Origin of the sequence: Pseudomonas sp. TR47, assembly GCF_044143025.1 — a bacterium.
Lineage (GTDB): Bacteria > Pseudomonadota > Gammaproteobacteria > Pseudomonadales > Pseudomonadaceae > Aquipseudomonas > Aquipseudomonas putida_E.
Map to the genome: position 1 here is coordinate 111,217 of NZ_JBHFCS010000004.1, position 55,279 is coordinate 166,495.

Sequence of the window (55,279 nt, forward strand, 5' to 3'; positions counted from 1 at the left end):
GCGCTGGTCAGCTGCGGTGGCCAACGAGATATGGAATCATCTTCCAGAATTTGCCTTCTTTATCAGGAAACCCTGTCATGGCCGGTAGTCAGATCGAACGCGCCTTCAGTCTTGTAGAAAGCCTTGCCGCCGAGCCCCAGGGCCTGGGCCTGCAAACCCTGGCTGACCAGCTTCAGATCCCCAAGAGCGCAGCCCATCGCATGCTCGCTGAACTCGCGCGCCTGGGCTACGTGCGCCAGAACCGTGACAACAGCCGTTACCAGTTGTCCGCCAAGCTGGTGGCGCTGGGCTTTCGCTACCTGTCCAGCAGCGGCGCCGACATCATTCAGCCGATACTCGACCGCCTGGCCCAGGAAAGCGGCGAGCTGGTGCGCCTGGGCGTGATCGACGGCGCCCGCCAGACCTGGATCGCCAAATCCCAGGGCGCCAGGTCCGGGTTGCGTTACGACCCGGACATGGGCCGCGATGCGCCCCTGTTCTATACCGCCTCCGGGCATGCCTGGCTGGCCAGCCTGAGCGATGACGAGGCGCTGCAGATGGTCCTGCGCCAGGGCATTGCCGACCCCGAGCAATTCGGCCCCAACGCGCCGCGCTCCACTGAACAGTTGCTGAGCTACCTGGCGGGCGCCCGTGAGCGGGGTTATGCCTGGGTCGAGCAAACTTCGGCAGTCGGTACCTCGGCCCTGGCTGCGGTGGTGCGTCGGCCGCAGGGTAACGAGGTCATTGGCGTGCTGAGCATTGCCGGGCCCAGTGCGCGCCTTTCGCAAGCACGCCTGCCGGAGCTGGCGCCGTTGTTGTTGGCGGCGGTGGAGGAGTTGTCGGCAGCCAGCCAGGCGAGTGAGTTGTTTGCCTGACATGCACGGCAGCACGGGCCTGCCTCTGAACTTTCCGGTCGATTACCGCACACTCTATGCCCAGCGTCCTTTTGCAAAGCGGACCGCAGTTCTAAATTAGCGATAGCTGATTTTGGAACTGGGTTCCGAACTTGCCAGAACAACAACGAAAAGAGGACCGCCCGTTGAACGCACCCCTTCGCATCGCCCTGATTGGCGCCGGCATCATGGGCCGCCAGCATTACCAGCATCTGAGCCAGGTGCCGCAAGCGCAGTTGTGTGCGGTGGCCGACCCCGGCCCCCAGGCTGAAGCCTTCGCCGCCGAGTGCGGGGTGGCGTATTTCGCCGATCACCGGCAGATGCTGGAGGTTGTGCGCCCGGAGGCCGTGATCGTGGCCAATCCGAACAACCTGCACGTGGCCACCGCCCTCGATTGTGTCGAAGCCGGCGTGCCGGTACTGGTTGAAAAGCCGGTAGGGGTGCACCTGGATGAAGTACGTGCGCTGGTGGAGGCGTCGCGCCGCTGTCGCGTGCCGGTGCTGGTCGGCCACCACCGGCGGCATAACCCGCTGATTGCCAGCGCGCGGGGCGTGATCGCCGAAGGGGCCTTGGGTCGGTTGGTCAACGTCACCGCGCTGTGGCAGTTGCAAAAGCCCGACAGCTATTTCGACACCCCATGGCGCCGCGAGCCCGGCGCCGGTTTCCTGCTGACCAACCTGATCCACGACCTCGACCTGCTGCGCTACCTGTGCGGCGAGGTGGTACAGGTGCAGGCGTTCACCCGTAACCAGGTGCGCGGCTTTGCCAACGAGGACAGCGCGGCAGTGCTGCTGGAGTTCGCCAACGGTGCGCTGGGCAGCCTGACCGGCTCCGATGCGGTGGCAGCGCCGTGGAGCTGGGAGCTGAGCTCGGGAGAAAGCCCTGTCTATCCGCGCCAGGCGGACCAACCCTGCTACCTGCTGGCCGGCACCCGGGGAGCGCTGAGCATCCCTCAGCTCAAGCACTGGCAGTACGCCGAGGCAAACTCGGGTTGGCATACACCGTTGCTGCAGAGCGAGGCGGGCATTGCGGCGGGGGCGGCATTGACCCTGCAGTTGCAGCACTTTGTCCGTGTTGCCCGTGGGCAGGAAGCGCCATTGACCGATGCAGCCGACGGTGGCCGCACCCTGGCGTTGATCGAGGCGATCCGCCAGGCGGCCGCCACCGGCCGGGCTTGCGCGCCAGAGACAATCGTGTGAGCCGCGTGAGCGTTCTTTTGCCCCGTACCCATTTGCCTGCAGGTAACCCGCATGACTGACCGAATTTTTTCCCTGGCCGCGCTCACCGTACTGGAGCTGTCCCCCCCGGCAATGGTCGAAGCCGCCGCCCGTGCCGGTTATAGCCACGTTGGCCTGCGCTTGCTGCCAGCGACCAGCGAAGAACAGCACTTCCCGCTGGTTACCGATGCCGAGTTGCGCCGCCAGACCCAGGCGCGCCTGCGCGACACTGGCATCAAAGTCCTGGACCTGGAAATCCTGCGTCTCAAACCCGACACCTGCGTAGCTGATTTCGAGCCGATGCTGGCGGTCGGTGCAGAGCTTGGCGGCAGCGAACTGCTGGTTGCCGGCAACGACCCGAGCGAGGCGCGCCTCACCGAGCGCTTCGCTCAATTGTGCGACCTGGCTGCCGGCTATGGTATTCACCCGCATCTGGAGTTCATGCCCTGGACCGACGTCCGTGACCTGCAACAGGCCATGCGCATCGTTGCCAACGCAGACCGCCCGAACGCTTGCATACTGGTGGATGCCTTTCATTTCAACCGCTCCGGGTCGTCGCTCGACGACCTGGCGCGCCTGGCCCCGCAGCGCATGCGCTACGCCCAATTGTGTGACGTGGCTGGGCCGGTACCGGCCGATATGGATGAAATCCTGCGCCAGGCCCGTAACGAGCGGCGTTTTCCGGGGGAGGGTGATGCCGACCTGACGGGCCTGTTGCGCGGGTTGCCAGCGAGTGTTCCGTTAAGCCTGGAGATCCCCACGCGGCAACTGCTGGAGCAGGGCGTCAGTGGCGAACAGCGTGCGCGTATGGCACTGGAAAAGGCCCGGGCGGTGTTGGCATTGATTTGAGCCAAGTGGCCGCTTTGCGGCCCATCGCCGGCAAGCCGGACACATAGGTAAAGACAGATCTCAAGAACTGCGCGGTCCCGTTAGGAGCTGCTCAGGCCTGTCCGTGCTGCGGTAACCCGCACAGCGCCAGGCCCGCGAGGTACCCAAAGGTCATCCCGGGCCCCAGCGTGATGCCGCCACTGGGGTAGTGCCCGCCCATGATGTTGTGCATGTCGTTGCCCACGGCAAACAGCCCCGGTATGGCTTGCCCGGCACCATCGAGTACCCTCGCCGAAGCATCGGTGCCCAGCCCGGCAAAGGTCCCGAGGCTGCCCGGCAGCAACTTCACCGCATAACCATGCTGCTCCGCCGGAGATCGCCGACGTACCGCCAAAGTGTTCGGCCTTTTCCACCACCAGGACCTTCAGGCCCAGGCGCGATGCCGTGGCGGCGGCAGCCAGGCCACCGGCGCCGCTACCAAGCACCACCAGGTCGTACACCGGTTGCGCGTTTTCGATAGGGGGCATGGCCTCAGATCTCCAGCGGCGTGACGCCCATGAAGGCGCCCAGGTGGCCAAGCTGCGCAAAGGCCATTTGCGCGCCAGTCTGGACTGCGCAGCCGCGTTCGTGCGCCTGTTGCAGCAGCGGGGTGATTTCTGGCGAGGTAACGACGTCGGCCACCAGCGTGGCGGGGTTGAGCGTGCCCAGCAGGGCAGCGGGCAGCGGCAGCTCGCCCGTGCCGCCCATGCCCACGGGCGAAGCGTTGACCACCAGGTCGAAGGCGTCCAGCGTGCTGTATGCAGTGGTGATGCCGACGCCAGGGAAGGCCTTGCCCAGCAGCGCGGCAAGTGCTGCGGCGCGAGACGTTTCCGGGTCGCTGAGGGTGACCTGGGCAACCCCGGCCTCACCCAGTGCGTAGGCGATGGCACTGCCGACCCCGCCGCACCCAATGACCAGCACTCGCTTGCCCGCAGGGTCGAAGCCGTGCTTGCGTGCTGCGCCCAAAAAACCTGCGCCGTCTACGTTGTCGCCATACAGGCGGCCATCGTTTTCGCGCCGTACCACGTTCACCGAGCCCAGGGCTGTTGCACGTTCGCTCAGGCCGTCCAGGCGGGTGGCAAATGCCTGCTTGTAGGGCACGGTCACCACGCAACCGCGCAGGTTGCGCCAGCCGCGCAGGGTGTCGACAAAAGCGTCCAGCGCGGCGTGCTGCAAGTCGATGGGCAGCATGGCCAGGTCAAGGCGATTGTTGCTGAACCAGGTGTTGAAGTTTTCAGGCGATTTCACCTGGGCGATGGGCGAACCGACGATGGCGACCAGCGCTGTCGAACCTTTGATCATGGTGACTTCCGTTAGGGGTGTTGTTATGGAAGTCAGGGTGATGCGGCGGCGGCGTTGTCACAATGCGCTTGCCAACGGTTCGATGCGATAATCGCATCGATAAACCGATATTCGCAGTAGAGGCGCTGTTCAGCGCTGCTCAGTGGCCACGTTTTTCCCCACTCACGGGTGCACCGCATGGACAAACCCCAGACTCACCCCCGCGACCTGATTGCCGGTTTACAGAAAGGCCTGGCGCTCATGCAGCTGTTCAACGCCGAGCAGCCGCGCCTGACAGTGCCCCAGGCCGCCAGGCAAGCAGGCCTTACGCCCAGCGCAGCGCGCCGTTTTCTGCTGACCCTGGTGCATGAAGGCTTCGCCGAAACCGACAATCGCCACTACTGGCTGACCCCCAAGGCCCTGCGTATCGGCCAGGCTTATGTGGACTCGGCGCAGTTGCCACGCATGCTGCGCCCGATCGTCGAGCAAGTGGCGAGGCAGACCCAGGAGCATGTCTCGGTGGGCACACGCGACGATGACGAGATCATCCACCTAGTGCGCAGCCGCTACAGCCACATCGCTTCACTGTCGATACGGCCCGGCTCGCGGGTGCCGATGTACTGCACTGCCGGGGGGCGGGTCTGGCTGGCGGCCCTGGATCAGGCGCAGCGCGATGGCTACTTCGCGCGCAACCCGCTACACCCGCTGACGCCCTACACCCAGACCGACAGGGCGCTGCTGGACGCGACGTTGCAGCAGGTGAGCGAGCAGGGCTACTGCATCGTCGATCAGGAGTTCGAAGTCGGCATGCGCGTAATCGGCGTGCCATTACTGGACCGGGCGGGGCAGCTCAAGGCGACACTGACCATCACTACCCATGCATCGCGGCTGAGCATGGATGAGATACGGCTGCGTTACCTGCCACCGCTCTATGAGGCGCAGGCCTTGCTGAAGCCGGTGTTTGGCTGACCGCGGAGCGTGTGTTGAGCACGATCGGGGCGGCGGCGGATCAGGCCGTTTTCACTGCCAGCCCATCAGCCATACCTCGGGATCGCGCAGTACCCGCCAGTCCAGCCACTGGCTGCGCTTGCTGTGTACCGCTTCCAGTTCCACACGCAGCACTTGCCCCTCTTCATCCAGCTCCAGGTCGGTCACCAGGAAGTGCTTTTCGCGGTTTTCAGGGTGTCGCGCTGTCCATTTCGAGAGTTTCAATTTGCCAGGGTTGAAGCGGTTCATCATTGCTCCTTGGGCGAGAGTGCGGCCTGCATGCTGATCGTTATACAAGCAGACAAGTAGCTGATGATACTTGCACGCAAAGCATTTGGTCGGTCGATCGTTGCCGCATGCGGTGCTCGTTTAATGGCTCGGCCGCTGGCCGAGAACGGTATGCCGCCAAATAGCAAACGGCCGCCCTCAGGCGACCGTTTGTAAAGGCTCAAGCGCAATCATCAGTCCTTGCTGACCGCGTCCTTGACATCAGCGACTACCTGCTGCGCTTCGCCTTTTTTCTCCTGCACCTTGCCCTTGACCTCCAGCTCCGTGTTGCCAGTGGCTTTGCCTACGGCTTGTTTGACCTTGCCGACGGCTTCGTTGGCCAAGCCTTTTACTTTGTCCGAAGTGCTGCTCATGGTTGTTCTCCTTCAACAGACATCAGTGAAACGTGGGTTGGGTGAAGCGTACATACAGCGTTTGCGTTGCGACTCACACCGTGGCGACGCGCGTCTTGCGAGACGTCAGCGCGAAGCGGCCTACGCCAAAACTCAAGGCGGCACCGATCAGCAGGGTTACCAAGGTGCCCCAGGCGGCTTTCGATACGTTGCTGGCGGCTACCTGGGCGGCTTCGCGAGCCTGTTGCTCGGCCTGCTCTTTGAGCACTTTCACTTGCTCGGCGGCCTGTTGGTAGGCACGGGCGTAGTTATCGACCACCTGCTGGGCCTCCTGCTGGCTCTTGCCGGTGCGCGCAGCGACGATGTTGACCAACGCTTGCTTGTCTGCCGCGCTCAGGGCAGGTTCACCGGCCTTGCGCACCCGCTCGAACCATTGCTTGAGCTGGTCGACGGCCTGGGTCGGGTCCTCGGCCGCGACGCGCCCTGCCGACTCTCCCTGAGCCTGGGCCTGATCGGCCTGCTGCTCCAGGGACGAAGGGGCCAGTTCAGCCTTGCCGGACTGCGCCAAGGTTTTGTTCAACTCCGCTTCCAGGTTGTCCCAGTCCAGCGAGATGCCATTCTTGTTCAGTTGCTCCTTGATGCCCTGGCTCACACTGGGTGCGGCGGCGGCGACACCGTCAGCTGCCAGCGACAGGCCTTTGCCAGCGATATTGCCGGCAGTGCCAACCACGGTGCCGGCCAACGAAGCCAGCAACCAGGTAGCCAGCAGGGTGGTCACCGTCCAGCTCAACAGGCCATGCAGGCCGCCGCGGGTCGGCGCGGTACGCCCGGCGACCCAGGCACCGGCTGCGACCGAGAGCAGGGTGCTGATGAACAGCCACACCCCAGCGCCGGTCCCAAAGCCCTGCAGCGGATTGCCGTCGGCCATCGGGTTCATGGCTCCGGCGCCAATGGCCGTGCCCAGTACGCTGAGTACCAGGTAGCTGGCCAGGGCGATGGCGCCGCCTGCAAACACGGCGCTCCACGATACCCGTAGCGGGCTGACAGCGTTCGTTGGGGTGGTCACGTACGATTCAGTCATCTATGCATCCTCGTGGGTAAGTTCCGGCAGCACCGGCAACACAGGCCTGGTGCAACGTCAGGGCCAGTTTGCAGGTCACATGCAAGGCTGTATTGGCGCATCCGCACCTGATCGATTAGTGCATTCGCACCAACCCTGGCCCGCCTGCAGCGTTTAAGCTCCAGGCCATGCAGAACTACCGATTGGAGACACTCTATGAGCGACGCCGTGCTTGCCCGCGAGACCAACCGCCGCCAGCTTCAGCAAATCATCGCCGGACTGTCCGATGGTGTGATCCTGCTGGAGGTCGACCAATCCATCATCTGGGCCAACGAAGCGGCTTTGCGCATGCACGGGGTCGACAGCCTGGAGCAACTGGGCAGCAACGCTGAGGGTTATCGCGAACGCTTTGCCCTGCGCTACCGCAACAATCACCCCCTTGAAGCCGAGCAGTACCCTATCGCCCGCGTGGCCGCGGGGGAGGTGTTCAGCGACGTGATGGTAGAGGTGCTGGCTATTGGCGACGATGAAGCGCGCAGCCGCGTGCACCGCGTGCGCAGCATGGTGCTGGAAGACAGCAAGGGCGAGGCCGAATCGCTTGTGCTGATCCTGGCCGATGCCACCGAGTGGGCTAGCGCCGAGCAGCGCTTCGAAAAAACCTTCAATGCCAACCCGGCCCCTGCAGTCATCTGCAGGCTCAGCGACCTGCGCTTCATCAAGGTCAACCAGGGCTTTCTGGAAATGACCGGCCATATGCGGGAGAACGTCATTGGCCGTTCGGTCTACGAAGTGGATGTGCTGGAAAACGCCGAACGCAAGGAGTTGGCTATCGAACGCCTGATGGAAGGGGCTACCATTCCGCAGATGCAGGCTGAACTGCGCTTGCCCGATGGCGGCAGCAAACTGGTGATCGTTGCCGGGCAACCATTGGACATGCATGAAGAAGATTGCATGCTGTTTTCATTCACCGACCTGGAGCCCCGGCGCAAGGCGGAAAATGCCCTGCGCCAGAGTGAGGAGCGCTTTGCCAAGGCCTTTCGCCTGAGCCCTGTGCCCACCCTGCTGTGCAGCGCCGACAGGCAGCAACTGATCGATGCCAATGAAGCCTTTCTGGACACCTTGGGTTACGCCGCCCAGGAGCTGATAGGCAAGACAGTGGCCGAAATCGACTTCATGGATGATCGGCGTGTGGCTACCCAGGTGTTCGATGCGCTGGAAAAGACCGGGCGCATCGAAGGGCTGGACCTTAAGCTGCGAAAAAAAGGCAATGACCGGCTCGACTGTGTACTGCAGGCGGACACCGTAAGCTTGCAGGACACCCCGTGCTACCTGTTGGTACTGATGGACATTACCGAGCGCAAGCGTTCTGAGCTGGAGTTGGTCGAGGCGATAGAAACGGTGATGCAGGATGCGTCCTGGTTCAGCCAGACCTTGATCGAGAAACTGGCCAATGCCAAGCGCATCAACACCGGGCGTTTACCAGACGCATCGTTTACCGACCTGACCCGCCGCGAGCGCGATGTGCTGGCGCTGATCTGTGAAGGCCTTGCCGACAAGGAAATCGCAACGCGGCTTAACCTGGCGCTCAATACCGTGCGCAATCATGTGGCAACGGTGTACTCCAAGCTCGATGTTCACAGCCGCAGTGAAGCCATTGTCTGGGCGCGCGAGCGACGGCTGTTCACCCATTGATTCGCCTCGGTACAGTCTGCTATCGCGCTTGCCGAAGCTGCTGCTTGATGCCAAAGGGCTTCAGATGCCTCGAAGCCCTTGGAACAACCTTTTGCTTATCAGCGACGCAGCAGGCGGCTCACCACCAGTGTGAGGGCGGCGCCAATCGCCAGGGCGGTGATGGGCTTCTCTTTTACGAAAGTGGAGACGTTGTTCAGTGCGTCACCATAGGTTTTGGTCAGTTGGCCTGCGACCTGGCGGCCATCACCCTCTGCCTCCAGGGCCGGGTCCTCGAACAGCCGGCCCACTGCGCTCTGCGCCTTGCCAGCGACCTTCTGTGCAACACCTTCAACTTGTTCGCTTTTCATAGTGATCAAACCTTCCTAGTGAGTGGCAATGGGAACGCACAAGGTTAGGGAGCGGGGGGTGGGGATTAGTTCAAAGCGGTTTTGGCAAATGGGAACGATCCTTGCTGATTGCTAGCAATATCAGAAAAGGAGCTAGCAATGAACGAGTCCCTGGTCGCCCATTCCCGCGGTGGCGTGCTGTGCACCCCGCACCCCTTGGCAAGCGCGGCGGGCCTGGAGGTGCTCGACGGCGGGGGTAGCGCAATCGATGCAATGCTCACCGCCAGTGCCGTGCTGGCGGCGGTGTACCCACACATGACGGGCCTGGGCGGTGATGCACTGTGGTTGCTCCATGACGATCAGGTACGCACCATCATCGGGATCGGCCAGGCCGGGATGCGCTTGCCCGCAGCAGGCGCGATCAGCCTGCGTGGGCCGGCCTCGGTCGGGACCACGGCCGGGGCCATGGCCAGTTGGGCGCAGGCCAAGGCAATCAGCGAGCAGTGGGGGTCGCGGCTGGGCTGGGCCGACCTGCTGACTGGCGCCGCAGGGTTGGCCCGCGACGGGGTAGAGGTATCGCCCTCGCAACTGTTCTGGCAAGGGCAGCGCGCCAGCCTGATCAAGACACTGCCCAGCCTGCAGCCATTGTGTACGCCCCAAGGTGGCCGTCTGCGCCAACCCGCGCTGGCCAACAGCCTGGAGCACCTGGCGCGGCGTGGCCCAGGCGACTTCTATCACGGGGAACTGGCAGAAGCCTTTGGTGTGGCGTTCGACGCGCTGGGCTGCGGCCTGAGCGTCGAAGACCTGCGCGCCACCCGGGCCTGCCTGGCGGCGCCGATCTCCGTACGCTATCGCAACGGCCGGCTGTACAACGTCGCGCCACCCACCCAAGGCCTGTACACGCTGCGCGCCATGGCTGCCCTGCAGGCTGTGAACCTGGGCGAAAACGGCACGCCGCGCTACTACCACCTGCTGGTCGAAGCCATCAAGCAGGGCCTGCTGCAGCGCAACGCTCAACTGCATGACCCGCTCGCCAGCGGCTGGGACTTCGAGCACGCGCTTGCTCAGCCTGCCGCGACCCTTGACGAGCAGCGTGCGACGCCTTGGGGCGAGCCCGGGCAACCAGCCGACACTGTATGGATGGCCGCCACCGACCGCGCCGGGCGCAGCGCCTGCCTGATCCAAAGCCTGTTCCATGACTTCGGCTCCGGTTGCATCCTGGGCGATACCGGCATCCTTTGGCACAACCGCGCGGCAGGTTTCAGCCCCCAGCCGGGACACCGCAATGCCTGGGCGCCCGGCAAGCGGCCGGCGCACACACTCAACCCGTCGGCCTACCTGGCCGATGATGGGCGCCGCTGGTTCTTCGGCACCCAAGGGGGTGACGGCCAACCCCAGACGCAGATGGTGCTTGCCACCCAGTTGATCGACTATCAGCAGCCTGCCGAGGCGGCGTTGCGTGCACCGCGCTTTCTGCTTGGGCGCAGCTTCTTCGACAGCACCGACAACCTCAAGCTGGAGGCCGATATCGGCGAATCGGTGGTACAGGGGCTGGTCGACCGGGGCCATCAGGTCGAGACCACGCCTGCGCTCAGCCCGTTGATGGGCCTGGCGGGCGTGATCGCCATCGGCCCTGACGGCCAGCGCACTGCTGCCTACGACCCGCGCAGCCAGGGCAGCGCCCTTGGCCAGCAGGACTGAACCGCGCCGATTGCCGCAATGCCTGGCCCGGCGGATAATGCCGGCCCAATGCGTTTGAGGGTTTCGAGGTCTCGATGAAAGGCAAGACGGTCAGCAGCAAGCAACAAGAAGTCCAGCGCATCGCCGAGATGCTCGCCAAGGCCATTGCCCAGCATCGTCTGCGCCCTGGCGTGCGGCTGGTCGAGGCGCACATCGTCGAGACCCTGCAGGCCAACCGCAACCACGTGCAGGCTGCGCTGCAACGCCTGGCCATGCAGCGCATCGTCGACATCGAGCCCAACCGCGGCGCCACCGTGGCCCAGCCCAGTGCCCGCGAAGCACGGGAAATCTTCGCCGCACGCCGCGCCGTGGAGCGGGCGATCGTCGAGGCCATCACCCCGGCCCATGTCGCCGAGCATCAGGTGCGCATCGAACAGCACATGCACAACGAGCGCGCCGCCACAGCCAGCACCGATCGCCGCGCCATCGTCCGCGAACTCAGCGAGTTTCACCTGTTGCTGGGGGAGGTGAGCGGCAACCAGGTGCTGGCCGACATCCTCGGCAACCTGATGGTGCGCAGCTCGCTGATCGTCGCCCTTTACCAGCGTGGTGACAGCCCGCCCTGTGCCTCGGACGAGCACCAGGCGATCATCGATGCGTTGCGCGCCGGCAATACCCAGGCGGCCGTGGACGAAATGATCGCGCACCTGGACGAGCTCGAGGGCCAGTTGGCCCTCGAGGATGTGGCTGCGCCTGAGGTCAACCTGCGTCAGGCACTGTCAGGGCTGTGAGCTGTGCCGGGAACAGCTCGGCGGGTGGCCGGCTGAAGGTCTGCCGGCCCTGTTTGAAACCCATCAGCGGCGCGGCGATACGGCCGATCACCTCGGCCGGCGAGGGTGCATCGAACACCACGAAGTCGGCTCGGCAACCTGGTTCCAGGCCATAGTCGGCAAGGCGCAGCAGGCGCGCCGACTGGCGTGAGATCCAGCCCAGGCACAGCAGTAGTTCTTGCGGCGTGCCCAGTTGGGCGACGTTGGCGTACAGGTTGGCCTGACGCACCAGGGAGGCATCGCCGTAGGGCGTGAAGGGGTTGCCGATGTTGTTGCTCGACAACGAACAGGTCACCCCGCACTGATGCAACTGCGCCAGCGGTGCCAGCCCCCGGGGCTTGTCATGGAAGCGGTCACGGCCGGTGAGGAACAGGTCGGTGGCCGGCAGGCAGGTGACCTGCACGCCGGCTTCGGCCAGGGCGTGGCCCATACGCATCAGTTCGGCCTGCGGCAGTGCCGAGAGCTTGGTCACATGGCCAACGGTGACCCGGCCCTGCCAGCCATGCTGGTGGGTGCAGCGGATCACCTCGCCCAGGGTCATGCCGGCGACCTGCAGGTCGAAGTCCAGGTGCAGGTCCAGGTCGCGATCGTAGGCCACCGCCAGTTCGAACAGCCGGCGGATCTGTGCAGGCGGATCGGCGTCGGTGTAAGGGCAGCCGCCCAGCACTTCGGCGCCTTCGTCCAGGGCCTGGCACAACAGGGCTTCGGTCCCGGGGTTGTCGAGCATGCCTTCCTGCGGAAACACGCAGATCTCCAGGGTCACGGCCCAGGCGTAATCAGCCTGCAGCCTGCGGATGGCGCGCAGGCCGGTCAGGCCGATGCCGGGGTCGATCTCGACATGGGTACGCATGTGCGTGGTGCCTTGCACGATGGCTTGCTCCAGCACTGCCGCGCCGCGCGCGTACACATCGGCCTCGGTGAAATCGGCTTTGGCCAGGCGGGTCTGGGCGATGGCTTCGGCCAGCGTGCCTTCGCGCAGCTGGCAGCGCGAAAGGATGCAGGCCTTGTCCAGGTGGATATGGGTTTCGATCAGGCCGGGCAACACCAGCCGGCCGCCGAGGTCGAGTTTGGGCGCCGGCCGGCTCAGCCGGGCCACGAACCGGCCGTCTTCGATCAGCAGGCGGCTCAGTGCCGGGCCGTCGCCCAGGCGCACATTGATCAGTTCCAGGTGGTTCATGCGGCGGCTCCTGTGCCCAGGTAGGCGGCTTCCAGTTGTGGGTCGCCGCGCAGGTGCTCGGCGCTGCCCTGTTTGACGATACGGCCTGTTTCCAGCACGTAGGCACGGTCGGCCACCTGCAGTGCCAGGTTGGCCATCTGATCGACCAGCAGTAACGTCACGCCTTCGTCGCGCAGGGCGGCGAGGGCGTCGTACAGCTCGCCGATCATCGCCGGGGAGAGGCCCAGGGACGGTTCGTCGAGCAGCAGGATGCGCGGCTTGGCCATCAGCCCGCGGCCGATCGCGACCATCTGCTGCTCACCGCCCGAGAGCAGCCCGGCCGGGCTGTCGATACGCTCGCGCAGGCGGGGGAAGCGTTTGAGGATCGCGGCAATCTCGGCGTCGGCATCGACGGCATCCTGGCGCACATTGGCCCCCAGCAGCAGGTTCTCGCGCACGCTCAACTGGCCGAACAGCTGCCGGCCTTCAGGGACCAGGGCCAGGCCAAGGCGGGCGATCTGGCTGGCATCCAGGCTTTCGATGCTGCGGTTGTCCAGCACGATGCTGCCGCCACGCGGCAGGTGCAGGCCGGCAAGGGCCTGCAGGATGCTCGATTTGCCGGCGCCATTGGCGCCCAGAATGGCGATCAGCTCGCCCGGGTTGACCACCAGGTCGACGCCTTCGACCACTGGCGCCGCGCCATAGTCGATGCACAGGTCGCGCACGTGCAGCACGGCATCACGCGAGCCTGCCCAGGCCTGCGCGCGCGGCTGGGCCTGGTACTCGGTGCCACCCAGGTACGCGGCAATCACCCGTGGGTCAGCGCGCACCTGTTCAGGTGTGCCCCAGGCGATCGGTTTGCCGGCGTCGAGCACCAGTAGCCTTTGCGACACTGCCATCACCAGCGGCATGTCGTGCTCGACCAGGATGATCGCCAGGTTGAAGGCGGCCAGGCGTTGCAGCAGCGTGGCCAGGCGGTCGGTATCCTGCCGGCCGAGGCCGGCGGCAGGCTCGTCGAGCAGCAGCACCTGCGGCCGGCTGGCCAGGGCCCGGGCGATCTCGACCAGGCGGCGGTCGACGTGGGGCAGGTCATCGGCGACGACGTGCAGGTTGCCGCGGTAGCCGACCAGCGCCAGCAACTCAATGGCCATGGCTTTGCGTGTGGCCTGCTGGCATGGCCAGGGCCGTTCGATGGCCCCTTGCTGGAAGGCCAACAGCAGGTTTTCAAGCACGCTCAGCTCACCGAACAGTTGGGTGGTCTGGTACGTACGGGCGATACCGGCGCGGGCGATGCGCCAGGCCGGCTGCCCGGCCAGCTCCCCGCCCAGCTGGATCGAGCCGGTGTCGGTGCGGTAGAAACCACTGATCAGGTTGAGCACCGTGGATTTGCCCGCACCATTGGGCCCGATCAGGCTGGTGATGCTGCCAGGTACAGCCTGCAGGCTGACCTGCTGCGCGGCCTGCACACCGCCGAAACGGATGCCGATGCCCTCGACCTTCAGCCCATGCTGCGCACCACCGGCGAAGAACGCCTGCAGCGCTGCCGTGTCGGGCTGTGCCGTGACTGGCTCGTGTCGCGGCCGCCAGAAGCGCTTGGCCAGGCTGCCCAGCACACCGCGTGGTGCAGCCCACAGTACTGCCAGCAGCAGAACCGAAAATGCCAGCAACCGGTACTCGGCAAAGTCGGCCAGCAATTCGGGCAGCAGCACGATCACCAGTGCACCGAGCACTGGCCCGAACAGCATGCCGGCGCCACCGACGATCACCGCCAGAACGAACAGGATCGACTGCGAGAACGGGAACGCCGCCGGGTTGATGAACATCAGCACCGGCGCTACCAGCGCCCCGGCCGCCCCCGCCAGGCCTGCCGACAGGGCAAAGGCCAGGGTCCGCGTCTGCACCGGGTTGACCCCCAGTGAACGCGCGGCAATTTCCGAAGCCTTCACCGCACGCATAGCCAGGCCCCAGCCGCTGCGTTGCAGGCTCCAGTAGAAGACCAGTGCGGCCAGCATCAGCAGCACCGAAGCCAGTGCCAGCAGTAGCGCCGGGTCCAGCGTGCCGAGTTCAGGCAGCGGGATGCCCATCAGGCCATTGGCCCCTCCGGTGACGCTGCGCCACTCGATCAGGCCGTTGTGCACCACCAGCGCAAAGGCAATGGTGATCATCGCAAGGTAAGGCCCGCTGACCCGTAGCGCCGGGATCGCCAGCAAGCCACCCAGCACCGCGCAGCCGAGGCCGGCCAGGGGCAGGGCGGCCGAAAGCGGCAGGCCGGCCAGCGTCAGCAGTGCTGACAGGTAGGCACCGATGGCATAGAAGGCGATGTGCCCGAAGGACATCTGCCCGGACAGACCGATCAGGATGTTCAGGCCCACGCCGACGGTGACCGCCAGCGCGTACAAGGTCAGGATCAACAGCCAGTAGCTGTCCAGGCCCAGTGCCAGGCCAAGGCAGGCGACCCCGAACAGGGCCAGGCCGAGGGGGGCGAGTCGCTCGCGCATGGTCATACCTTTACCCAGAGTTTGCGGCCGAACAGGCCATCAGGACGTGCCGCGAGCACCACGATCACCAGTGCAAAGCACAGCAATTGCGTGAACGCAGAGCCGAAATACAGCGTGACCACCGCCTCGAGCAGGCCAAACAGCAGGCCTGCGGCAAACACCCCACCGGCACTGGCGATGCCGCCCAGGATGGCCACGGCGAAAGCCTTCAGACCGAACAGCGTGCCCATGTCCGCGTGCACGCTGTACAGCGGTGCGATCAGCAGGCCCGCCAGCGCCGCGAACACGGTCGACAGGGCAAAGGCCGCCGCCACCACGCGGTTCACTTCGATGCCCATCAACCGCGCTGCCCGTGGGTTCTGCACGCAGGCTTCCAGGCGCAAGCCCAGTTGCGTGCGTCTGCGCACCCAGTAAAGTGTGGCCGCCACCGCCGCGCCGGCCAGCGGGATGGCCAGTTGCACGGCATTCAGGCTGCTGTCGCCCAGGTCCAGACGCAGGCTGGTCAGGGCACTGCCGAACTGCCGCGGCTCCTTGCCGAAGGTGAACATCGCCAGGTTGTCCAGCAGCAGCCCGCCCGCCACCGTCGCCATCAGCCAGGCGTCCGAGCCACGGGCATGGAAGGGCCGCACCAGAAAGCGCTCGATGGCCAGGCCCAGCACCGCGCACAGCAGCAGGGTAGTGGGCAGTGCCAGCCACAGCGGCCAGCCCCAGGTCACCGCCAGGCTGTAGCCCAGCACGGCGCCGACCATCATCGCGCTGCCCTGGGCAAAGTTGACCGTGCGCGACACGGCATAGGTGAGGTGAAAGCCCAAAGCCAGCAGCGCATACATGCTGCCCAGGCCCAGGCCGCTGACCAGTGCGGTGGTGATCATGTCGAGGGTCTCCGCTCAGGGCGTCACGGGCACGATGGTGTCGCCATCGAAGCGGCTGAAAATGTAGTCGTCAGGGCCCAGGGCATCGTGGCGGTCAACGCTGAACGGCTGCTGGTAGTGTTTGATCAGCCCGTCGTAGTCGCTGATGGCATAAAAGCCGTCACGCACCTTCGTGCCTTGGGTGTCCTGGGCCTTGTCGATCGCCAGGCCCACCAGGTGCATGGCGTCGTAGGCATTGGCGATGCCTACGGCCGGGGTCACGTCGGCCAGGGTCTTGACCTGCGGGTAGCGCTGCTTGAGGGCGGCCAGCAAGGCATCGCCGCGGGCGCTGTTGTGGGCGCTGAAGACAAAGGTCTGGATGAAGTGCACGCGCCCGGCGTCTGGCCCGGCCAGCTCGCCAAAGCGGCCACCGGCCGGGCCCCAGTGCGACACCACCGGCACGTTCCAGCCCATCTGCTGGAGCGACTTGACCACCTGCGCCGACGGGCCGACGTTGCCGACCAGCAGCAGGGTGTCGACACCTGCGCTTTTCAGGCGGGTGAGTTGCGGCACCATGTCCAGGTCGCTGTCTTCAAAGCGCTCGGCCGGCGCCTGGGCCATGTCGCGGCGGGCCAGGGCCGCGTTGAGCCCTGCCAGGTTCGACTCGCCCCAAGGGTTGTTGGCCAGGATCAAACCCGGTCGTTTCATGCCCTGGCGCAGGCCATAGGCGACCAGCGCTTCATCCACCTGTTCATCCACCGCCGACACGCGGAACACGTAGTTGTCCTTCGCGCCGTTCTCGGTGATCTTGGTGCCTGCCGCCCAGATGCCCATGAACGGCGTTTTCAGTTGGTTGGCCAACGGTACGATGGCCAGCGACACCGGGGTGTCGAGGCCGCCGAACAGCACGCTGACCTTCTCCCGCTGGATCAGCTCGCGCGCCGCCAGCATGCCCTTGGCCGGGTTGCTTTCGTCATCGCGGCGCACCAGCTCCACCGGGCGGCCCAGCAGCCCGCCTTTGGCATTGATTTCGTCGATGGCCAGGGTGAGGCCCCGGGTAAGGGCCTCGCCGGACTTGGCCGACTGCCCCGACAACGCGGCCACCAGGCCCACCTTGATCGGCTCGGCAGCCTGTACCCAGCCTGTGCAGCAGGCCAGGGAAAAGGCTGCGCAGGGCAGCCAGCGACGTAGCAAGGAACGGCTGAACATGGTTCGAACTCCTGATTGCTAGCAATTTATAAAAATGTGCTAGCAAAACAGGTGCCATTTGGAAAATACTTCGGGCACCCCGTGTTTTGGGGCTTGCGCCTTGGCTTCAGCGCCCTCGCGTGCACTGCATCAAGGCATCGTTCGGGGCCGACGCCCCGTTCTGGACACCCTCGGAGACTTGCAATGACCGAAAGCAACAGCGCCGTACAGATCGTGCGCGACTTCCTCGCCGCCTCCATGGCCCCCGACCCGGTGCGCGCCGCCACGTTCATGAGCGACGACGTGCGCATCACCTTTACCGGCGGCCGCGCGATGCCCACCCCGACCGACATCACCGCGTTCAACGGCGCGCGTTACACCTGGGTGAAAAAGCAGCTGGGGCAGTTCGACTGGTGCGAGCGCGAGGACCACACCGTGGTGTATTCCAATGGCACGCTGTACGGGCAGTGGCCGGATGGCCGCAGCTTTTCCGGCAACCGTTACCTGGACCGCTTCGAAGTGAAGGCGGGCAAGATCGTGCGCATGGATGTGTGGAACGACAGCGCGGAGTGGATGCTGGTGCCGGAGATTGGCAAGGCCTGAGCGCGGCTACTGCTGCGATGCAGCCCGATGTATCGCGCAGGGCGATACCTGGTAGTGCGAAAACCGCATCGTGAGCGCACCCCTGTCGGGTATAAGTTGCCCATGCGCTATCGACGTCTTGATCTCAACCTGCTGGTCGCCCTGGATGTGCTGCTCGAGGAGTGCAGCGTCAGCCGGGCGGCGCAGCGCCTCAACCTTGGCCAGTCTGCCACCAGCGCTGCGCTGGGGCGCCTGCGCGAACATTTTCAGGACCCCCTGCTGATCCCGCTCGGGCGCGGCCTTGAGCCCAGTGCCTTGGCGCGGCAGCTGGCACCCAGAGTGCGAAAGGCACTAAGCCTGGTCGGGGAGGTGGTGCAGACGTCCCTGGACTTCGACCCCGGCCGCTGTGAGCGGCGCTTTACCCTGGTGGCGTCGGACTATGTGGCGGCCACTGTCATGCCTGCGCTCAGCCGTGTACTGGCGCGCCTGGCGCCCGGCATATCGCTGACGGTTCGCGACCTGCCGCTGTCGCGTGACGGTGACGTGGTTGCCGAGGCACTGGACTATCGCCGCAGCGACCTGGTGGTCGTGCCCCAGCGGCGCATAAACCCGCGCTACCCCCACTCAGTGTTGCTCGAGGATGAGCTGTGCTGCGTTGTTTGCGCGCATGCAGTGGCTTACCAGGCGGGCTTTGGCCTGGCTGAGTTCTGTGCAGCCGCGCATGTCGTGCGCGAGTTCACCGATGGCCAGAACCTCTCGCTCGACACCCAGCACCTGCGTGAAATCGGCATTGAGCGGCGTGTGGCCGTGGCGGTGCAGAGTTTCGCGCTGATGGGCGACTTCGTCGCCGGTACGCCGCGCATCGCTACGTTGTTTCGGCGCCAGGCCCAAGGGCTGGCGCGTCATCATCAGCTACGGGTACTGCCATCGCCCATCGCCTTCCCGGTGGCTGTGCAAGTGGTGCAATGGCACCCGCAACAAGCATCCGACCCGGCCCTGAGCTGGCTGCGACAGGTGCTGACCGAGCAGGCGGCCGGGGTAGATCACGCCTGAAGGTCGCCCGTGTCACCGACCAGGCCGAACTCTTCGATGGCCAGCAAGGCGCAACGCTCATCGTTGTCCGAGGTGTCACCGCTGACGCCGATTGCCCCCAGCAGGCGCCCCTCGGTGTCGCGCAGCAGAACACCGCCGGGTACTGGGATCACGTGGCCTTGGGTCAGGCTGTTGATCGCGTCGAAGAATGCTGGCATCACCTGAGCGCGCCTTGCCAGCTCCCGGCCACCGAAGCCCATACCCAGGCAGCCGCTGGCTTTTGCGGTGGCGATCTGTGGGCGCAAGGCGCTGGCCTGCTCATCGCGCAACAGCGCCAGCGGGTGGCCTGCAGCATCGAGCACGGCGGCTGCCAAAGGCCGCACGCCCAAGGCCCGGGCGTGTCGCAGCGTAGACGCGGCAAGCCGCGCGGCGGTTTCGAAATCGAGTGTCTGCATGGTCACTGGCTCCATTTGCCAAGTTCGGCTACACGGTCGCGGGTGTAGAGTTCGGTCCATTTCAGGGAGTTGAAGTCCGAGACCTGCTTAGGGTTGTAGGGCGTGCGTTGCAGGCGCACCGGCTGGCCTGCCTTGTACACCGCCTGCAGGCGGTTGCGGTCTTGCAGGATGCGGATGTCGTCAAGCGGCGAGCCGTCGAGGATCAACAGGTCGGCCTGTTTGCCTGGCTCCAGGGTGCCGAGCGTTTCACCGCGTGGCATCAGGCGTGCGCCGACATTGGTCGCAGCGTGCAGCGCTTGTGCCGGGGTGAAGCCCAGGCGCGTGACCAGCAACTCCAGTTCACGCGCATGCCACTCACCGTAAGGGGTAACGGCAAAACCGCTGTCGCTGCCGCAGGCGAACGGAATACCGGCCGCCTTGGCGCGCTTGAGCACCGGCGTGCCCAGTTCCAGCGTGCGGGCACAGTAGCCGGCGTAGCCTGTGGTCACCGCCGGGTCGTGGGGCTGGCAGAAATCTACGGTGTTCTGTGGGAAGGTCATGGTGGGCGCCAGCACGCTGCCTGCCTCCAGAAGTGCTTCGATGCAGGCGTCGTCCATGTAGAAGGCATGAAAGACCAGATCGACGCCTGCCTTGGCCGCGTACATCACGGCTTCGCGGCCGTAGGCATGCGTCGCTACCCGGCAGCCGAGGCGGTGCGCTTCGTCGACCATTTCGCGGGTTTCATCGGCTGTGAAGGCGGCGATGATTTCACCGTTGGGGCGGCGGTGCGTACCGTCCATGGCGATCTTGATCAGGTCGACGCCATCCTTGGCCTGTTTGCGGATCTGCGCGATGGCTTCGGTACGGCTGGTGACCAGCGCAGCGGTGAAGTATTCCGGTGCGCCGACGCGGCTGGGAAACCAGTCGTTGAGGCTTTGCCGGTTGGTGATCACGCGGCTGCTTGCCGCGATGCGCGGGCCTTCGAAGAGCCCGGCGTTGACCGTGTTGCGCACGGCGATGCTGAGCTGGCCGCTGTCACCCGGGCAGACCATCGAGGTGACCCCGGCAGCCAGCACGTGCTGGGCGAAGAACATGCCGCGCAAGGCGCGGAATTCGTCGCTGGTCCAGATGTCGATGTCTTCCTCGCTCTGGGCGTTGCCGAACGCCAGGTGGGTGTGCACGTCTACCAGCCCCGGCATGACGAAGTCGCCGCGCACTTCGCGGTCACCGGGCAATGGGCGTGGCGCCTGGGCCGTCGCGCCAACATGGCGTATCAGGCCGTTTTCGATGATCAGCGTCTGTTGCTGGCGTGCCTGAAGGCTGGCGCCATCGAACAGGGTGGCGCAGTGAAGGTGCAGGGCGCTCATGGTCGGGTTCTACTCGTCTTGTTGTTTCCGGCAGGCTATGTGCCTGCGGCGGCAGGCACCATCAGATCCTGTCGTTGGCCACCCATTGATGGCATCGATACCTGCCGCAACCCCTGTGGCTGCCGGGTTGCCCGGGCCGGCAGGGGGCAATGGCCAGGTATCGTCAGTGTCGATGGCAGGCATGGATATCCACGATTGTTCCTTATGCTGGGGGTGAGGTGAGGATGTGCCGCTCAATCAATCCTGAAGGAAGTACCATGAAGGCTATTGGTGATGAGTTGCTGAGCCTTGAAGCCGAACGCCAGCGCGCCTTGGTCCACGAGGACCATGAGCAGCTCGAGGTGCTGTTCGACGATGATCTGCTTTATGTCCACACCACGGGGCTGGTGCAGGACAAAGGACAGTACCTGGATTATGCCCGCAATGCCGTGCGCTACCTGGCCGTGGATCGCGGTGAGCTGACGGTGCGGGTGTTTGCCGACGGGCTGGCGCTGATGAGCGGGGTGCAATGCAACCTGCTGCAAAAACGCGGCGGCGGCGAACCGGTGCGCGCCGAAGGTTTCGCCACGCAGCTTTGGGTCAAACGGGAGAAGGGGTGGCGGATCGCATCATTCCACGGTACGCGGGCACCGGCCTGATGACGGCATGAACCGCTGACAGGCACCGGGGCAGTCGCCATAAAGGCTGCCCCGGCACCTTCACCAGCAAGGGTTCAGGCGGTATGCCCGCCGAGCGTTTCGGCAACCCAGTCGGCGATGAACTGGCCGGCATTGATGCTGTTGTCGAAGCTTGAATGCTGCACGCCGCCTTCGCGCTCAGTGAAGACCTTCAATTCGCGCTTGGGGCTGTTGACCAGCTGCTCGTAGGTGCGATGGGCCCACTTGAGCGGGATCTGCGAGTCCTTTTCGCCGTGGGTCACCAGGAAGGGGACGCGAATGCGGTCGAGCACGCCATCAAGGTGCACGTTTTCGGCAGTGGTCATGAATTCGTCCATGTCCTTGGCGCCCCAGACCCAGCACACGTGCGCCCAGTAATGCGGCACCGGGAAGTCGCCTTCCTTCTCCAGGCGACGCTTCTGTACATCCCGCCAGTCGTGGTTGGCGCCCCACACCACACCGCAGGCGAAGCGCGGTTCGAAGGCCACCGCACGTGGGCAGTAGTAACCCCCCAGCGATACCCCTTCCATACCGATGCGCTTGGGGTCGACTTCCGGGCGGGTTTCCAGCCAGTCCACTACGCGGCTGGCCCAATGCTCGCTGTCGTAACGCGCGGTCAGGCCTTGCAGGCGCAACGCCTCGCCCGTGCCGGGTTGGTCGATGATCAGCGAGGACACGCCACGTTTGGCCAGCCACGCTGGCAGACCGACGCGGTACTTCATCTCTTTGGTCGAATCCAGCCCGTTGACCTGCACCAGCAGTGGTGCCGGGCCGGTCGTGCCTTCGGCGCGCACGAGCAGCCCGCTCAGATGCTGGCCTTCGTAGGGGATTTCCACCCGCTCGCAGTTTTCCCGGGACAGGTCGATGCCGCGGGCGAAGGTCTCGAGAAAACGCTGGTACAGGGCCTCGCGCCCTGGCGCACCATGCGCCTGCAGGCGTTCGCAGGTCAGGTAGTAAGTGGCAGCGCGGTTGTATTTTTCGCCAGCGGACAGGCATCGGCCTGCGGCCTCGTCTTCTTCGGCCAGGGCGCAGAGCTTGTCGGCCATCTTCGACCAGGTTTCGCGAAACGCCTGGGTGCCGGCGGCGTCGGGTTGCAGGGCCGCCTCCTGCAGCGGCGCGCACATCGCTTCGATCTCGCCCAGGCGGGCGCCCATTTCGATGGCCAGGTCCACCGAGAGATTCCAGACATAGTTGGTGGGGAAGTAACGGAACATTGTTGTTGTCCTTCTGCGGTCGTTGAGTCCGGCGCCTGACAATTGCGACAGGTACGCAAGGCGCTGTCCGAAGGCAAGGTACGCAGACACGGCGAGGTGGGGCCAATCGTGAACAAGGATGCGAGGTATCGCCAAACGCGATGCCCCGGCGACGTTGCGCCGGCCGGGGCGATGGCTGCCGCTCAGGCGCTGGCGAGCAGGGCGTCGGGTTGCTGGTCGACGTGCTGAATGAAGTCGCTGATGCGTTCACGCAACCAGCGGTGCATGGGGTCACCCTCCATGCTGCGGTGCCAGAGCATGAATTCGCGCATCACCGGGATCTTCACCGGTGGCGGCAGGATGCGCAGGGGCAGGTAGCGGGCATACAGCTGCGCCAGGCGCCGGTGCATGGTGGCCACGCGGGGGGTGCCTACCAGCAGCTGCGGCAGGGTGTTGAAGTCGTTGGTAATCACTTCCAGGCGGCGGTTGAAGCCGTACTGGTTCATGAACCAGTCCTCGATGCTCAGGTGCCGGTTACGGCCAAAGCCCACCGAGATATGCCCCATCTGCATGTACTGCTCCAGCGTCAGGCTCTCGCCGACTTGCGGATTGTCGCGCCAGACCACGCACACGTGGTCTTCCTCGAACAACAGCTGCGACGGGTGGCCATCGATGAGGTAACGCTCGGGCACGATCATCATGTCGACTTCGCCGCGCATCAGAAGCTCGGCGCTGTTGTCACCGGGGCTGATCATTTCGAAGGTGATGTGCGGCGCCTGAAGGTGGATTTTCTGGATGACCTGGGCGAACAGCACGCTGATCAGGTAGTCCGAGGTCACCAGGCGCAGGTGCCGTTTGCTGCTCGAGGGGTCGAACACCGGCTTGGCGGTAATCGAGGAGCGGATGGTCAGCAGCACCTCGCGCACCGGCTGGGCCAGCTCCAGTGCATAGGGTGTGGGCTGCATCTTGCGGCCGACCTGCACCAGCAGTTCGTCCTCGAAAAACGTTCTCAAGCGGCCCAGCACCCCGCTGGTGGCCGATTGCGTCATGTGCAGGCGTTCAGCGGCACGGGTGATGTTCTGCTCTTCGAGCAGGACATCCAGTGCGACCAGCAGGTTCAGATCCAGGTGGTGAAAGCGCATGGTGATAGCTCACGGTTCTTGTAGTTATTTTCGCGATACCTTCCCGCCGCATTGCCGATACGTCAAGGCCAATCCGCTGTCCACCCGAGCCAACGCCAGGCGCCATGGGCTTGCGCACAGGTATCGCGATTACCGATGCCTCGCATCCTGACTCGCGATTGGTCAGCCTGGCCGATCAGCCAGCAATCTGCCCTCCAGTCGAGCGGCCTGCCCGCCGCGCCGACCTGCTACCGGTGACCCTGGCTGGCACCGAACAACAATTTCAATGGAGTGGTAGCCATGAACATTCTTGGACTCGACGCACTGGTATTCGGCGTCGACGATATCCAGGCCTGCGCCGATTGCCTGCGTGATTACGGCCTCACAGCCGTACAACTGGATCCCGACGGTGGCCGTTTCGAAGCACTCGACGGCACTGCGATCATCATCCGTCACGGCGATGACCCCCACCTGCCGCCGGCGCTGGGCCCGACCCCATCGCTGCGTGAAACCGTTTACGGCGTGGCAGCGACGCAGGACCTTGAGGCCATCGCCGACGAGCTGGGGCGCGACCGCGAGGTGCGCCGTGACGAGCAGGGTGTGCTGCACAGTGTCGACGACCTGGGCTTTGCCATCGCCTTCCAGGTCTCCTGCAGACGCAGCTTCCAGGCGCCGGCCGACCTCACCAACGCTCCCGGTAGCGCGCCGCAGCGCCCACTCAACCAGTTGGGCATCACGCTGGACATGCCAGCGCAGCCGCGCACCTTGTCTCATGTGGTGTACTTCGTGCCCGATGCGGCCAAAGGCGAAGCCTTCTATCGCGACCGCCTGGGCTTCGTCACCACTGACAGTTTCATCGGCGTCGGCCCGTTCATGCGTACCGCTGGCATGGACGATCACCACTGCCTGTTCATGATCCAGACGCCGCCACACATGCAGGGCTGCGAGCATTTCACCTTCCATATGGGCAGCGGCACGGAAGTGTTGCTGGCCGGCAATCGCTTCCAGCAAAAGGGCTGGACCAGTTTCTGGGGCCCGGGCCGTCACCTGCTGGGCTCGAACTGGTTCTGGTACTTCAACAGCCCGCTGGGCTGCCACATCGAGTACGACGCCGACATGGACAAGCATGACGATGAGTGGGCGGCGCGCCAGGCACCGATGTCGGCCGACAACTCGCAGCTGTTCCTTTTCGCTTCGCGGGAGAAGTGGGCGCCCGGTGGCCCACCGCCAAAGCAGCCCTGAGCTGTGCCTTGCGTGGCGCTGTGCCCGCTCGCGGAACTGGGCGAGGGCAAGGCACGCGGCTTCGACCCGCAGGGCAGGGGGGCAGACAGCCTGTTCGCCCTGCGGCACCGCGGCGTTGTGCGTGTTTACCGCAACCGGTGTCCGCACCTGCTGGTACCGCTGGAGTACCGCAAGGACCGCTTCCTCAGTGCCGATGGCCAGTGGGTGGTCTGCTACGCCCATGGCGCACGCTTTCGGCCTGACGATGGCACCTGCGTTCACGGCCCTTGCCGTGGCGATGCGCTGCAGGCGCTTGATCACCGCGAGGTGGACGGCTGGCTGGTAGTGCCGCTGCAACAGTTGCACCCCTGAGGTATCGCGCCGCGTGATAGGTCGCATCCCAGGACTCGATTGGTCAAAGCCCGGCGCTGCCGGGAAGCTGTGCCCAAGGCACAGGAAATGCCCGCCGCCCACGCTGCGGCGAACAACAAGAACAAGACGTGAGGGATGCCATGAATACTGTGAGCAACGTACTGATCGTGGGCGGCGGGATTGGCGGGCTGTGCGCCGCCATCGCGCTGCGCCGCAAGGGGATGGCGGTCGACCTGGTCGAACTCAAGACCGAGTGGACCGTCTACGGCGTCGGCATCATCCAGCAGAGCAACGTGGTGCGCGAGATGCACCGCCTGGGGGTGCTCGATGCCTACCTGAGCGCGGCCTACGCCTTCGAGGACGTAGCCATCTACACCACTGAAGGCCACCAGCTGGCGCGTATTCCGGGGCAGCGCCTGGCCGGCCCGCAGTACCCGGCCAACGTCGGTATCTCCCGCCGTGCCTTGCACAAGGTGCTGAGCGAAACCGCCATCGAACTCGGTACCCAGGTGCGCCTAGGCACCTCTGTGGAGAGCTTCGAGCAGGATGCCACTGGCGTGGACGTGCTGTTCAGCGATGGCCGCCAGGGGCGCTATGCGTTGGTGGTCGGTGCCGATGGCCTGTACTCGAAGATCCGTGGTTTGCTGTTCGGTGATGCCTACCAGCCGCAATTCACCGGCCAGTCGGTATGGCGTCACAACTTCCCGCGCGCAGCCGGTATCGACCACCTGGCCAATTACCAGGGCCCCTCGGGCAATGCTGGGCTGGTGCCGCTGGCCGACAACCTGATGTACCTGTTCACCACCTCCCATGAACCGGGCAACCCGTGGATGGACCCGGCCGGGCTTGCTGCTGGCCTGCGCCAGCGCCTGGCGGGGTTTGGCGGGTTGATCGGTGAGCTGCGCGAACAGATCCGTGACAGCGCAGAGGTCGTCTACAAGCCACTGGAGGCGGTGTTCGTCGACGAGCCCTGGTACCGCGGCCGCGTGCTGCTGATTGGCGATGCGGCCCATGCCACCACACCGCACCTGGGGCAGGGTGCGGGCATGGCCATCGAAGACGCCGTGGTGCTGGCCGAAGCGCTGACCGCCGGCGGCAGCCTGGACGAGCAGTTGCAGTGCTTCATGGGCCGCCGTTTCGAGCGCTGCAAGTTCATCAGCGACATGTCGCTGCTGGCGGGCGAGAAAGAGGTCCAGCGTGACCCGTCCTTTGACCGCATCGGCCTGGTCAAGCAGATGCTGGAGGTCACGGCCCGGCCGATCTGATACCTGTGCCCGGCGCACCCTGCCTTGCTGGCGCGCCGCGACGCATGCCAACACCGACACAAGAACAAGAAAGAGGAAACCACGATGTTGACTCGTAAAGGTGCAACCGCCCGGCCGTTGCCGCCGCTCAAACCCCTCACCCTGGCGATTTTTGCGCTCGCGGCCAGCCAGGCCCAGGCGCTGCAATTCGATACTGGCAACCCGGACCTGAGGGTACGCTGGGACAATACCCTGAAGTACAGCGCCGCCTGGCGCACCCAGGATGCCAGCAGCAAACTCACCGAGGGGCAGACGGCACTGAACCTGGATGATGGTGACCGCAACTTCGACAAAGGCCTGATTTCCAACCGGCTGGACCTGCTGTCAGAGCTGGATGTGACCTACGGCAACGTCGGCGCCCGGGTCAGTGGCGCGGCCTGGTATGACGATGTCTACAACCAAGGTACCGACAATGGCGACCCCAGCCGCGCCAACAGCTATTCGGTAGATTTCGACGAGTTCACCGATGACACCCGCACCTTGCACGGGCGCAAGGGCGAGCTGCTCGATGCGTTCATCTTTGGCAAGGCCGAGATCGGTGAACTGCCGGTGTCTGGCCGCCTGGGCCGTTACGCCATGCAGTGGGGCGAGAGCCTGTTCTACGGAATGAACGGCATCGCCGGGGGCATGGCGCCGGTGGATGTGGTCAAGGGCCTGTCGGTGCCCAACACCCAGTTCAAGGAGCTGATCCGCCCGGTGCAGCAGATTTCCGGGCAGTTGCAGCTGACGCCGGATGTTTCCCTGGGCGCCTACTACCAGTTCGAGTGGGAGGCCAACCGCCTGCCGGCAGCCGGTAGCTATTTCTCCAACGACGACTTCTTTGGGGACGGCGCAGAGCGCATGTTCGTTGGCGCGCCGGTGTTCCCTGGTGGCCAGCCACTGGCCTTCTATCATGGCAACGACAAGGAAGCCAAAGACTCGGGGCAGGGCGGTGTGCAGTTGCGTTGGCGCACCGAGACCGTGGACTGGGGGCTCTATGCCATTCGCTTCCACGACAAGTCACCGCAGCTCAACGTACGCCCCGACTTCGCCAACCTCGACCCGGTCAGTGGCAAGGCCGGCGAGTTCTACTGGGTGTACCCCGAGGGCATCGAGGCACTGGGCGCCAGTTTTTCCACCACCCTGGGCAACTTCAACGTCGCTGGCGAGCTTTCCACCCGTTGGAACCAGCCACTGGCCTCGACCAACCAGCATGCACTGGCGACGGGCGAGGTGATCGACAACGACGACAACCCGGTCTACGCCACCGGCCGCACGCTGCATGCCAACGTCTCCTGGCTGGCGAGCCTGGAGCCTAACTTCATTGCCGCCGAGTCGACCTTCCTGGGCGAGATTGCCTGGAACCGGGTGATGAGCGTGAGCAAGAACGCCGACGCCGTCGACCCCAACGCTGACCGGGACGCCACCAGCCTGCGCCTGGTCTTCGAACCGATGTACCGGCAGATCTACCCAGGCCTGGACCTCTCGGTGCCGATCGGGGCGAGCTACACCAACGGTGCCTCGATGGCCTTGGGTACCGGCTTTGGCACCGACCATGGCGGCGACCTGAACATCGGCCTGAAGGGCAACTATCTCAATACCTGGAGCCTTGGCCTGACCTACACGCATTACTACGGCCCGGAAAACACCTTCCTCGATGCCGACAACAACTACACCTTCGAACAGTCGCTCAAAGACCGCGACTTCATCGCCTTCACCGTCAGCCGTACCTTCTGACCGAGGACTACCCGATGAAACACAACAATAAAGTCGTTTCCCTGTTCACTGCCCTGAGTGCCTCGCTGCTGCTCGCCCACGGCGCTTTTGCCGCGGTGTCCCCCGAGCAGGCGGCAACGCTCAAGACCACACTGACCCCATTGGGCGGCGAGCGTGCCGGCAATGCCGACGGCAGTATCCCCGCCTGGACCGGCGGTTACACCCAGGTCGACGCCGCTTACAAGGACGGCGGCAAGCGTGGCGACCCGTTCGCCGCTGACAAGCCGCTGCTGACCATCACTGCGCAGAACATGACGCAGTACGCTGACAAGCTGACCCCAGGCATCCAGGCGATGCTGAAGAAGTACCCCGACAGCTACCGGTTGGACGTCTACCCGACCCACCGCAGCGCTGCCGCACCGCAATCGGTGTATGACGCAACCTTTGCCAACGCCACCAGCGGCAAGTTGGTGGACGGCCCTGCCGGCGCCATGCCCGAAGGCGCCTCCGGGGGCATTCCGTTCCCGATCCCGGGCAATGGCGTAGAAGCCATGTGGAACCACCTGCTGCGCTGGCGCGGGGCCTCGTGGCACGCCAGCTTCAACCAGTACCTGACCACCGCCGACGGCAAGCACGTGCTGACCAACGATTCGCGCGCCGATTTGCAGATGCCCTGGTATCTGCCTGGGGGCAGTGGTGACAAAGGTGTGTTCTGGTCCATCCGCATGACCAACGATGGGCCGCCATTGCGGGCGGGCGAGGCCATCACCGGCCTTGAAAACCTCAATGCCGATAAAGCGGCGGTGTGGACCTACCTGCCTGGTCAGCGCCGCGTGCGCCGCCTGCCCAATGCCTGCTGCGACACGCCGACCCCAGCTACAGCGGGGGTGATGAGTTTCGACGAACTGTACGTGTTCAACGGCCGCCTGGACCGCTTCGACTGGAAGCTGGTGGGCAAGAAAGAGATGTACATCCCCTACAACGCCAACAAGGTGTTTACCGCCGCCAACGCCGAAGCGCTGCTCGACCCGCATCACCTCAAGCCACAAGCCATCCGCTGGGAACTGCATCGGGTGTGGGTGGTGGAGGCGACGCTCAAGGAGGGCCAGCGTCACGTGATGCCCAAGAGCACCTACTACCTCGATGAAGACACCTGGGCGGCGGTGCTGGGTGAGCGATACGACGCACGCAACCAGTTGGCCAAAGTGGTCTGGACCTCGCCGGTGGTACTGCCTGACCTGCCTGGCGTGGTGACCTTGACCAACGGCTTCTATGACCTGCTGTCCGGCGCGTGGTTTGCCGGCGATCTGTTTGCCGGCAAGCAGGAGCAGTACCGCATCGTGCCGCCCTACAAGGACTCGGTATTCACCGCCGATGCCATGGCGGGTGAGGGCGTGCGCTGAGCAGGCGCCTTGCACCTGGGCTGTATCGACTACAAGAACAAAAGGTTGCGTGCGATGAACAAGATGCTCCATGGCTGGCTGCTGGCCGCCTGTTGCGCGCTGCCCCCGGCCTACGCCGGCGGTAGCGTGGATGTGCTCTCGCAGCCCGCAGTGCAGGGCCCCCAGGCCTTGCGAGCGGTGTTGCAGGATGTGGCCCGTGCCGGTACGCGCCTGGTGTCGGTGGGCGAACGTGGCGTGGTGCTGCTCTCGGATGACAACGGCAAGGCCTGGCGCCAGGCCAAGACCGTGCCGGTGAGTGTCAGCCTGACCGCGGTGCAGTTCGTCGACGAGCGCAACGGCTGGGCGGTTGGCCACGCCGGCGTAGTGCTGCGCAGCGAGGATGGCGGCGAGCACTGGACTTTGCAGCTCGACGGCAAGCGCGCCGCTGCGCTGGAGTTGCAGGCAGCCGAGGCATCTGCTGATGAGCGCCGTTTGGCCGCGGCACAACGGCTGCTGGCCGACGGTGCCGACAAGCCGTTGCTGGCGCTGAGCTTTGCCGATGCGCAGCACGGCCTGGTCGTGGGCGCCTACGGCCTGGCCATGATCACGGCCGACGGCGGGCGCAGCTGGCAGTCCGGCATGGGCCTGTTGCCCAACCGCCGCGGCCTGCACCTGTATGCCTTGGCACGTCAGGGCGCTGACGTGTATGTCGCCGGCGAACAGGGCCTGCTGCTGCGTTCGCGCGATGGCGGTGCTCATTTCGAGGCTTTGCAAGGCCCTTATGACGGGAGCTACTTCGCTGCCAGCGTGCTGCCCAACGGGCGGCTGCTGGTCGGCGGGTTGCGCGGTTCGTTGTTTGCCTCCGATGACGGCGGTGCCAGTTTCCAGGCGTTGGCCAACCCGATTCCTGCTTCGCTCAACGGCATCCGCGTCGCCGGTGATCACGTGTTGCTGGCCAACCAGGCCGGGATGCTGCTGCGCAGCAGCCTCAGCGACTTTGCCGCGCATCCCTTGCCGGTCTCCGATGGCCTGCCACTGACTGCCGCCACCACTGCCGCCGACGGTGCCATCGTCGCCGTCGGCATGGCCGGTGCACGCCGCCTGGCACCTTCTTCTTCCTCTTCCACGAAGGACTGAGCCATGCATGCCATGAATCCGCCCGCGCCTTGCAGCGGCCGTCTCGATGACTTCGACAACATGTCCGGGTCGCTGCTGGAGCGTGCACTGTTCAACCACCGGGCGCTGGTCCTGCTGTTGTGCCTGGCCGCGACCTCGCTGCTTGGCTGGCAGGCCACGCGCCTGACGCTCAACGCCAGCTTCGAGAAGACGATTGCGCGCGATCACCCATTCGTCCACAACTACCTGGAACACCGCCAGGAACTTGCCGGCCTGGGCAACGCGGTGCGCATCGCCGTGGCCAACCCCAGTGGCAGCATCTACGACAAGGACTATCTGCACAGCCTGCAGCAGCTCAACGACGCGGTGTACCTGCTGCCGGGCGTCGACCGTGCGGCGATGAAGTCGCTTTGGACCCCCTCAACCCGCTGGGCCGGGGTGACCGAGGAGGGCCTGGAAGGCGGCCCGGTGATCCCCGACGGCTACGACGGCGGCCTCGCGAGCCTCGAAGCGCTCAAGCGCAACGTCGAACGCTCAAACGAGATCGGCCAGTTGGTGGCCTTCGACCAGCGTTCGAGCATCGTCTACGTGCCGCTGCTGGAAACGACGCCGGACGGCAAGGCGCTTGACTACACCGCCTTCGCCAGCGAACTGGAAACCCTGCGTGAACGCTTCCAGCAGCAGGGTGTGCAGATTCACATCACCGGCTTCGCCAAGGTGGTGGGCGATCTGATCGATGGGCTGAGGCAGATCCTGCTGTTCTTCGCCGCCGCCATCGCCATCACGGCTGTCGTGCTCTATTGGTACACCCGATGTGCGCGCAGTACGGCGCTGGTGGTGACCTGCTCACTGGTGGCAGTGATCTGGCAAATGGGCCTGCTGCCGGTGCTGGGATACGAACTGGACCCGTACTCGGTGCTGGTGCCGTTTCTGGTGTTCGCCATCGGCATGAGCCATGGCGCACAGAAGATGAACGGCATCATGCAGGACATCGGCCGCGGCATGCACCGCCTGGTGGCGGCGCGCTTCACCTTCCGCCGGCTGTTCCTGGCCGGGCTCACTGCGCTGTTGTGTGATGCAGTGGGCTTTGCGGTGCTGATGATCATCCGTATCCAGGTGATCCAGGACCTTGCCGTCATCGCCAGCCTCGGCGTGGCGGTGCTGATCTTCACCAACCTGATCCTGCTGCCGGTGCTGCTTTCCTATGTCGGCGTCAGCGCCCGAGGTGCGCGCCGTAGCCTGCGCGCCGAAGAGGCGGAGGCAAGCGGGGCGCAGAAGCACGCGATGTGGCGCCTGCTGGACCACTTCACCCGGCGCCGCTGGGCGGCGTGGTGCATTGCACTGGCAGTACTGATGGCCGCTGGCGGATTCGCCGTGAGCCTGCACCTGAAAGTCGGTGACCTGGATGCTGGCGCCCCCGAGCTGCGTGCGGACTCGCGTTACAACCGCGACAACGCCTTCATCACCGAGCATTACGGTGCCAGCAGTGACGTGTTTGCGGTGATGGTGCGCACGCCAGCCGGCGGCTGCTCGGCCTACGATACCCTCAAGCGTGTGGACGACCTTGACTGGCAGTTGCGCGGCCTGCCGGGCGTGGACTCGACCAACTCACTGGCGCTGCTCAACCGCAGGGTACTGGTTGGCCTGTCTGAAGGCAGCCCGAAGTGGTACGAGCTGGTGAACAACCAGGCGACCCTGAACATGGTCACCGCCAACGCCCCGCGCGGGCTGTACAACGATGACTGCAGCCTGCTCACGCTCTATGCCTACCTCACTGACCACAAGGCCGACACGCTTGCGCGGGTGGTGGACAGCGTGCAGGCCTTTGCCCGCGACAACGACAGCGAACAGGCCACCTTCCTGCTCGCTGCCGGCAGCGCCGGCATCGAGGCCGCCACCAACCAGGTGGTGAAACAGGCCAACCGCGACATGCTCTGGTGGGTTTATGGGGCCGTCATCCTGCTTTGCCTGGTGACCTTCCGCTGCTGGCGTGCGGTGCTTTGCGCGGTGTTGCCGCTGGTGCTCACCTCGATCCTTTGCGAAGCGTTGATGGTGGCGTTGGGCATCGGCGTGAAGGTGGCGACCTTGCCTGTGATCGCGCTCGGCGTCGGCATCGGAGTGGACTACGCGCTTTATGTGATGAGCATCGTGCTGGCCCAGCTGCGACAGGGGGCGAGCCTTTCCCAGGCGTATTACCGCGCGCTGCTGTTCACCGGCAAGGTGGTGATGCTGACTGGCGTGACCCTGGCCATTGCGGTGGGCACCTGGATCTTCTCGCCGATCAAGTTCCAGGCAGACATGGGCGTGCTGCTGGCCTTCATGTTCGTGTGGAACATGGTTGGGGCACTGGTCCTGCTGCCGGCACTGGCCTACTTCCTGCTGCCGCAAGGCCAGGTGCGTTCGCAGGCGGATCCGGTGTTGCCTGCTCGTGAGCCTTTGTCGCAACAGTGCCTGGCAGGCGCTGAACTCACCCCGCGCCAGGCGAAGCTTCATTCGCTGGAGGAGGTGAGCCATGGCCGCTGAACGTATCGCCGGCAGTGTTCAGGCGCTGCTATTGCTGTTCGGCAGCTGCCTGCCGGTGCTGGGGGCAGTGCTGATCGCGCCTGTGCTGCCACGCATGCAGATGCATTTCACCGAGACGCCCGGCGTCGCGGTGCTGGTACCGGTCGTGCTGACGCTGCCTGCGCTGGTGATTGCGTTGGCGGCACCATGGGCCGGGATGCTGGCGGACCGTGTCGGCCGACGGTCTTTGCTGCTCGCCAGCATGCTGCTTTACAGCGTCTGCGGGGTGCTGCCGCTGTGGCTGGATTCACTTGGCCTGATCATCGCCAGCCGCGCCGGCATTGGCCTGGCCGAAGCCGGGATCATGACCTGCTGCACCACATTGATGGGTGACTACTTCGATGGCCAGCGCCGGGAGCGCCTGTTTGCCCTGCAAATGGTCGCCACTTCGCTGTCAGCCGCCCTGTTCATGGGGCTGGGCGGGGCACTGGGCGAGAACAGCTGGCGTACGCCGTTCGCGCTGTATGCAGTCGGCGTGTTGTGCCTGCCGCTGATGGCCTTGCTGTTGTGGGAACCTCAGGCCCGCCGTGTCGAACCTCAACACGCCCAGGCTTCACGCTTTCCCTGGGCCGCCTTGGCGCCGATCTACCTGCTGACCGGCCTGGCAGGTGTGAGCCTGTTCATCGTACCTGTGCAGGTTGGTTACCTGCTGCAACTGCTGCAGGTGGATGCGCCCCAGCAGGTGGGCCTGACCATGGGCGCCAACCAGCTCGGCGTGCTGGCCGGCGCACTGGCCTTCCGTTTGCTGGCCCGCCAGCCTGCTGGCCGCCTGCTGGCGCTGGGGTTTGCCACGGCGGGGCTTGGCGGCGGGCTGATGGCGCTTTCCACCAGCCACGCAATGGTGGTGTTGGCCGTAATGGTCAATGGCCTGGGCGTGGGCCTGTTGCTGCCCACCCTGATCAGCCAGGTCATGCAGCACGTCGGTTTCGACCAGCGCGGCCGGGCCACGGGCGGCTTCACCGCAGCGATTTTCGCCGGTGAATTCATCAGCCCTTTGCTGGTGCTTGCGCTGACCGGCGGCGCGGCGCCGCATCTGCCCCAGGCGCTGCTACTGGTTGCCCTCAGCCAACTGATCCTGGCGCCGCTGTGCCTGCTGCTGTTGCGTCGCGCCCGCGCGGCGGGCGCAGTGGGGGCGCTGTGAACGATCAGCTTTCCAACACAGGCCCAGGTGCCGCCCCTGGCACCGGCCACGGTAATTGACAGGAGACAGCATGCAGTCACTTGCAACCTTCAAACGCGTCGTCACCGGCCACGACTCCCAAGGGCAGGCGGTAGTGGCCAGTTGTGGCCCTACGGCGCATGACTTTGCGCTCAAGGCGGTGCCTGGCACGGTGTTCTACGAAGTGTGGAACAGTGCCGGCAGCCCGGCGCTGCTGGATAACGGCGACGACCCGACCGCCCGGCCCCTGCAATTGAGCCCCGGCCCGTTGGGCAGTGTGATCCGCGTGGTGGATATCCCGCCGGACAGCCTGCAGAACCAGGTCAGCGCTGAGCAGGCGGCGGCCGCCTTCGCCGAAATCGGCGAAGCGCATGCCGGCACCGGCAACGCTGATTCAAAGCACAAACTGATGCACCGCACAGAAACCCTGGATTACGGGATCGTCACTGAAGGTGAGGTGTGGCTGGTGCTGGACGGCGACGAGGTACACCTCAAGCGGGGTGACATCGTCGTGCAGCGCGGCACCAACCATGCCTGGAGCAACCGCACCGCGCAGATGGCCCGCATGGTGTTCATCCTGCTTGACGGTCGTTACGCCGAGCAGCTCAAGGAGGTGCTGCCATGAAGCTCGCCACACTCAATGACGGTAGCCGCGCTGGCCGCCTGCTGGTGGTTGCCCGCAACCTGGAGCGGGCGGTGGAGGCCAGCAGCATCGCCGCTACGCTGCAGGCTGCACTGGACGACTGGGCGCAGGTCGAGGGCGACCTGCAGCAATTGTATGAGCAACTCAACGCCGGGCAGGCCCCGGGTGCGTTCGACCTTGACCTGGCACTGCTCGCCGCGCCGCTGCCCCAGGCCAGGCAGTGGCTGGACGCTTCATCCTTCCTCAGCCACGGCGAGCTGATGCAGAAGGCCTTCAACCTGGACCCCATCGATGGCGTCGAGCACATACCGTTGATCTATCAGGGGGCCGGCGACGACTTTCTTGGGCCGCGGGCCGACATTCCCTTGCCCAGCGAGGCCCACGGCATCGATTTCGAGGGCGAGTTCGCGGTGCTGGTCGATGACGTGCCCATGGGCTGCCCGCCGGACCGGGCCTTGCAGCATGTGCGTCTGGTGCTGCAACTCAACGACGTCAGCTTGCGTGCACTGGCGCCCAGGGAAATGAAGACCGGCTTCGGCTTTGTCCAGGCCAAGCCCGCCAGCAGCTTTGCTCCGGTGGCGGTTACCCCCGACGAACTCGGCGACGCCTGGCGCGACGGTCGTGTGCACCTGCCGTTGAACGTGGAGTGGAACGGCGAGTGGTTTGGCCACCCCCATGGCGGAGCCATGCATTTCGGGTTCCACCAACTGATCGCTCACGCGGCGCTGACCCGGCGCCTTAGCGCCGGCACCTTGATCGGCTCGGGTACCGTGTCCAACGCGGACCGTTCCGTAGGGTCGGCGTGCATCGCTGAGCGCCGTGCCATTGAAACCATCGCCCACGGTGCACCGCGCACGGCCTTCATGCGCTTCGGCGACCGCGTGCGGATGGAGGCACGGGATACCTCAGGCGAGGTGCTGTTCGGCGCCATCGAGCAGCGTGTGGTGCCGGGAGGTTGGCAATGCGCGTGATGGTCAGCGGGGCCAATGGCTTCGTCGGTCGCCAGCTGGTAGGGCGCCTGCTGGAGGCGGGGACGCTGCGCGGGCAGCGCATCCAGGCATTGCTGGTGCTGGACCAGCAACTGGACGGGTTGCCCGACGATGCGCGGCTACGGCGCCATTACGGCAGTGTCACCGACCCTGCCTTGTTGCGCCGGGCGCTGGCCGATGGTGTGGATGTGGTGTTCCACCTGGCCAGTCTGCCCGGGGGCGCCGCAGAGGCGCAGTACGAGCTGGGTTACCAGGTGAATCTGCAGGGCAGCCTGGAGCTGCTCGACCAGTTGCGCAATGCCCGGCAACCGCCAGTGCTGGTGTACGCCAGCAGTGTTGCGGTGTATGGCGGCGATCTGCCCCAGCGCATGGATGAAGACCAGCCGGCCGCACCACAACTGTCCTATGCGGCCCACAAACGCATGGTGGAAATCGCACTGCAGGACCTGGCGCGTCGCGGCGAGGTGGATGGCCGCGCGCTGCGCCTGCCCGGCATCGTCGCCCGGCCGCGCGAGCCGAACGGCCTGCGCTCGGCGTTCATGAGCGACTTGTTGCACGCCTATGCGGCTGGCGAACCCTATACCTGCCCGGTCTCGGCTCAAGCAAGCGCCTGGTGGATGTCGGCGCGCTGTTGCGTGGACAACCTGCTGCATGCCGCCGAACTGCAAGACCCGGGCTACGGGCGGATCTGGCAGTTGCCCGTGCTGCACTTGTCGATCGCCCAGGTGCTTGCCGGGCTGCAGGCCTGCCTTGGCGACGAGAACCATGCATGCATCAGCTTCGATCCCGAGCCACAGCTCGAAGCGCTGTTCGGTCGTTATCCACCCTTGCGCACAACCCAGGCCCGCAAGCTGGGCTTCTGCCATGACGGCTCAGTGCTTGGCCTGCTGCGCAACGCCCTTGATCTGCCACCGCGCCGCAGTATTGCGGCAACCCGTAAAGGAATGTGTGCATGAACGTGAACAAGCGTCGCTTGCTGGACCTTTCTGTAACCCTGGACAACAACCCCTACACCGACCCACCGCCTTTGCTGCCAAAGATCGACTACATGGACCACCAGCAGGGCTGGCCGGAAATGGCCGCGATGTTCCCTGGCCTGCGCAAGGAAGACCTGCCGGGCGATGAGTCGTGGGCAGCTGAACGGCTGCAGATCACCACCCACAGCGGTACGCACATGGATGCGCCCTGGCATTATGCGTCCACCACCAATGGCGGCGAGCGGGCGTTCGGCATCGATGAGCTGCCTTTGGAGTGGTGCCTGCAGCCGGGTGTGAAGCTGGATTTTCGCCACTTGCCGGACGGCCACGTGGTGACGGCGGCGCAGGTGGAGGCCGAACTGGCTCGCATCGGCCATCAACTGCAGCCGCTGGACATCGTGCTGGTCAATACCCGCGCAGGCAGCCTGTTTGGCCAGCCCGGCTACCTCGAAGCCGGGGTCGGCATGGGCCGCGAAGCGACGCTTTACCTGTTGGAGCGGGGCGTAAGGGTGGTCGGCACCGATGCCTGGAGCTGGGATGCACCGTTCAAGTACACCCGTGATCGTTTCAGCGCCACGGGCGATGCGTCGATCATCTGGGAAGGCCACAAGGCTGGCCGCGACATCGGGTATGGGCAGATGGAGAAACTGGCCAACCTGGAGCAGCTTCCGGCCTATGGCTTCATGGTCAGTTGCTTCCCCTACAAGATCCGCCAGGCATCCGCCGGGTTCGTTCGGGCAGTGGCCATCTTCGATTAGCAAGGCTGGCGGCCAGCCGCCGAGCTGGCCGCCCATCCCGGTACAACGATGGCGAGGTGAACTTTATCGGGCGTCCAGGCTTCCTCTGTTACAGCAGCGGTTGCCCCGGTGGGGCTGCCAGCGCTGCATCACGCCAAAGGTTGAGGAGGGGCAATGAAGACGCAAAGCACGCTAGCGCCTGAAAAAGCAGGCCAGGCAAAGGGCCAAGGTGAAGTAGAGCGGGACAACGATGCCCGTCGGCCAGACGGCTCAAGCGGTACGGCGCATGATTCCACCGCGCAGCAAACCGCGCGAGGCAAGGGGCCGCACTCGTCCGAGCACGCCGACGCCGAGGATGACCTGGGCTTTGACCCGGACTCACCGGATCTGGACGACCCGCAGGTTGATCCCCAAGGGCCGGCCAAGCCGCCCAGGGATGTGGAGAAAAAGGCAACATGATCGAGGCCGTGAGCGCGGATGTGCTGGGTGATGTTCAGCGCACCCGCTCACGGCTTTGTACCGAAAGCTCCAGGGCTTTTTGCATGTCCAGCCGCGCAGAACGCCCCACGTCCCGGTCATGCAACTGAAAGTTGCGCTCGGAGGGCAGGATCGGTGCGGTGAGGTCTTCGGCGTCCTCTCGCTCGAAGTCGTGATTGCCGCCAATGGTCATGGCGCTACGGCGCAGCAGCATGCGTAGCTGCTCGGGCTGCAGCTGCGGGTTGATCGACAGCATCGCGGCCACAAGGCCGGTGACCATCGGGGTGGCATAGGACGTGCCGCAATGCACCGCGCCGGGCTGGCCTGCCTGGCGGGTCGAGGCGTGGGCGCAGGCTGCGGCGGTGATGTCGACGCGCATGTCTACATTCGAGGTGCTGCGCTTGACGGCGTAGTTCGGTGACTCGACAGGGGCAGAAGCCTGCCCGCTACGTTGATGGCCGCCCACCACGAGCAGTTGTTCGGTGATGAAGGAGGAGGGCAGGCGATACTCGTCGGTGCCCGAGAACGAGGCGCCGTTGCCGGCCGAGTTGACCACGACCACATCCGGATGGGCTTTGCGCAGCCAGAGAAAGAACTCCTCGAGCAGCTCTTCATAGCCGCCCATGGCAATCCCGGAGCGCAGCAGGGAATCCACCTCATCGCCTTGCACGTTGCGCGCACCGACGCGGTGAATGCCCCAGCTCCAGTTGAGTACGCGCACGCCGTCCTCGACCAGGTTCACCGATGCGGCGATGTTGGCGGTGATACCGGCATCGGAGTTGCGTTCGACAATCACCTCGAAACCACCTGCCGCCTTGTCCAGCCCCCGCAGGAAGCCGGTGTTGCCCCCGTCATCCCAGCCGGCGGCGAGAATGCCGGCGACGGTTGTGCCGTGGTTGTCCGGCTTGCTGGCATCCTGGGCATACACGCAAGTGCGGTGCCCCTCGCAGGCGCCCAGGTAATCGGCAAAATCTGCGGTATCGAAGTCGACATTGCGTTCGATCACCCCGACCCGAACCGGAGTGGGCAGCACCGGCACCTGGCGGCCCGGGATGCGCCGCTGGTAGTAGTGCACCGCATCGAGGAAGCGGTTGGCAGCCCATTCGTCCGAGCCTTGCGCAGGCTTGCTGGCCCCCGGCGCCTTGGGGGCGGCGTGTTCTGCCTCTTCGGCTGCCGATTCCTCCACCACCACCGCGTCCACGCTGGTTTCACCGCCCAGCCGTAACACCAGCGCGTCACGCTGCACCAGGTCCTGGGCGGGCAGGCGCAACTGATACAGGTTCAGAGGAGCGATGCTGCCCACCACCTTGGCCCCGTATTTGCGCGCCAAACGTTCGGCTTCCTGGCGGCCGTCGTGGTCCTCTTCTATCAGCACGCTGACCAGATCGACATAGGTGGTCAGGCCATCCATGTTCCTGGCCACTTCCTTGGGCCCTGCGGCCAGCACATGGTTGTTGCGCAGGGTAAGCCAGGCGGCATTGCTGGCACGCGGGCCGTCCTGCAACCACAGCGGGCCGCTTTGCACGGCCGTGCCGTCCAGTTGCAGGCGCAAGGTATCCCCCTGGCGCTGGACACGCTCCGGGGCCACTGCTTGGCCGCTGAGCAGCAGTTGCGGTGTGGCCTGGCCAAGCCCCTGCACGCGCAGGCACCAGGTTTGCTGCTGGCTGTTCAGCAAGTCGCCGCAGCGTTTGAGCTGTTGCAGGCGCAACGGCTGCTCGGCGAACGCAGCGGTGCTGACAGCCAGCGCCAGGGCAAGGGCAATGCGTGTACGGCCCATGGCTTACTCCATGGCCTCGGCCACGCCCTGATCCTCACCCAGGAAACCACCGCTCTGGTGCTGCCACAGCCTGGCATAGGTGCCGTTCCTGGCGAGCAGTTCGCTGTGGGTTCCCTGTTCTATGATGCGCCCCTCGTCCATGACGATAAGCCGGTCCATGGCGGCGATCGTCGACAGCCGGTGGGCGATGGCGATGACCGTCTTGCCCTCCATCATTTCATTGAGGCTTTCCTGGATGGCGACCTCGACTTCCGAATCCAGCGCGCTGGTGGCTTCATCGAGCAGCAGGATCGGGGCGTTCTTGAGCATGACCCGGGCGATGGCGATGCGTTGGCGCTGCCCGCCTGAAAGCTTGATGCCGCGTTCACCCACCAAGGTGTCATAGCCGCTGTGGCCTTGCCGGTCGCTGAGCTGCTCGATGAATGCGTCGGCCTGGGCGTTGGCTGCGGCGCGGCGTATCTGTTGCTCGGTCGCATCGGGGCGGCCGTAGGCGATGTTGTCGCGGATGGAACGGTGCAGCAGGGAGGTGTCCTGGGTGACCATGCCGATGGCGCTGCGCAGGCTGTCCTGGGTGACCTTGGCAATGTTCTGCCCATCGATACGGATTTCGCCGCTGTCGACGTCGTAAAAACGCAGCAGCAGGTTGATCAGCGTGGACTTGCCCGCACCGGAACGGCCCACCAGGCCGACCTTTTCGCCTGGGCGAATGTGCAGCGTCAGGCCATCGAGCACCTGACGTTCGCCGTTGTAGTTGAAGCTGACATTGTCGAAGTCCACCGCACCACCAGTGGTCTTGAGCACCCCGGCGTTCGGTGCATCCTGCACCTTCGGGCCGCGCGTGAGGGTTTCCATGCCATCCTGCACGGTGCCGATGTTCTCGAACAACGAAGTCATCTGCCACATGATCCAGTGCGACATGCCGTTGACCCGCAGTGCCATGGCGGTAATCGCCGCAACGGCGCCCGTGCCCACTTCGCCCTGGTGCCAGAGCCACAGGGCATAGCCGCCAGCGCCAGCGATCAGGCCGACCACCAGCGCCTGGTTGACGATCTCGAACTGGCTGACCAGGCGCATCTGGCGAAAACCGGTGAGCTTGAAGTCTTCCATGGCCGCCCGCGCAAAGTGCGCTTCACGCTTGGAGTGCGAGAACAGCTTCACCGTAGTGATGTTGGTGTAGGCGTCCGACACTCGCCCGGTCATCGACGAACGCGCGTGGGCCTGCTCCTGCCCCACTTGCCCCAGGCGCGGTACGAAGTACAGCATGGCCAGCCCGAACAGCGCGACCCAGGCAATGAAAGGCAGCATAAGCTTGAGGTCGAAGCCGCCGGCCAGGGCGATGATCGCGATGAAATACACGCCGATGCCCGGTGCGATCTCGATGATGGTGAACAACACCTCGCGCACCGCCAGGGCCGTCTGCATCACTTTGGTGGTGACCCGGCCGGAGAACTCGTCAGAGAAGAACGAAAGGCTCTGACGCAGCATCAGCCGGTGGAAGTCCCAACGCAGCCGCAGCGGCAGGTTGATTGCCAGTACCTGGTGCTGCACCATCGTGCGCAGCGCCACCAGGCCTATGCTGGTCAGCAATACGATGGCGATGCCCCACAACACCCGGGTTTCCTGCCCATCGGCTGCGCCGCCCGCCTGCCAGGCCGAAAGCAGGTCGACGACCTGCCCCAGGAAGGAAAACAGCCAGGCTTCATAGATCGACACCCCGGCGCTGAGCAGCGCAAGGGCGAGCACATAGCCGCGAGCCCCCCGCGTGCAGGCCCACAGGAAGCGCAACAGGCCAACCGGGGGTGGTGGAGCCTCGTCGGGTGGGAAAGGGTCGAGCCGTCGTTCAAAGGCGCGCAGCATAAAGTCTCCGAATGGGTCAGGTATCGCTCACTTGCGACAGGGGCCTGGCCACGTGTTCAAGTGGCCGTCGTTCTGCCGCCACGCCCCACAGCGCCTGGGCCAGTGCCGCGATGATCATCAACGCCGCGCCGATCAGGTAGCCGTACAGGACATTCAGGCGCTCGCCGGTCTCGATCAGCGCGCCGAACAAGGTCGGGCCGATCAGGCCGCCAAGCCCTGTGCCGAATGCATAGAATACGGCAATGGCCAGCGCGCGGATTTCCAGCGGGAAGGTTTCTGCCACTGTGAGGTAGGCCGAACTGGCGGCTGCCGAGGCAAAAAAGAAAATCACCATCCAGGCAATGGTCTGCTCGGTCACATCGATCAGTTGCTGCTGAAACAGGTAACCGCTGATGGCCAGCAATACCCCGGAAAGCAGGTAGGTCGAGCTGATCATGATGCGCCGCCCGACCACGTCGAACAGCCGGCCTAGCAGCAACGGCCCGCAGAAATTGCCCAAGGCGAACGGCAGGATGTACCAGCCTACCTGGGCAGGCGGCACGTTGTAGAAGTCGGTCAGCACCAGTGCATAGGTGAAAAAGATCGCGTTGTAGAAAAAGGCCTGGGCGCTCAGCAGTGTCAGCCCGACCAGTGCCCGCCGCCGGTGCACCACGAAGAGGCTTTGGAACACCTCGCGCAGTGGCGTGTGATCGCGTGCGCGCAGGCGCAGGGCCGGGCTTTGCAGCGGGGGGATGGGGATGCCGCGCTGGTGGTAATGGCGCTCGATGGCGGCGACGATGCGCTCGGCCTCTTCCGGCTGATTGTGAATCATCAACCAGCGTGGGCTTTCCGGTATCCACAGGCGCATCAGCAGGATCAGCAAGCCGAGTGCCGCGCCAATGCCGAAACACAGCCGCCAGCCCAGTTCGCCGCCCAGCACCGCTGGGTCGAGCAAAACCACTGCGCCCACTGCACCCAACGCTGCACCGATCCAGAACGTACCGTTTATGGTCAGGTCGACCCAGCCGCGGTAGCGCGCCGGGGTGAATTCCTGGATGGTCGAATTGATGGCGGTGTACTCCCCGCCGATGCCGGCCCCGGTGAGCAAGCGAAACAGCAGAAAGCTCCACAGGTCCCAGGCGAACGCCGTGGCAGCCGTTGCGCCGATGTACAGCAACAGCGTGATGAAGAACAGCTTGCGCCGCCCCAGGCGGTCGGTGAGCCAGCCGAACAGCAATGCACCCAGTACGGCCCCGGCGATGTAGGCTGCGCCTGCCAGGCCGATCTGGATATTGGTCATTGCCAGCGTCGGGCTGGCCTTGAGGGCGCCCGACACCGAGCCGGCCAAAGTCACCTCAAGGCCGTCGAGCAGCCAGGTGATGCCCAGCGCCATGACCAGCAAGGTGTGAAAACGCGTCCACGGCAGCCGGTCGAGGCGGGCCGGAATGTCGGTGTTGTAGAAGCGCTCCTGCGCAGAGGCGCCGGCTGGTTGTTGCATGGCGTGGGTCGTCATGGCAAGTCCTTTTGGCTGACGGGGGCAGGGCTCTTCGGTCAGCGTCTTTCAGAAGAGCCCATAGGCGGATAAAAGTTTGATTCGCTTCGCTCGGCGCAGGCCCTCTGCCCAGTTTGGCATGCCACGGTGAACATTCACGGTCCCACGCCCTCAAAATCACAGGGTCTCAAGGTTGTGCCTGCAGCCCGGAATTCCAACCACAGAGGAGTCAATGTCATGCCACGTGGAGACAAGGACAAATACACCGAAAAGCAAAAGCGCAAGGCTGAGCACATAGAAGAAAGCTATGAGCATAAGGGGGTCTCCAAGGATGAGGCCGAGGCTCGCGCATGGGCTACCGTCAACAAGCAGTCCGGAGGTGGCGAGAAAGCTGGGGGCTCAGGCAAGAAGACCACGCCCGGCGAAAAGAGCAACGCGCGTTCTGATTCCGCCAGGCGTGCTGCCAAAACCCGTCAGGGCCATGCCCGCGCATCAGGCTCGTCCCTGCAGACCCAGACCAAGGAAAGCCTGATGAAGGAGGCCCGCAGCAAGGACATCAAGGGCCGCTCCAGCATGACCAAGGCCCAATTGGTCGAAGCCCTGCGCAGGCACGGTTGAAAGCGGCCAGAGCCCAAGTGCCGCTCAGGCCTCCTTGAAGCCCCGCCCCTCGATGCCCTGGCCCAGGGCGTCGGCCCCTTGCGGCAGCGCCGTGACCTTGATCGCCCGCACCGGTACCGCGAATTTTGCGCCGATTCTGGAGAACCGTTCGAGCAGGCGGAAGTTGATGGCCTGCTGGATGTCCATGTAGAGGTTGTAGCCTGGGTCCTTGACGATGTAGACGCATTCGAACTCCAGCGCCTCCTTGCCGAAACCGCGCAAGTGGGCGCGGTCGAAACGCGCCTGCTCTTGTGCCTTGATCGCTTCCTCGACAATGGCCGGGGCTTTTTTCACGGCCTCGGTCGGGGTGTCGTAAGACAGGCCGAACTCAAAGACGATGCGCCGCTCCTGCAGGCGCTTGTAGTTCTGGATGGTGCTGCTGATCATGCTGGCGTTGGCCATGACGATCTGCTCACCGCCCAGGCTGCGGATGCGCGTGGTCTTCAGCCCGACCTGTTCGACGGTGCCGGCCAGTGCGCCGATGACGATGAAGTCGCCCACCTCGAACGGCTTGTCCACGGCAATCGCCAGCGAGGCGAACAGGTCGCCGAGGATGTTCTGCACGGCAAGCGCAACGGCAATGCCGCCCACGCCCAGGCTTGCGACGAAGGCGGTGATGTTCACGCCCAGGTTCGACAGCATGGCCAGCAGTACCACCGACCACAGCAGCACCCGTGCGCCCCACCCTGCCAGGGTGGCCAGGGCGCTGCCCTGGTTCAGGCCAGCGGTGCTGTGCCGGGCGAAGTAACGGTTAAGGCCCAGGCCGATGGCACGGTTGACCCACAAGCCGATCTGCAGCGCCGCCACCACGAACCAGAGGCTGCCCACCCGGCTCAGCCAGCGCTCGGGCAGGTCGAGCATGCTCAGGCCTACCAGAACAGAGGCAAGGAAGAGCAGGAAGTTGCTGGTGCCGGACAGCACTTTGGCCATTACCTGGCTCAGTGCGCCGTCATGCTCGGACCAGCGTTGCACCCGCCTGAGCAAAAAACTGATGGCCGCCCGGGTGGCCAGGAAGGTCAGGGCGGCGACAGCCAGTGCCAGCAGCAGGTTGAGGATGGAAATACCGAACACGGTGGTGTCGGTGAAAAATTCGATGATGCGATCGTTCATGAGCGATTGGCCTCCTGGTTGCCCTTGAGTGAATTCGCACGTGCAGTTCATGGGACGCCGACAGGGCGTGAGAGGTCGATCGGATTTTGGGTTTTTCTCGGCCTTTGCATGCCTTGAGCGCTTCGACGCCCTTGAGAGCGAGCGCCGCGCGGGCGGCGCTCGCTCTCAAGGGCGTCTGCATATCACGACGAACCAGGCCTCACTGCGCCGCGTACATCACCGGATCCTGCTCCTGCTGCAACTGCCTGAAATTCCCTGCAATGGCCTCGATCAGCGCCGCGTCGCCAACCGGGTCCAACCCCGGGTAAGGCTTGCCGTTGTAATCGCCCTTGTGGGTAAGCACAGCCTCGACGCTTTCGCCATTGTCCTGGTAAAGCCGCTTGATGGTCTGCGCTTCCAGGTCCTTGCTGTCTTTGCAGCGCAACGCATAGTGAATGCCAAGTGCAGCCCCGAAAGCCAGGCCGGGGGTTTCGATGCCGTGCTTGTGGGCAAGGTCGATGCTGCTCAGGATGCGCTCGTTGCGCTGAAGCTTGCGCAGGGGGTCGCGCCCCACACGGGCGCAAGGGTCTTTGAACGACGTTTTGCAGCGCTCCAGGAAGGTGCTGGCAAAATCGCGCACCGCCTCTGCCATGTCGGCATTCTCAGCCACCAGCGCTGGCGCGACTTCCTGGCCGATCAGGCGCTCGGCCAGTTCGCTGACCCGATCGTCGCCCATGGCCTGGCCAACCCAGTCATAGCCCAGCAGGCTTGCATACCAGGCAATGATGGCGTGAGGGCCGTTCCACAAGCGGTTCTTGATGACCTGGATCTGGGCGATGTCGGCGACCGTTTTCACCTGGCGCAGACGCTCCAGCAGGTCACTGCCGCGCTCCACATACAACGGCATGTCCGGCTCGCTGTTGAACAGGATCAGGTGCAGCTGGCTCATCGCGTTGCTGGACTGCGCGAAAGGCCGGAATCGACAGATCAGGCGCTCGTATTCAGGTACCGGCGCGGATGGTTTGCTGGCCGGTGCAGGCTCGTCGTCGAGGCTGTTCTGGAACATTTGCGACTTGATGCGCAACTGGCGGACCAACGCCTCGTTGCTGAGCTTGGACACGATGCGGCTGACCACCGTTTCAGCGAAATGGGTCTTTTGCAGGATCTGTTGAGTGATGTCCGGCGTGCAAAGCAATTCCAGCTCCGCCTGCACGTGCAGGCGCACGAACGCGGCGCCACCGATCTTGTTCAGCACGATCAGGATGGTCAGGTCACGGCCCCGGCGCTCGAAGCGTCGCAGCAAGCCTTGGGCAATCACCTTGGCCTGTTTGCGGATGGCCTGCTCCGGCAGGCTCAGGCCGATGATTTCTGCCGCGTTGTACATGTCGATCACCGCCTCGGCATCGTCCATGTCGATCATGCGCACATTTTCGATGGTCTGGTCGAACGAGGTGGCGCCGTAACGCACGCTGTAACGGCCAAACGCAGAAACGGTCTCGCGCAGCATGCGCGAACGGGTGGCGGCGATGATTTCACATGGCCGGGTGTAGCCGTCCCAATGGGAAAACACCTGGGTCAGGTAACCGCCGCCGATGGCGCCGAACCCGTGAATGCCGACACGGAACTGGTTCAGCGACGCTGGAAAGGGCTCTTCAAGCTGCGGCATGCCCAGGTCAGGCACGCACTCGCTCAAGTCGGCGAGGAATTCATTCATGCTGCGGTAGGCTTTCAGCGCGCCCGCTTTGACTTCAGCGGCCGGCGGCTTGATGTCTTCGATCAGGATCGCCTGGCCTTCGGCGCGGATGGCCGAAAGCATGCCGTTTTCCGAGTCTTCGACCATGAAGCACTGGCTCGGCTCGCAATTGAGTGCGGTGGCGGCGCGCAGGAAGATTTCGGGGTGGGGTTTGCCTTGGCTGACTTCGTCGCCACACACGGTGATGTCGAAATACTTGAGCACATTGGCATTGATCAGGTACTCCTCGGCGATGGCGCGGCGGCTGGAGGTGGCGACCGCCATGGTCAGGCCAGACTTGCGTAGCCGTTCCAGCACTTCCAGCAAGCCGGCCTTGATCGGTACGCCGTGATTGCGTACGTACTCCAGCTCAAGCTCATCGGCGCGCTGGCGGATCTGGGCGTACGGGAAGTCGTCACCGTTGTGGGCCTTGGCGAGGGCCTCGGCCTTTTTCGCGCTCAGGCCCAGCGAGCCGATCAATGTTTGCTCGCTCAGCGCCTTGCCGGCAATTTCCAGCGACGCTTGTTTCAACGTCTTGAAGCGCAGGCGCTCGGTATCGAACATGGTGCCATCCATATCGAAGATGGCGCTGAAAATGCGTTTGCCCTGAAAAAAGATCATTCGGTATTGCCCCTTGGTGAATCGTGATTCATCTCGGCTTGCAGACGGGTACAAGCGAGCATTGCGAAAAAAACCGCTGCTTGAGCTGTCAGGTAGGGGGCATGCGATCGACAGGGCCGCGCACCGGCGCGACGTAGAAATAAGGGGGGACAGAGCGGGGAGTGCAGAGGATGTCTGCGAGCTTCGAGGCAGCTCGGGCGCCTTGTTTGACTTCACGCCCACTGGCTGCAGATCGGTTTGCAGACAGTGAGCGCAAATAGCGATGGATACGTGTGATTCCTGGCATGGGGGTACTTCGCTTCCTTTGTTTGTAACTGGGATTCCTTTTTTACCCTTGCACGGATGCGCAGTGACATGCAACCGGCAAGGGCCCAGTAGGGAACCATGCACGGTTCGTTCTCTACCTGTTCAGCGCTGCTTGCTCCCTGAGCACCTGCATCTGCTGGCGATAATCCGCGGTGACCTGGCGCGCCTGTTCGGGGTTGTTCACGACCCTTGGCGTGATCAGCACGATCAACTCGGTACGGTCACGGCTCTTGGAGGTGCTGCCGAACAGCCAGCCCAGCCCGGGTATGCTCGACAGGCCCGGCACACGGGTATCGGATTGGCCGTTGTCCTGCTTGATCAGGCCCCCCAGCAGTACCGTCTGGCCGCTTTGCACCGCCACTTGGGTCGATACCGCACGGCTGGAAATGCGCGGGTTGGGCTGGGTGGTGGTGACGGCGCTGTCGTCGGCGTCGCTCACTTGCTGCTGGATGTCCATGTACACCAGGCCACCGGGGTTGATCCGGGGCACGACATCGAGAATGACACCGGTCTGCACGTATTCGACACTGCTCAGGGTGGTATCGGAGTCGCTGGTGTTGACGGTGGTCTGGCTGATGGGAATGTTGTCGCCGACCTGGATCTGCGCCTGCTGGTTGTTCAGCACCACCAGCGAGGGGGCCGAAAGCACCTGGGTCAGGCCGCGTGTTTCCAGCGCGCGCAGGGCCACCTGCAGGTTGCTGCTGACGAAGGAGTAGAACATCGAGGCGCTGCCCAGCGCGACGCCACCGGCACCCAGTGCACCTTGGCTGCCGCTTTCGTTGGCGACGGTGGTGCTGGACGAATTGCCCGCCAGGCGGCCCAGGTACCACTGCACGCCCAGGTCCAGATCGCCGGTGAGCTTGACTTCGAGGATGCGTGTTTCGATCTGCACCTGCAGCGGCGGGCTGTCCAGGCGCTTGATGGCCGATTCGATCTCTTTCCACTGGGCTGGCCGCGTGCGTACCAGCAGCTGGTTGCTGCTTTTCTGCGCGGTGATGCGCACCGACTCTTCAAGGCTCTTGACCGAGCCGTCGGCCGGCTCGGCGCTGCTGGCCTGGGTTTGCTCAGTGTCCTCGTAGTCATCCTCCGATGGCTCCTGGCCGATACTGGCCCGGGTGCTCATGCCAGTGCCGCCCAGGCCTTGGGCCGACTGGCCGCCGGTGCCGTTGAGCGAGGTCAGGCTGGTGGTCTTGAGCCCTGGCGCGACGCTGGCCGCCTTGTCGTCGGTTATCTGCCCCGAGCCATAGATCTGGCGCAGATAACGGGCAAGGTCAGTTGCTTTCATGTTGCGTACGTCGTACACGAACAGCTGTGGCTCGTTGCCACCGCCTTCATCGATGGTGCGGATCCAGTCGCCGACTTCCTGCAAGTACTCCGGTTGCGCAGAGATGGCGACGATCGAGTTGGTGCGTTCGTTGGGCATGAACCTGACCATCTCCGACAAAGGCATGCCGCTGTCGGGCCCGAACAGTTTTTGCAGCTGCGGCATGAGCTCGGCCACCGAGGCGCGTTGCAGGCCGTAAACGCCAATCGACATGCCCTTGAGCCAGTCGACGTCGAAGGTGTCGATGGTGTCCTGGTAGTTGGCCAGTTCATCGGGGGTGCCCGCCAGGCTGATCACGTTGCGAGCCGGGTCGACCAGCAGGAAGGCATTTTCACGCACGAAGGGCTTGAGCAGCTTCTGCATCTCGCTGGCACCGATGTAGCGCAGCGGGTAGAGCCGGGCGGCGAGGCCCGTGGCAGGCTGGGCGACCGGCACCTGTGGCACCAGTTTGCCGGCGACGGCCTTGTCGGCCGGCAGGATCACATAGCGCTCGCCCTGGCGGATCATGGCATTGTCGGTCCACGACAGCAGCGTTTCCAGAATCGACAGTGCCTGCTGCTTGGTGACCGGCTTGGAGGTGGAGAAACTGACGCTGCCTTTGACACCTTGGCTGATGCTGTAGTTTTCATGCAGCAGGTCGCCCATGACGCTGTTGATCACCGCCTCGATGGGCTGGTCGGTGAAGTTGAACACGATATCGCCTTGCTCATCCTTCGCGGCGGGGGGCGTTGCCGAGGCCTTGCGGATGAAACGCTGGTTGCCGGTGATGATCTGCCGGCCAGGCGCGGTGCGCGGGGCCGTAGCAGCGGGCGGGGCAGCGGGCTCAAGGCTGGTGACCACAGGTGCTCGGGCGTCGGCGCCGTTGAAGGCTTGCTGCAGCAGCGCCGGGTCGGTGTGCAGGTCACGTTGCGTGGTGGCGCAACCGGCCAGGGCGACGGCGACACTCAGGCCGAGCAATGGCGCACGCAGAGTAGGGAATGGGTGGCGTGAAGGAGCTTGCATGGTCATGGGGTTTCAATACGCGGAAGAGTGATGGCGGAGGCCTTGGACGGCGGCGGCAGGCGCAGCAGTGGCATGCTCAGGGTGTGCTGTTGCCCGGCACGGGTGAAGGTTGCGCTCAGCGCGGTCAGCCGGGTGAGGGTCCAGCCGCTTGCCAGCGTGCTGCCCAGCGCAACCTTGCTGGCTGGTTTGCGGCCTTCGCGCAGGTAGGCCCAGCGCGACTGCCCGTCGAGCACCACGCCGGTCAGCGTCAGGTTGGCCAATGCAGGGCTGTGCTGGCCTTGCTGTTGTGGGTCGGGCTGACGGTCAACGCTGAAGATCGGGTGCGCCCAGGTGGCGGCACGCACTGGCTGGGCAAGCTCGGCCAGTGGCGCGGGTGGCTGGTGGGTGGGCGTTGCTGACGGCTTTTGCGCCGGCAGCCACTGTGGTGGGTTTGGCGCGACAAGCATCCAGGCGACCACGGCGAGGGCACTGACATTGGCAGCCAGCAGCACCAGATGAGCGGCACGCATCATGAGTCGCTTCCTTCTGCTGGCTGCGCGTGCAGGTAACCGCGTATCAGCAGGTGGACTTCCAGGCGCCCGGCAGGCCCCTTGGCTGGCGCCGCAGCACTGCGGCGTATGCTCAGCTGGTCGATGAACAGGCTGGGCTGGCCGTACTCCAGTGCATGCAGCAGGGCCGCCAGCGGTTCGATGGCGCAGGCCAGCGTCAGGCTGACCTTGACCGGGCGATAAGGCTCGGCCTGGTCCTGCTCGGCGGGGGCGATGGGCATGCGCTGGGTGATGTCGCAGCCGGGACCGACGTGCGCCTGCGCCTTCACCTGATCGACGGCACGCTGCATCAGGTCGGCGGCAACGGCGTTGGGGTCTTCGCCCGGCAGCAGGCTGTTGCGCTGGGCGGGGTCGTTGCGGCTGCGCTGCAACTGGGCCTGCAGTTCAGGTTGCTGGAGCATGAGGCTGGCATAGCGCCGTTGCTGCTCGCGCAACGTCTGGGCTTGCGCGTCCAGGCTGCGCAGGGGGGCAAGCCACAGGCATTCGAACACCAGGTACCAGGCCAGCCAAAGCAACAGCGCAAGCACGCCCAAGGCGCAGAACTTGCGTTCCCTGCTAGTGAGCGGGCGCATGCGGCACCTCCTGGCTGAGCTGGGCGGTGATGGAAAAGCGCTCGCGGCCCGTGGTTTTGTCGGCCTGGATGATGCCTTTGAACTGCGCGTGCTCAAGCGTGGTGCAGGTCTTTACCTGCGCCAGCAAGGCACTGGTGCGTTCGCTTTGGCCAGTGAACGTCACCTGCGTGCCATCGCTCACTTCCAGCTGCTCTATCCAGGTGTCGTCGCCCACGCAGGCGGTGAGGTCGGCCAGCAGCGCGGTGACAGTGGGGCGTTGTGCCTTGAGGCTGGCCAGGTAGGTCGAGGCGCCCAGCGTGGTGTCCAGGGCCTGGCGCAAGTGCTGCACCTGCTGGGCGGCCTCGCGTTGTGCCGCCACTTCGCGCTGCATGGCCAGAACCTCGCCCTGGCGGCGCTCCAGCCATGCTGCGCCAAGCATTACGCAACAGGCTGCGCAGCCAAGCCACAGCCAGCGGCCCAGCTGGCCTGGGCGTGACCGCGTGCGGGCGCTTTCGGCCGGCAGCAAGTCGATCATCAGGCGTTCGCCCCGGGCGTCCAGTGCATCGATGCCGACCAGGTGCACACCCTGTTCGCCACAGGCAACCAGCAGGGTGTCCAGGGTACTGCGTGCGATGGCCACCAGTTCAACCTGGGCCTGTGGTGCGCGGCGCTGCGCCACGCGGGCGACAAAGTGGACCTGGTCGGCGGTATACGGCGTGTATCGATCGATTTCGTAGGCCAGCACCTGCATCAGGTTGCGCGTGGCGGCGACGGGCAGCTCGATGTGCTGCGTCAGCACGTGCGAGGCAGGCAGCAGCAGAACGGCAGGCTGACCGTGCTCGCAATCGGCAGGCAAAGGCCATGGCAGCACCTGCGGCGTATTACCGTTGCCAAGGCGCGCGGCGATCGCCTGCGGGAGCATGCCCAGCAGCTCGGCCCGCCATGCGCTGAGCCAGTGCCGGGCACGGCTGGCCCGCCAGCGTGCCTGGTAAAGCTGCTGTTGGCTGCCCCAGCGTGCCGCACAGTGTTTTGCCAGGCGGATCAATCCTGCCACCTCAATACCCGGTAAGGCTTGCCACCGGCGTAGGCCGGCAGCAGCACGAAGGTTGTCTTCAGGCGTGACTGAAAGCCGCCGGGCAAGGTGGCCTGGCTGGTGACGGTGAGGATCGGCCCGCCATCCGGCGCGGGCCCGTGATAGTGGGGCAGGCCCAGCACACTGGCCAGTGTGGGTGATGCCAGGCTGGGGTCGGGCTGGGCATTGCCCGACCAGACGGTGATGAAGGGCAGGGCACGGTCATAGACGGCGTAGCTCATGCCGGGCAGTTCGCGAAATTCTTCGAGCATTCGCAGGGGTACCTGGTTGCGCCTCGTCCTTAAAGCCTGAGTGATGATTTTCGAGCGTTCGGCGGTGGCGCCACTGGCACGCAGCAGTTTTGCCAGGCTCGTTGAAGGTGTTGCATTGAGGTCCAGTTTGCCCCGCTCGCTGACCACACTGATGTGCAGCGTACTGCCTGCAAAGTGGGCCTCGTGGACTTGGCCATCGGCGAGCCAGCGCGCCTCGCCGTCGCGCAGCAGGTTGGCCACGGCCAGGTTGAAGCCTGCCTGGGCGGCGAGCCCGGCCTGGGTCTGGTTGCCTTGCCAGCGGGCCTGGCGCTGCTGCAGTTGGACCGATACCGCCAAACCGCCGAGCAGCACGCTCAGCAAACCGACAACCCAGAGCACCAGCAACAGGGCCGCGCCGCGCTGGCGGCTCATGGCCGGCCACCGTCGCCGGACAGGTCAAGCAGCAGGTTGACCTGCAGCAGTGGCCAGGCCTGAGTGCCTTGCAGTTGCACCGCCACGCGCACTGCCTGGGGCAGGCGCTCGGGCCACGGCCACTGGGGCATCCAGCCGGTGGCTTTGCCCAGCGGGGAGTAGCCGCGGTAATTCAGGTGCAGCCCTTTGACCCCCTCCAGCAAGCGCTGGGGCTCGCCCCAGGCCTGCAGGCGTTGGCCTTGCAGCCTGGCCAACTGGATCTGCAGACGCCCTTGACGCAGTTGCAGGCGCTGGCGGTAGATCCCCCCGCCTACAGAGCTTGGCAGCGGGGCGAAAAACACCACTGTGTCGTTTTGCCCTTCGAACGTCGCGGTGTGGGCGCCCTGGCCGGTCGCTGCGGTCAATGGCAACACCTGGCCCAGCGCCTGGCGCAGGAACCGCTGGGTTGCACGCAGTTCATCGAGCCGGGCGCTGTAGCGCTCGACCTTTGCCACTGAGCGGTTGGCCGCCACCAGGGCGCTGCCGACCAGCCCCAGCAGCAACCCCAGCAGGCTGATGACCACCAGGATCTCCAGCAGGGTAAAGCCTGCCTGGCGTTTCATGTTTCACTGCCTGGCGCGCGTGCGCGCAGGGTGCTGTAGCGCCAGGTGTGCCCGCTCTCGCTCAGGGTAAGGTCCAGCCGGTACAGGTCAAGGCGTGTGGGCACTGCCTGCTCCAGGGTGACGTCCAGCACCCAGTCGATGCCCTGCCAGCTACCCCGTTGCTGGCCCACGGCAAGCGGGCCCAGGTCGAAGTCGTCCAGCAGCGAACGCGCCGCCGCATTGTGGCGGTCACTGCGCTCTACCTGCGCCAGTGAGCGGCTGCTCTGGGCGAATGCGCCCAGCAGGATGCTCGAGGCCACCACCAGCAGGGCAATTGCTGCCAGCATCTCCAGCAGGGTGAAACCGCGCTGACGGTTCATGGCAACTCCCGCACTTGCACACTGCCGGTGAGCCAGCTGACGTCGATGCGCCAACGCGCCTGGCCGCGGCTGATCAGGATGTTGCCGCCGCTGGCCGCGCCATCGGGGTAGAACTCAAAGCCCGCCCCCAGGCCGCGGGCCGTCTGCAGGCGCACGGTGAAGTCTTCGGGCCAGCCCTGGGGCGTGCGCCCGGGTGCCTGCACCTGCCTGCGCTGCAGGTCGAAGCTCGCGCGCACCGGTTGCCCGCTGGCGATGGCCTGCACGCGGGCGCTACGCAGCGCCGACACCATGTTTGCCAATGCACTGCGCTCATGGGCCACCAGCATGCCCCGGCCAATGCCAACGGCCAGGATCGACGTGGCAACGCCGACCAGGACGATGACGATCAGCAGTTCGAACAGGGTAAAACCGCGTTCGCGGGGCGGGCGCGCTGCCATGGTTATTCCCAGTTGCCCACGTCGGCCTTGTAGCCTTCGCCACCGACCGCGCCATCCTGGCCGAGGAAGATCAGGTCGAAGCTGGCGTGGCTACCGGGGAAGTGGTAAGCGAAACCATGGCCAAAGGGGTCGACCAGGTCCGAGGGCTTGGCATACGGCCCGGCCCAGCGGCTGGCGTTGGCCGGCTTTTTGAGCAGTTGTTCAAGGGTTGCCGGCGGCGCCCCGACATCCAGGGCATAGCTTTCGACCTTCATGCTCAGGCTGGCCAACTGCGCCTTGCCGGCACCGTACTTGCCCTTGTCGACGTTACCGCCGACCTGGCGCACCACGATGGTCGCGACAATGCCCAGCAGCACGATCACGGCAAGCATTTCGAGCAGGGTGAAGCCCGCTTGGCGGGCGTTGAAGCGTTGCTTGGAGGGCATGGGCGGTTTCCTAGATATTGCTGGTAAGGCTCATCAGCGGCAGCATGATGGCGAGCATGATTGCCGCCACCATCACCGCCATGACGATGGTCAGGGTGGGCACCAGCGCCGCGAGCAGGCGGTCGATGGTGCGTTTGGCTTCAAGGTCGTAGACATCGGCGACTTTGATCAGCATCGCGCCGAGGGTGCCCGACTGCTCACCGACTTCGATCATCTGCAGGGCAAGCTCCGGCAGCAGGGCCTCTGCCGACAGGGCAAGGCTCAGGCTGCTGCCTTGCCTGACCTGCTCGGTGGCATGCCCCACATGCTCGCGCAGGGCATGGTTGGCACTGACGTCACGGCCGATCGCCAGTGAACCGAGCAGGGTGACGCTGTTGCTCAACAAGGTGCCCAAGGTGCGCGCCAGGCGTGCGGTTTCCAGGCGCTGCAGCAGCGGGCCGAACAGGCGGTTGCGCCACAGGCGCAGGTCCTGGGCGATGCGCCTGCGCGGGTCACGCCGTGCGGCCAGGCCAAGCCAGCTGGCGCCGAGCAGCGTCAGCAGGCAGGCCAGCCCCCAGGCATTGACGAACTCGCCCATGGCCAGCACGGCGCGGGTCACCAGCGGGATGGGCACGCCCAGGTC

The 55,279-nt window shown here is 64.9% G+C and carries 51 protein-coding genes and 3 pseudogenes (1 of these 54 cut by a window edge); 24 read left to right on the forward strand and 30 right to left on the reverse strand.

Annotated features, from left to right (window positions below; genetic code table 11):
• The first annotated feature begins 77 nt into the window (after window positions 1-77).
• The 3 genes from ACEWE8_RS06080 (at window position 78) to ACEWE8_RS06090 (ending at window position 2,938) form a co-directional block, all read left to right on the forward strand.
• Window positions 78-854, forward strand: coding sequence for an IclR family transcriptional regulator (locus ACEWE8_RS06080; protein ID WP_012314036.1), 777 nt, complete (start codon window positions 78-80; stop codon window positions 852-854).
• 164 nt (window positions 855-1,018) lie between these two features.
• Window positions 1,019-2,071: a Gfo/Idh/MocA family protein gene (locus ACEWE8_RS06085; protein WP_080952090.1), complete on the forward strand. Its 1,053-nt coding sequence runs from the start codon at window positions 1,019-1,021 to the stop codon at window positions 2,069-2,071.
• Between the two features lie 51 nt (window positions 2,072-2,122).
• Window positions 2,123-2,938 carry a sugar phosphate isomerase/epimerase gene (locus ACEWE8_RS06090; RefSeq protein ID WP_046785568.1) on the forward strand — a complete coding sequence of 272 codons (816 nt, stop codon included), beginning with the start codon at window positions 2,123-2,125 and terminating at the stop codon, window positions 2,936-2,938.
• Window positions 2,939-3,029: 91 nt separating this feature from the next.
• Here ACEWE8_RS06090 and ACEWE8_RS06095 read toward each other — a convergent pair.
• From ACEWE8_RS06095 to ACEWE8_RS06105, 3 genes and pseudogenes are all read right to left on the reverse strand, one after another.
• Window positions 3,030-3,272 (reverse strand): annotated as a pseudogene (locus ACEWE8_RS06095) (FAD-binding protein); the annotation flags it as partial.
• Window positions 3,265-3,444: pseudogene (locus tag ACEWE8_RS06100) on the reverse strand (FAD-binding protein); the annotation flags it as partial. The pseudogenes ACEWE8_RS06095 and ACEWE8_RS06100, both read right to left, overlap by 8 nt.
• A gap of 4 nt (window positions 3,445-3,448) precedes the next feature.
• Window positions 3,449-4,258: a shikimate dehydrogenase gene (locus ACEWE8_RS06105; protein ID WP_046785566.1), complete on the reverse strand. Its 810-nt coding sequence runs from the start codon at window positions 4,256-4,258 to the stop codon at window positions 3,449-3,451.
• Between the two features lie 177 nt (window positions 4,259-4,435).
• Between ACEWE8_RS06105 and ACEWE8_RS06110 the strand changes: the two genes are divergently transcribed.
• Window positions 4,436-5,206, forward strand: coding sequence for an IclR family transcriptional regulator C-terminal domain-containing protein (locus tag ACEWE8_RS06110; protein WP_046785565.1), 771 nt, complete (start codon window positions 4,436-4,438; stop codon window positions 5,204-5,206).
• 51 nt (window positions 5,207-5,257) lie between these two features.
• Here ACEWE8_RS06110 and ACEWE8_RS06115 read toward each other — a convergent pair whose 3' ends face one another.
• The 3 genes from ACEWE8_RS06115 to ACEWE8_RS06125 all read right to left on the reverse strand — a co-directional run bounded on the left by ACEWE8_RS06115 (window position 5,258) and on the right by ACEWE8_RS06125 (window position 6,925).
• Window positions 5,258-5,473 (reverse strand): TIGR02450 family Trp-rich protein, encoded by a 216-nt coding sequence (locus ACEWE8_RS06115; protein WP_046785564.1) that lies wholly within the window; start codon window positions 5,471-5,473, stop codon window positions 5,258-5,260.
• Window positions 5,474-5,685: 212 nt separating this feature from the next.
• Entirely contained in the window at window positions 5,686-5,865 is a 180-nt protein-coding gene (locus ACEWE8_RS06120) for a CsbD family protein (protein ID WP_012314045.1), read from the reverse strand.
• A 73-nt stretch (window positions 5,866-5,938) separates the two neighbouring features.
• Window positions 5,939-6,925, reverse strand: a complete 987-nt coding sequence (locus ACEWE8_RS06125) for a hypothetical protein (RefSeq protein WP_039601269.1) — start codon at window positions 6,923-6,925, stop codon at window positions 5,939-5,941.
• Between the two features lie 195 nt (window positions 6,926-7,120).
• Between ACEWE8_RS06125 and ACEWE8_RS06130 the strand changes: the two genes are divergently transcribed.
• Window positions 7,121-8,596, forward strand: a complete 1,476-nt coding sequence (locus tag ACEWE8_RS06130; protein WP_046785563.1) for a PAS domain S-box protein — start codon at window positions 7,121-7,123, stop codon at window positions 8,594-8,596.
• 98 nt (window positions 8,597-8,694) lie between these two features.
• On the opposite strand, the gene ACEWE8_RS06135 is transcribed toward ACEWE8_RS06130, so the two are convergent.
• Window positions 8,695-8,943, reverse strand: a complete 249-nt coding sequence (locus ACEWE8_RS06135; protein ID WP_012314048.1) for a CsbD family protein — start codon at window positions 8,941-8,943, stop codon at window positions 8,695-8,697.
• A 138-nt stretch (window positions 8,944-9,081) separates the two neighbouring features.
• On the opposite strand from ACEWE8_RS06135, the gene ACEWE8_RS06140 reads away from it, so the two are divergent.
• On the forward strand, window positions 9,082-10,623 hold the full coding sequence (locus ACEWE8_RS06140) for a gamma-glutamyltransferase family protein (RefSeq protein ID WP_046785562.1): 1,542 nt from the start codon (window positions 9,082-9,084) through the stop codon (window positions 10,621-10,623).
• A gap of 74 nt (window positions 10,624-10,697) precedes the next feature.
• On the forward strand, window positions 10,698-11,393 hold the full coding sequence (locus tag ACEWE8_RS06145; protein ID WP_039601266.1) for a GntR family transcriptional regulator: 696 nt from the start codon (window positions 10,698-10,700) through the stop codon (window positions 11,391-11,393).
• Here the strand turns inward: ACEWE8_RS06145 and ACEWE8_RS06150 are convergent.
• The 4 genes from ACEWE8_RS06150 to ACEWE8_RS06165 are packed head-to-tail and all read right to left on the reverse strand — an operon-like array spanning window position 11,362 to window position 17,146.
• Complete coding sequence (locus ACEWE8_RS06150; protein ID WP_046785561.1) at window positions 11,362-12,609, reverse strand: amidohydrolase family protein; 1,248 nt, start codon at window positions 12,607-12,609, stop codon at window positions 11,362-11,364. The two genes, ACEWE8_RS06145 and ACEWE8_RS06150, sit on opposite strands and share 32 nt — an antisense overlap.
• Entirely contained in the window at window positions 12,606-15,092 is a 2,487-nt protein-coding gene (locus ACEWE8_RS06155; protein ID WP_046785560.1) for an ATP-binding cassette domain-containing protein, read from the reverse strand. Before ACEWE8_RS06155 ends, ACEWE8_RS06150 begins: the two co-directional genes overlap by 4 nt.
• Window positions 15,089-15,958, reverse strand: a complete 870-nt coding sequence (locus tag ACEWE8_RS06160) for a branched-chain amino acid ABC transporter permease (RefSeq protein ID WP_046785559.1) — start codon at window positions 15,956-15,958, stop codon at window positions 15,089-15,091. Before ACEWE8_RS06160 ends, ACEWE8_RS06155 begins: the two co-directional genes overlap by 4 nt.
• A 15-nt stretch (window positions 15,959-15,973) precedes the next feature.
• Window positions 15,974-17,146, reverse strand: coding sequence for an ABC transporter substrate-binding protein (locus ACEWE8_RS06165; protein ID WP_046785558.1), 1,173 nt, complete (start codon window positions 17,144-17,146; stop codon window positions 15,974-15,976).
• 183 nt (window positions 17,147-17,329) lie between these two features.
• Here ACEWE8_RS06165 and ACEWE8_RS06170 point away from each other — a divergent pair, with 183 nt between their 5' ends.
• Both ACEWE8_RS06170 and ACEWE8_RS06175 read left to right on the forward strand, forming a co-directional pair.
• The gene (locus ACEWE8_RS06170; RefSeq protein ID WP_046785557.1) at window positions 17,330-17,728 is read left to right on the forward strand and encodes a nuclear transport factor 2 family protein; all 399 of its coding nucleotides are present in this window, start codon (window positions 17,330-17,332) and stop codon (window positions 17,726-17,728) included.
• 102 nt (window positions 17,729-17,830) lie between these two features.
• A complete protein-coding gene (locus ACEWE8_RS06175) occupies window positions 17,831-18,760 on the forward strand; it encodes a LysR family transcriptional regulator (RefSeq protein ID WP_395589234.1) in 930 nt (309 codons plus the stop codon).
• On the opposite strand, the gene ACEWE8_RS06180 is transcribed toward ACEWE8_RS06175, so the two are convergent.
• Window positions 18,751-19,194 carry a heme-binding protein gene (locus tag ACEWE8_RS06180; protein ID WP_046785555.1) on the reverse strand — a complete coding sequence of 148 codons (444 nt, stop codon included), beginning with the start codon at window positions 19,192-19,194 and terminating at the stop codon, window positions 18,751-18,753. The genes ACEWE8_RS06175 and ACEWE8_RS06180 overlap by 10 nt on opposite strands.
• A gap of 2 nt (window positions 19,195-19,196) precedes the next feature.
• On the reverse strand, window positions 19,197-20,540 hold the full coding sequence (locus ACEWE8_RS06185; protein WP_046785554.1) for an amidohydrolase family protein: 1,344 nt from the start codon (window positions 20,538-20,540) through the stop codon (window positions 19,197-19,199).
• Window positions 20,541-20,797: 257 nt separating this feature from the next.
• On the opposite strand from ACEWE8_RS06185, the gene ACEWE8_RS06190 reads away from it, so the two are divergent.
• Window positions 20,798-21,178: a nuclear transport factor 2 family protein gene (locus ACEWE8_RS06190; RefSeq protein WP_046785553.1), complete on the forward strand. Its 381-nt coding sequence runs from the start codon at window positions 20,798-20,800 to the stop codon at window positions 21,176-21,178.
• Between the two features lie 74 nt (window positions 21,179-21,252).
• Here the strand turns inward: ACEWE8_RS06190 and ACEWE8_RS06195 are convergent, their stop codons facing one another.
• On the reverse strand, window positions 21,253-22,410 hold the full coding sequence (locus tag ACEWE8_RS06195) for a S9 family peptidase (RefSeq protein ID WP_046785552.1): 1,158 nt from the start codon (window positions 22,408-22,410) through the stop codon (window positions 21,253-21,255).
• A 182-nt stretch (window positions 22,411-22,592) separates the two neighbouring features.
• Window positions 22,593-23,531, reverse strand: coding sequence for a LysR family transcriptional regulator (locus ACEWE8_RS06200; RefSeq protein ID WP_046785551.1), 939 nt, complete (start codon window positions 23,529-23,531; stop codon window positions 22,593-22,595).
• Between the two features lie 279 nt (window positions 23,532-23,810).
• On the opposite strand from ACEWE8_RS06200, the gene ACEWE8_RS06205 reads away from it, so the two are divergent.
• The 13 genes and pseudogenes from ACEWE8_RS06205 to ACEWE8_RS06265 form a co-directional block, all read left to right on the forward strand.
• Entirely contained in the window at window positions 23,811-24,752 is a 942-nt protein-coding gene (locus ACEWE8_RS06205) for a VOC family protein (protein ID WP_046785550.1), read from the forward strand.
• 12 nt (window positions 24,753-24,764) lie between these two features.
• The gene (locus ACEWE8_RS06210; RefSeq protein ID WP_196998019.1) at window positions 24,765-25,103 is read left to right on the forward strand and encodes a Rieske 2Fe-2S domain-containing protein; all 339 of its coding nucleotides are present in this window, start codon (window positions 24,765-24,767) and stop codon (window positions 25,101-25,103) included.
• A gap of 140 nt (window positions 25,104-25,243) precedes the next feature.
• Complete coding sequence (locus ACEWE8_RS06215; protein ID WP_046785548.1) at window positions 25,244-26,368, forward strand: FAD-dependent oxidoreductase; 1,125 nt, start codon at window positions 25,244-25,246, stop codon at window positions 26,366-26,368.
• An 84-nt stretch (window positions 26,369-26,452) separates the two neighbouring features.
• The gene (locus ACEWE8_RS06220) at window positions 26,453-28,123 is read left to right on the forward strand and encodes a DUF1302 domain-containing protein (RefSeq protein WP_046785547.1); all 1,671 of its coding nucleotides are present in this window, start codon (window positions 26,453-26,455) and stop codon (window positions 28,121-28,123) included.
• Between the two features lie 14 nt (window positions 28,124-28,137).
• Complete coding sequence (locus tag ACEWE8_RS06225) at window positions 28,138-29,505, forward strand: DUF1329 domain-containing protein (RefSeq protein ID WP_046785546.1); 1,368 nt, start codon at window positions 28,138-28,140, stop codon at window positions 29,503-29,505.
• A gap of 54 nt (window positions 29,506-29,559) precedes the next feature.
• The gene (locus tag ACEWE8_RS06230; protein WP_046785545.1) at window positions 29,560-30,621 is read left to right on the forward strand and encodes a YCF48-related protein; all 1,062 of its coding nucleotides are present in this window, start codon (window positions 29,560-29,562) and stop codon (window positions 30,619-30,621) included.
• Window positions 30,622-30,624: 3 nt separating this feature from the next.
• Window positions 30,625-33,123, forward strand: coding sequence for an RND family transporter (locus ACEWE8_RS06235; RefSeq protein ID WP_367903610.1), 2,499 nt, complete (start codon window positions 30,625-30,627; stop codon window positions 33,121-33,123).
• Complete coding sequence (locus tag ACEWE8_RS06240; protein WP_046785542.1) at window positions 33,113-34,303, forward strand: MFS transporter; 1,191 nt, start codon at window positions 33,113-33,115, stop codon at window positions 34,301-34,303. Before ACEWE8_RS06235 ends, ACEWE8_RS06240 begins: the two co-directional genes overlap by 11 nt.
• A 70-nt stretch (window positions 34,304-34,373) precedes the next feature.
• The gene (locus ACEWE8_RS06245) at window positions 34,374-34,946 is read left to right on the forward strand and encodes a cupin domain-containing protein (RefSeq protein ID WP_046785541.1); all 573 of its coding nucleotides are present in this window, start codon (window positions 34,374-34,376) and stop codon (window positions 34,944-34,946) included.
• Window positions 34,943-35,935: a fumarylacetoacetate hydrolase family protein gene (locus tag ACEWE8_RS06250; RefSeq protein ID WP_046785540.1), complete on the forward strand. Its 993-nt coding sequence runs from the start codon at window positions 34,943-34,945 to the stop codon at window positions 35,933-35,935. Before ACEWE8_RS06245 ends, ACEWE8_RS06250 begins: the two co-directional genes overlap by 4 nt.
• Window positions 35,926-36,909 (forward strand): NAD-dependent epimerase/dehydratase family protein, encoded by a 984-nt coding sequence (locus tag ACEWE8_RS06255; RefSeq protein WP_046785539.1) that lies wholly within the window; start codon window positions 35,926-35,928, stop codon window positions 36,907-36,909. Before ACEWE8_RS06250 ends, ACEWE8_RS06255 begins: the two co-directional genes overlap by 10 nt.
• Window positions 36,906-37,688 (forward strand): cyclase family protein, encoded by a 783-nt coding sequence (locus ACEWE8_RS06260; protein WP_046785538.1) that lies wholly within the window; start codon window positions 36,906-36,908, stop codon window positions 37,686-37,688. Before ACEWE8_RS06255 ends, ACEWE8_RS06260 begins: the two co-directional genes overlap by 4 nt.
• Window positions 37,689-37,985: 297 nt before the next feature.
• Window positions 37,986-38,126: pseudogene (locus ACEWE8_RS06265) on the forward strand (DUF6021 family protein); the annotation flags it as partial.
• A 34-nt stretch (window positions 38,127-38,160) separates the two neighbouring features.
• Here ACEWE8_RS06265 and ACEWE8_RS06270 read toward each other — a convergent pair.
• From ACEWE8_RS06270 to ACEWE8_RS06280, 3 genes are read right to left on the reverse strand one after another with little or no spacing between them, the layout of a single operon-like run.
• The gene (locus ACEWE8_RS06270; protein ID WP_046785536.1) at window positions 38,161-39,921 is read right to left on the reverse strand and encodes a S8/S53 family peptidase; all 1,761 of its coding nucleotides are present in this window, start codon (window positions 39,919-39,921) and stop codon (window positions 38,161-38,163) included.
• A 3-nt stretch (window positions 39,922-39,924) separates the two neighbouring features.
• A complete protein-coding gene (locus tag ACEWE8_RS06275; RefSeq protein ID WP_046785535.1) occupies window positions 39,925-41,778 on the reverse strand; it encodes an ABC transporter ATP-binding protein in 1,854 nt (617 codons plus the stop codon).
• 16 nt (window positions 41,779-41,794) lie between these two features.
• A complete protein-coding gene (locus tag ACEWE8_RS06280; protein ID WP_189339947.1) occupies window positions 41,795-43,270 on the reverse strand; it encodes an MFS transporter in 1,476 nt (491 codons plus the stop codon).
• A gap of 216 nt (window positions 43,271-43,486) precedes the next feature.
• On the opposite strand from ACEWE8_RS06280, the gene ACEWE8_RS06285 reads away from it, so the two are divergent.
• A complete protein-coding gene (locus ACEWE8_RS06285; RefSeq protein WP_046785534.1) occupies window positions 43,487-43,867 on the forward strand; it encodes a hypothetical protein in 381 nt (126 codons plus the stop codon).
• Between the two features lie 24 nt (window positions 43,868-43,891).
• Here the strand turns inward: ACEWE8_RS06285 and ACEWE8_RS06290 are convergent, their stop codons facing one another.
• From ACEWE8_RS06290 to ACEWE8_RS06345, 12 genes are all read right to left on the reverse strand, one after another.
• Entirely contained in the window at window positions 43,892-45,016 is a 1,125-nt protein-coding gene (locus ACEWE8_RS06290; RefSeq protein WP_046785533.1) for a mechanosensitive ion channel family protein, read from the reverse strand.
• Between the two features lie 199 nt (window positions 45,017-45,215).
• A complete protein-coding gene (gene mtlD / locus ACEWE8_RS06295) occupies window positions 45,216-47,348 on the reverse strand; it encodes a bifunctional mannitol-1-phosphate dehydrogenase/phosphatase (RefSeq protein WP_046785532.1) in 2,133 nt (710 codons plus the stop codon).
• 400 nt (window positions 47,349-47,748) lie between these two features.
• The gene (gspD, locus tag ACEWE8_RS06300; RefSeq protein ID WP_080952089.1) at window positions 47,749-49,986 is read right to left on the reverse strand and encodes a type II secretion system secretin GspD; all 2,238 of its coding nucleotides are present in this window, start codon (window positions 49,984-49,986) and stop codon (window positions 47,749-47,751) included.
• Window positions 49,983-50,492, reverse strand: coding sequence for a type II secretion system protein N (locus ACEWE8_RS06305; protein WP_046785531.1), 510 nt, complete (start codon window positions 50,490-50,492; stop codon window positions 49,983-49,985). The genes gspD and ACEWE8_RS06305 overlap by 4 nt, the downstream gene beginning before the upstream one ends.
• Window positions 50,489-51,100, reverse strand: coding sequence for a type II secretion system protein GspM (gene gspM / locus ACEWE8_RS06310; RefSeq protein WP_046785530.1), 612 nt, complete (start codon window positions 51,098-51,100; stop codon window positions 50,489-50,491). Before gspM ends, ACEWE8_RS06305 begins: the two co-directional genes overlap by 4 nt.
• The gene (locus ACEWE8_RS06315; RefSeq protein ID WP_052750410.1) at window positions 51,084-52,124 is read right to left on the reverse strand and encodes a type II secretion system protein GspL; all 1,041 of its coding nucleotides are present in this window, start codon (window positions 52,122-52,124) and stop codon (window positions 51,084-51,086) included. Before ACEWE8_RS06315 ends, gspM begins: the two co-directional genes overlap by 17 nt.
• On the reverse strand, window positions 52,121-52,834 hold the full coding sequence (locus tag ACEWE8_RS06320) for a type II secretion system protein GspK (RefSeq protein WP_046785529.1): 714 nt from the start codon (window positions 52,832-52,834) through the stop codon (window positions 52,121-52,123). Before ACEWE8_RS06320 ends, ACEWE8_RS06315 begins: the two co-directional genes overlap by 4 nt.
• The gene (locus ACEWE8_RS06325) at window positions 52,831-53,436 is read right to left on the reverse strand and encodes a prepilin-type N-terminal cleavage/methylation domain-containing protein (RefSeq protein ID WP_046785528.1); all 606 of its coding nucleotides are present in this window, start codon (window positions 53,434-53,436) and stop codon (window positions 52,831-52,833) included. The genes ACEWE8_RS06320 and ACEWE8_RS06325 overlap by 4 nt, the downstream gene beginning before the upstream one ends.
• Window positions 53,433-53,795, reverse strand: a complete 363-nt coding sequence (locus ACEWE8_RS06330) for a type II secretion system protein (RefSeq protein WP_046785527.1) — start codon at window positions 53,793-53,795, stop codon at window positions 53,433-53,435. The genes ACEWE8_RS06325 and ACEWE8_RS06330 overlap by 4 nt, the downstream gene beginning before the upstream one ends.
• Window positions 53,792-54,232, reverse strand: coding sequence for a GspH/FimT family pseudopilin (locus ACEWE8_RS06335; protein WP_046785526.1), 441 nt, complete (start codon window positions 54,230-54,232; stop codon window positions 53,792-53,794). The genes ACEWE8_RS06330 and ACEWE8_RS06335 overlap by 4 nt, the downstream gene beginning before the upstream one ends.
• A 2-nt stretch (window positions 54,233-54,234) precedes the next feature.
• Complete coding sequence (gene gspG, locus ACEWE8_RS06340; protein ID WP_046785525.1) at window positions 54,235-54,657, reverse strand: type II secretion system major pseudopilin GspG; 423 nt, start codon at window positions 54,655-54,657, stop codon at window positions 54,235-54,237.
• Window positions 54,658-54,667: 10 nt separating this feature from the next.
• Window positions 54,668-55,279, reverse strand: partial view of a type II secretion system F family protein gene (locus ACEWE8_RS06345; protein ID WP_046785659.1) — the 3' portion only. Its footprint extends 588 nt past the window's final position; 612 of the gene's 1,200 nt are visible here — the last part of the coding sequence; its start codon lies beyond the right edge, outside the window; it ends in the stop codon at window positions 54,668-54,670.

Coding starts and splice junctions, on each gene's coding strand:
- ACEWE8_RS06080 (WP_012314036.1), top strand. CDS start 78: ATGGCCGGTAGTCAGATCGAACGCGCCTTCAGTCTTGTAGAAAGCCTT.
- ACEWE8_RS06090 (WP_046785568.1), top strand. CDS start 2,123: ATGACTGACCGAATTTTTTCCCTGGCCGCGCTCACCGTACTGGAGCTG.
- ACEWE8_RS06105 (WP_046785566.1), bottom strand. CDS start 4,258: ATGATCAAAGGTTCGACAGCGCTGGTCGCCATCGTCGGTTCGCCCATC.
- ACEWE8_RS06110 (WP_046785565.1), top strand. CDS start 4,436: ATGGACAAACCCCAGACTCACCCCCGCGACCTGATTGCCGGTTTACAG.
- ACEWE8_RS06115 (WP_046785564.1), bottom strand. CDS start 5,473: ATGAACCGCTTCAACCCTGGCAAATTGAAACTCTCGAAATGGACAGCG.
- ACEWE8_RS06120 (WP_012314045.1), bottom strand. CDS start 5,865: ATGAGCAGCACTTCGGACAAAGTAAAAGGCTTGGCCAACGAAGCCGTC.
- ACEWE8_RS06125 (WP_039601269.1), bottom strand. CDS start 6,925: ATGACTGAATCGTACGTGACCACCCCAACGAACGCTGTCAGCCCGCTA.
- ACEWE8_RS06130 (WP_046785563.1), top strand. CDS start 7,121: ATGAGCGACGCCGTGCTTGCCCGCGAGACCAACCGCCGCCAGCTTCAG.
- ACEWE8_RS06135 (WP_012314048.1), bottom strand. CDS start 8,943: ATGAAAAGCGAACAAGTTGAAGGTGTTGCACAGAAGGTCGCTGGCAAG.
- ACEWE8_RS06140 (WP_046785562.1), top strand. CDS start 9,082: ATGAACGAGTCCCTGGTCGCCCATTCCCGCGGTGGCGTGCTGTGCACC.
- ACEWE8_RS06145 (WP_039601266.1), top strand. CDS start 10,698: ATGAAAGGCAAGACGGTCAGCAGCAAGCAACAAGAAGTCCAGCGCATC.
- ACEWE8_RS06150 (WP_046785561.1), bottom strand. CDS start 12,609: ATGAACCACCTGGAACTGATCAATGTGCGCCTGGGCGACGGCCCGGCA.
- ACEWE8_RS06155 (WP_046785560.1), bottom strand. CDS start 15,092: ATGACCATGCGCGAGCGACTCGCCCCCCTCGGCCTGGCCCTGTTCGGG.
- ACEWE8_RS06160 (WP_046785559.1), bottom strand. CDS start 15,958: ATGATCACCACCGCACTGGTCAGCGGCCTGGGCCTGGGCAGCATGTAT.
- ACEWE8_RS06165 (WP_046785558.1), bottom strand. CDS start 17,146: ATGTTCAGCCGTTCCTTGCTACGTCGCTGGCTGCCCTGCGCAGCCTTT.
- ACEWE8_RS06170 (WP_046785557.1), top strand. CDS start 17,330: ATGACCGAAAGCAACAGCGCCGTACAGATCGTGCGCGACTTCCTCGCC.
- ACEWE8_RS06175 (WP_395589234.1), top strand. CDS start 17,831: ATGCGCTATCGACGTCTTGATCTCAACCTGCTGGTCGCCCTGGATGTG.
- ACEWE8_RS06180 (WP_046785555.1), bottom strand. CDS start 19,194: ATGCAGACACTCGATTTCGAAACCGCCGCGCGGCTTGCCGCGTCTACG.
- ACEWE8_RS06185 (WP_046785554.1), bottom strand. CDS start 20,540: ATGAGCGCCCTGCACCTTCACTGCGCCACCCTGTTCGATGGCGCCAGC.
- ACEWE8_RS06190 (WP_046785553.1), top strand. CDS start 20,798: ATGAAGGCTATTGGTGATGAGTTGCTGAGCCTTGAAGCCGAACGCCAG.
- ACEWE8_RS06195 (WP_046785552.1), bottom strand. CDS start 22,410: ATGTTCCGTTACTTCCCCACCAACTATGTCTGGAATCTCTCGGTGGAC.
- ACEWE8_RS06200 (WP_046785551.1), bottom strand. CDS start 23,531: ATGCGCTTTCACCACCTGGATCTGAACCTGCTGGTCGCACTGGATGTC.
- ACEWE8_RS06205 (WP_046785550.1), top strand. CDS start 23,811: ATGAACATTCTTGGACTCGACGCACTGGTATTCGGCGTCGACGATATC.
- ACEWE8_RS06215 (WP_046785548.1), top strand. CDS start 25,244: ATGAATACTGTGAGCAACGTACTGATCGTGGGCGGCGGGATTGGCGGG.
- ACEWE8_RS06220 (WP_046785547.1), top strand. CDS start 26,453: ATGTTGACTCGTAAAGGTGCAACCGCCCGGCCGTTGCCGCCGCTCAAA.
- ACEWE8_RS06225 (WP_046785546.1), top strand. CDS start 28,138: ATGAAACACAACAATAAAGTCGTTTCCCTGTTCACTGCCCTGAGTGCC.
- ACEWE8_RS06230 (WP_046785545.1), top strand. CDS start 29,560: ATGAACAAGATGCTCCATGGCTGGCTGCTGGCCGCCTGTTGCGCGCTG.
- ACEWE8_RS06235 (WP_367903610.1), top strand. CDS start 30,625: ATGCATGCCATGAATCCGCCCGCGCCTTGCAGCGGCCGTCTCGATGAC.
- ACEWE8_RS06240 (WP_046785542.1), top strand. CDS start 33,113: ATGGCCGCTGAACGTATCGCCGGCAGTGTTCAGGCGCTGCTATTGCTG.
- ACEWE8_RS06245 (WP_046785541.1), top strand. CDS start 34,374: ATGCAGTCACTTGCAACCTTCAAACGCGTCGTCACCGGCCACGACTCC.
- ACEWE8_RS06250 (WP_046785540.1), top strand. CDS start 34,943: ATGAAGCTCGCCACACTCAATGACGGTAGCCGCGCTGGCCGCCTGCTG.
- ACEWE8_RS06255 (WP_046785539.1), top strand. CDS start 35,926: ATGCGCGTGATGGTCAGCGGGGCCAATGGCTTCGTCGGTCGCCAGCTG.
- ACEWE8_RS06260 (WP_046785538.1), top strand. CDS start 36,906: ATGAACGTGAACAAGCGTCGCTTGCTGGACCTTTCTGTAACCCTGGAC.
- ACEWE8_RS06270 (WP_046785536.1), bottom strand. CDS start 39,921: ATGGGCCGTACACGCATTGCCCTTGCCCTGGCGCTGGCTGTCAGCACC.
- ACEWE8_RS06275 (WP_046785535.1), bottom strand. CDS start 41,778: ATGCTGCGCGCCTTTGAACGACGGCTCGACCCTTTCCCACCCGACGAG.
- ACEWE8_RS06280 (WP_189339947.1), bottom strand. CDS start 43,270: ATGACGACCCACGCCATGCAACAACCAGCCGGCGCCTCTGCGCAGGAG.
- ACEWE8_RS06285 (WP_046785534.1), top strand. CDS start 43,487: ATGCCACGTGGAGACAAGGACAAATACACCGAAAAGCAAAAGCGCAAG.
- ACEWE8_RS06290 (WP_046785533.1), bottom strand. CDS start 45,016: ATGAACGATCGCATCATCGAATTTTTCACCGACACCACCGTGTTCGGT.
- mtlD (WP_046785532.1), bottom strand. CDS start 47,348: ATGATCTTTTTTCAGGGCAAACGCATTTTCAGCGCCATCTTCGATATG.
- gspD (WP_080952089.1), bottom strand. CDS start 49,986: ATGACCATGCAAGCTCCTTCACGCCACCCATTCCCTACTCTGCGTGCG.
- ACEWE8_RS06305 (WP_046785531.1), bottom strand. CDS start 50,492: ATGATGCGTGCCGCTCATCTGGTGCTGCTGGCTGCCAATGTCAGTGCC.
- gspM (WP_046785530.1), bottom strand. CDS start 51,100: ATGCGCCCGCTCACTAGCAGGGAACGCAAGTTCTGCGCCTTGGGCGTG.
- ACEWE8_RS06320 (WP_046785529.1), bottom strand. CDS start 52,834: ATGAGCCGCCAGCGCGGCGCGGCCCTGTTGCTGGTGCTCTGGGTTGTC.
- ACEWE8_RS06325 (WP_046785528.1), bottom strand. CDS start 53,436: ATGAAACGCCAGGCAGGCTTTACCCTGCTGGAGATCCTGGTGGTCATC.
- ACEWE8_RS06330 (WP_046785527.1), bottom strand. CDS start 53,795: ATGAACCGTCAGCGCGGTTTCACCCTGCTGGAGATGCTGGCAGCAATT.
- ACEWE8_RS06335 (WP_046785526.1), bottom strand. CDS start 54,232: ATGGCAGCGCGCCCGCCCCGCGAACGCGGTTTTACCCTGTTCGAACTG.
- gspG (WP_046785525.1), bottom strand. CDS start 54,657: ATGCCCTCCAAGCAACGCTTCAACGCCCGCCAAGCGGGCTTCACCCTG.